The sequence below is a fragment of the Paraglaciecola arctica genome (assembly GCF_018861065.1).
Taxonomy (GTDB): domain Bacteria; phylum Pseudomonadota; class Gammaproteobacteria; order Enterobacterales; family Alteromonadaceae; genus Paraglaciecola; species Paraglaciecola arctica_B.
Map to the genome: position 1 here is coordinate 67285 of NZ_JAHKQO010000034.1, position 46017 is coordinate 113301.

General features: G+C 40.5%; 39 protein-coding genes and 1 pseudogene (1 of these 40 only partly in view). 23 read left to right on the forward strand and 17 right to left on the reverse strand.

Annotation, left to right across the window (positions count from 1 at the left end):
- The 5 genes in view from mobF to KO534_RS13110 are tightly spaced (at most 9 nt apart) and all read right to left on the reverse strand, a layout consistent with a single transcriptional unit that may run on beyond the window.
- Positions 1-1751, reverse strand: the 5' portion of a protein-coding gene (gene mobF, locus KO534_RS13090; RefSeq protein WP_215930115.1) for a MobF family relaxase. 823 nt of this gene lie to the left of the window's left edge; the window shows 1751 of its 2574 coding nt (coding positions 1-1751); it begins with the start codon at positions 1749-1751; its stop codon lies beyond the left edge, outside the window.
- A complete protein-coding gene (locus KO534_RS13095; RefSeq protein ID WP_215930116.1) occupies positions 1745-3475 on the reverse strand; it encodes a type IV secretory system conjugative DNA transfer family protein in 1731 nt (576 codons plus the stop codon). The genes mobF and KO534_RS13095 overlap by 7 nt, the downstream gene beginning before the upstream one ends.
- Positions 3465-3773, reverse strand: a complete 309-nt coding sequence (locus KO534_RS13100; RefSeq protein ID WP_215930117.1) for a hypothetical protein — start codon at positions 3771-3773, stop codon at positions 3465-3467. The genes KO534_RS13095 and KO534_RS13100 overlap by 11 nt, the downstream gene beginning before the upstream one ends.
- On the reverse strand, positions 3763-4242 hold the full coding sequence (locus tag KO534_RS13105) for a hypothetical protein (RefSeq protein ID WP_215930118.1): 480 nt from the start codon (positions 4240-4242) through the stop codon (positions 3763-3765). Before KO534_RS13105 ends, KO534_RS13100 begins: the two co-directional genes overlap by 11 nt.
- A 9-nt stretch (positions 4243-4251) precedes the next feature.
- Positions 4252-4443, reverse strand: a complete 192-nt coding sequence (locus tag KO534_RS13110) for a helix-turn-helix domain-containing protein (protein ID WP_215930119.1) — start codon at positions 4441-4443, stop codon at positions 4252-4254.
- A gap of 91 nt (positions 4444-4534) precedes the next feature.
- On the opposite strand from KO534_RS13110, the gene KO534_RS13115 reads away from it, so the two are divergent.
- Positions 4535-5680 carry a hypothetical protein gene (locus tag KO534_RS13115; protein WP_215930120.1) on the forward strand — a complete coding sequence of 382 codons (1146 nt, stop codon included), beginning with the start codon at positions 4535-4537 and terminating at the stop codon, positions 5678-5680.
- A gap of 750 nt (positions 5681-6430) precedes the next feature.
- On the opposite strand, the gene KO534_RS13120 is transcribed toward KO534_RS13115, so the two are convergent.
- On the reverse strand, positions 6431-9169 hold the full coding sequence (locus tag KO534_RS13120) for a choice-of-anchor B family protein (RefSeq protein WP_252732135.1): 2739 nt from the start codon (positions 9167-9169) through the stop codon (positions 6431-6433).
- Between KO534_RS13120 and KO534_RS13125 the strand changes: the two genes are divergently transcribed.
- The 8 genes from KO534_RS13125 to KO534_RS13160 all read left to right on the forward strand — a co-directional run bounded on the left by KO534_RS13125 (position 9147) and on the right by KO534_RS13160 (position 18741).
- A complete protein-coding gene (locus KO534_RS13125) occupies positions 9147-10070 on the forward strand; it encodes an MbnP family copper-binding protein (protein WP_215930121.1) in 924 nt (307 codons plus the stop codon). The two genes, KO534_RS13120 and KO534_RS13125, sit on opposite strands and share 23 nt — an antisense overlap.
- Complete coding sequence (locus tag KO534_RS13130) at positions 10061-11188, forward strand: methanobactin export MATE transporter MbnM (protein ID WP_252732136.1); 1128 nt, start codon at positions 10061-10063, stop codon at positions 11186-11188. Before KO534_RS13125 ends, KO534_RS13130 begins: the two co-directional genes overlap by 10 nt.
- Positions 11189-11300: 112 nt before the next feature.
- The gene (locus KO534_RS13135) at positions 11301-11630 is read left to right on the forward strand and encodes a hypothetical protein (RefSeq protein WP_215930122.1); all 330 of its coding nucleotides are present in this window, start codon (positions 11301-11303) and stop codon (positions 11628-11630) included.
- 334 nt (positions 11631-11964) lie between these two features.
- The gene (locus KO534_RS13140) at positions 11965-12279 is read left to right on the forward strand and encodes a DUF3718 domain-containing protein (RefSeq protein WP_215930123.1); all 315 of its coding nucleotides are present in this window, start codon (positions 11965-11967) and stop codon (positions 12277-12279) included.
- A gap of 308 nt (positions 12280-12587) precedes the next feature.
- Positions 12588-15515, forward strand: a complete 2928-nt coding sequence (locus KO534_RS13145; protein WP_215930124.1) for a TonB-dependent receptor — start codon at positions 12588-12590, stop codon at positions 15513-15515.
- A 512-nt stretch (positions 15516-16027) separates the two neighbouring features.
- Complete coding sequence (locus tag KO534_RS13150) at positions 16028-16738, forward strand: LytR/AlgR family response regulator transcription factor (RefSeq protein WP_215930125.1); 711 nt, start codon at positions 16028-16030, stop codon at positions 16736-16738.
- A gap of 27 nt (positions 16739-16765) precedes the next feature.
- A complete protein-coding gene (locus KO534_RS23740; RefSeq protein ID WP_215930126.1) occupies positions 16766-17911 on the forward strand; it encodes a sensor histidine kinase in 1146 nt (381 codons plus the stop codon).
- On the forward strand, positions 17908-18741 hold the full coding sequence (locus KO534_RS13160) for a LytR/AlgR family response regulator transcription factor (protein WP_215930127.1): 834 nt from the start codon (positions 17908-17910) through the stop codon (positions 18739-18741). Before KO534_RS23740 ends, KO534_RS13160 begins: the two co-directional genes overlap by 4 nt.
- A gap of 31 nt (positions 18742-18772) precedes the next feature.
- On the opposite strand, the gene KO534_RS13165 is transcribed toward KO534_RS13160, so the two are convergent.
- Positions 18773-19423: a response regulator transcription factor gene (locus tag KO534_RS13165; RefSeq protein WP_215930128.1), complete on the reverse strand. Its 651-nt coding sequence runs from the start codon at positions 19421-19423 to the stop codon at positions 18773-18775.
- A complete protein-coding gene (locus tag KO534_RS13170; protein WP_215930129.1) occupies positions 19420-20574 on the reverse strand; it encodes a sensor histidine kinase in 1155 nt (384 codons plus the stop codon). Before KO534_RS13170 ends, KO534_RS13165 begins: the two co-directional genes overlap by 4 nt.
- Positions 20575-20804: 230 nt before the next feature.
- Here KO534_RS13170 and KO534_RS13175 point away from each other — a divergent pair, with 230 nt between their 5' ends.
- The 4 genes from KO534_RS13175 (at position 20805) to ruvX (ending at position 23938) form a co-directional block, all read left to right on the forward strand.
- The gene (locus tag KO534_RS13175) at positions 20805-21794 is read left to right on the forward strand and encodes a tetratricopeptide repeat protein (RefSeq protein WP_252732137.1); all 990 of its coding nucleotides are present in this window, start codon (positions 20805-20807) and stop codon (positions 21792-21794) included.
- Between the two features lie 173 nt (positions 21795-21967).
- A complete protein-coding gene (gshB, locus tag KO534_RS13180) occupies positions 21968-22930 on the forward strand; it encodes a glutathione synthase (RefSeq protein ID WP_215930130.1) in 963 nt (320 codons plus the stop codon).
- Positions 22931-22938: 8 nt separating this feature from the next.
- Positions 22939-23496, forward strand: coding sequence for a YqgE/AlgH family protein (locus KO534_RS13185; protein WP_215930131.1), 558 nt, complete (start codon positions 22939-22941; stop codon positions 23494-23496).
- A gap of 13 nt (positions 23497-23509) precedes the next feature.
- Positions 23510-23938 (forward strand): Holliday junction resolvase RuvX, encoded by a 429-nt coding sequence (ruvX, locus tag KO534_RS13190; protein WP_215930132.1) that lies wholly within the window; start codon positions 23510-23512, stop codon positions 23936-23938.
- A gap of 50 nt (positions 23939-23988) precedes the next feature.
- Here ruvX and KO534_RS13195 read toward each other — a convergent pair whose 3' ends face one another.
- Both KO534_RS13195 and KO534_RS13200 read right to left on the reverse strand, forming a co-directional pair.
- The gene (locus tag KO534_RS13195) at positions 23989-24165 is read right to left on the reverse strand and encodes a DUF6435 family protein (RefSeq protein ID WP_215930133.1); all 177 of its coding nucleotides are present in this window, start codon (positions 24163-24165) and stop codon (positions 23989-23991) included.
- Positions 24166-24224: 59 nt separating this feature from the next.
- Complete coding sequence (locus KO534_RS13200; protein ID WP_252732138.1) at positions 24225-24869, reverse strand: peptidylprolyl isomerase; 645 nt, start codon at positions 24867-24869, stop codon at positions 24225-24227.
- 205 nt (positions 24870-25074) lie between these two features.
- On the opposite strand from KO534_RS13200, the gene KO534_RS13205 reads away from it, so the two are divergent.
- From KO534_RS13205 to KO534_RS13220, 4 genes are read left to right on the forward strand one after another with little or no spacing between them, the layout of a single operon-like run.
- Positions 25075-28764, forward strand: a complete 3690-nt coding sequence (locus tag KO534_RS13205; RefSeq protein ID WP_215930134.1) for an ATP-binding protein — start codon at positions 25075-25077, stop codon at positions 28762-28764.
- Positions 28761-29384, forward strand: coding sequence for a hypothetical protein (locus KO534_RS13210; protein ID WP_215930135.1), 624 nt, complete (start codon positions 28761-28763; stop codon positions 29382-29384). The genes KO534_RS13205 and KO534_RS13210 overlap by 4 nt, the downstream gene beginning before the upstream one ends.
- Positions 29381-30652, forward strand: a complete 1272-nt coding sequence (locus KO534_RS13215) for a hypothetical protein (RefSeq protein ID WP_215930136.1) — start codon at positions 29381-29383, stop codon at positions 30650-30652. The genes KO534_RS13210 and KO534_RS13215 overlap by 4 nt, the downstream gene beginning before the upstream one ends.
- Before the next feature lie 8 nt (positions 30653-30660).
- Entirely contained in the window at positions 30661-31545 is an 885-nt protein-coding gene (locus KO534_RS13220) for a DUF7281 domain-containing protein (RefSeq protein ID WP_215930137.1), read from the forward strand.
- Between the two features lie 72 nt (positions 31546-31617).
- Here KO534_RS13220 and KO534_RS13225 read toward each other — a convergent pair whose 3' ends face one another.
- From KO534_RS13225 to KO534_RS13245, 5 genes are all read right to left on the reverse strand, one after another.
- A complete protein-coding gene (locus KO534_RS13225) occupies positions 31618-32175 on the reverse strand; it encodes an NAD/FAD-utilizing enzyme (protein ID WP_215930138.1) in 558 nt (185 codons plus the stop codon).
- Between the two features lie 182 nt (positions 32176-32357).
- A complete protein-coding gene (locus KO534_RS13230) occupies positions 32358-34019 on the reverse strand; it encodes a TIGR03016 family PEP-CTERM system-associated outer membrane protein (protein ID WP_354667938.1) in 1662 nt (553 codons plus the stop codon).
- A gap of 77 nt (positions 34020-34096) precedes the next feature.
- Positions 34097-35053: an XrtA-associated tyrosine autokinase gene (locus KO534_RS13235; RefSeq protein ID WP_215930140.1), complete on the reverse strand. Its 957-nt coding sequence runs from the start codon at positions 35051-35053 to the stop codon at positions 34097-34099.
- Positions 35050-36630, reverse strand: coding sequence for an XrtA system polysaccharide chain length determinant (locus tag KO534_RS13240; RefSeq protein WP_215930141.1), 1581 nt, complete (start codon positions 36628-36630; stop codon positions 35050-35052). Before KO534_RS13240 ends, KO534_RS13235 begins: the two co-directional genes overlap by 4 nt.
- Positions 36631-36657: 27 nt before the next feature.
- Positions 36658-37293 (reverse strand): XrtA/PEP-CTERM system exopolysaccharide export protein, encoded by a 636-nt coding sequence (locus KO534_RS13245; protein WP_215930142.1) that lies wholly within the window; start codon positions 37291-37293, stop codon positions 36658-36660.
- A gap of 160 nt (positions 37294-37453) precedes the next feature.
- On the opposite strand from KO534_RS13245, the gene KO534_RS13250 reads away from it, so the two are divergent.
- From KO534_RS13250 to KO534_RS13275, 6 genes are all read left to right on the forward strand, one after another.
- The gene (locus KO534_RS13250) at positions 37454-38866 is read left to right on the forward strand and encodes a TIGR03013 family XrtA/PEP-CTERM system glycosyltransferase (protein ID WP_215930143.1); all 1413 of its coding nucleotides are present in this window, start codon (positions 37454-37456) and stop codon (positions 38864-38866) included.
- A 3-nt stretch (positions 38867-38869) separates the two neighbouring features.
- Complete coding sequence (locus KO534_RS13255; protein ID WP_215930144.1) at positions 38870-39712, forward strand: XrtA system polysaccharide deacetylase; 843 nt, start codon at positions 38870-38872, stop codon at positions 39710-39712.
- Between the two features lie 11 nt (positions 39713-39723).
- Entirely contained in the window at positions 39724-41250 is a 1527-nt protein-coding gene (gene xrtA, locus KO534_RS23745) for an exosortase A (RefSeq protein WP_354667939.1), read from the forward strand.
- A gap of 13 nt (positions 41251-41263) precedes the next feature.
- Positions 41264-42142: an FkbM family methyltransferase gene (locus KO534_RS13265; protein WP_215930145.1), complete on the forward strand. Its 879-nt coding sequence runs from the start codon at positions 41264-41266 to the stop codon at positions 42140-42142.
- Between the two features lie 80 nt (positions 42143-42222).
- Positions 42223-43377, forward strand: a complete 1155-nt coding sequence (locus tag KO534_RS13270) for a glycosyltransferase family 4 protein (protein WP_215930146.1) — start codon at positions 42223-42225, stop codon at positions 43375-43377.
- The gene (locus tag KO534_RS13275; protein WP_215930147.1) at positions 43374-44828 is read left to right on the forward strand and encodes an oligosaccharide flippase family protein; all 1455 of its coding nucleotides are present in this window, start codon (positions 43374-43376) and stop codon (positions 44826-44828) included. The genes KO534_RS13270 and KO534_RS13275 overlap by 4 nt, the downstream gene beginning before the upstream one ends.
- Here KO534_RS13275 and KO534_RS13280 read toward each other — a convergent pair.
- On the reverse strand, positions 44812-45885 hold the full coding sequence (locus KO534_RS13280) for a right-handed parallel beta-helix repeat-containing protein (protein ID WP_215930148.1): 1074 nt from the start codon (positions 45883-45885) through the stop codon (positions 44812-44814). The genes KO534_RS13275 and KO534_RS13280 overlap by 17 nt on opposite strands.
- A 3-nt stretch (positions 45886-45888) precedes the next feature.
- A pseudogene (locus KO534_RS23455) lies at positions 45889-46017 on the reverse strand (acyltransferase); the annotation flags it as partial.

Sequence of the window (46017 nt, forward strand, 5' to 3'; positions counted from 1 at the left end):
GCGACTGCAATACGGTCCCAATCTTTTCTCTGTCTTCTTATTGTCTCAATTCTCGTTGTGCCAACTATATCTGTCCGAGACAGGTAGCGAAGAACTCCGCCGTGTTCGATTGCGTCTAACTGTTTGTCTTCACCCGTAAGTATAATCTTGAAGCCCTTTTGAAGGCTGTGTTCTTGAAGCTTTGACATTGCTCTTAGTCCGACCTGTCCTGCTTCATCAATAACAACAACATCGCCAGAATTGACTTTTGACTTATCTTTATCCAAATCGAGTAATAATTTCGCAATAGTAAAGCTTTTAATGCCGGTTTCTTTTTCAAGGTTTCTCGCAGCATCTTTTGCAATAGCAGCTCCCCATATTCCTGCTTTTTTTGAGGTATAGACACTGTTAACTATTTTCATTGCAGTGGATTTTCCAGATCCAGCGCTACCACTCATGATTTCGAAAGATGAATTTCCTAGAACACCAAGAACTGCTTCTTGCTGTTCATCGGAAAGAGTCAACCCCGTTGTATTTTGGGCAATTAAAATATCATCAATAGATATTCCGGGGATGAAATTAGACTTATTTAGCGTTTGTGCATTACGGATCATTTGGTGCTCTAGCTGTCGAATCTCGTGTGTTGTGAATTGTCTGTCATATTTACTATTTGATTGCAGCTCTATTGCGAACTCTGATTCAATAAATGTTTCAGCTAACATCAAAGCCACCTTAGCTGGAACCGCAAGTTTCATAGCAGTGCTAAGTGCAGCTGTATATACATCGACTTCGGTAAAAATGCTTTTGGATACTGTTAGAATTTCAGATAAATACTGGTGGTTAAAATAGACGGCAGTGAGATCTTTTTCGGCAGGAAGGTGATTTCCCAGTGAATTTTGAAGAATTTCTTGAAAATCATTTTCACTAAAGCCAAGGCTATCCATCTCATTTTGCCATGTTTCAAAAAGCTTCGGTCTATCGATCGCTTGCTTTTGGCCTCTTGTCATTTTTGCAGCAAGTGCAGCCGCTCTTGCTGTGTGGATGCCTTTCGCTTGCAATGCACCAAGAACTTGCTTTCTTCTCTTGGAATAATGTTCGCAAATAGAGTCGGCTATTCCATGAATTCTGAATGATGAGCCAGAAGATATGGTGTCGAATCCAATATCTCTGAATAATTCACCTTGCTTTAAATTATATAAGAGGCTTGCGGGCTTCTGCCATTTGAGGATGTAACGCGGTTCTATAGTGCCATAACTGCCGTCATATCGTTTTGCACAGTTCATTATTGTTAGATGGGAGTGTAGTTGTGGGTCGTTTTCCCTGCTAGTCGAATGTTGAAAGACGGCTGTAATTAACCCTGCAACTTTCTCATGCCGAACACCATCTTTTCCACGTCTAGTAAAAGCTGCATGTAACTCGATGAATTTAAGTGCCTCCAGAGTGGACTCGTCTTGAATATTTTCAATAATAAGCCTTTGTTCTGGGTTTGCTCTAGCCCAAGCCAATGACCTGCTCTTGTCAGGGCTTAAAACTGCATCAAAAGCTCGACGATGATTCTTGCCATTTTGTTGATAAAGGTGGACTCCAGTTGAAGGGTGGATGCCCTTCATCAACTCTAAGAAAGATACTTCGTCTATTTCGCCTTTTAATCCCTCTAAAGTTGCACCTGTTCCAGCCCATTTTCCCGGCAACTCCCCGCCTATAAACTGATAGGTTTCATTCGACATATCAATATAATATGAAGGGTCTTTTACCGTTGCAATAGCTAGCATTCTGGATGTCCTTCAATGGCCTGCTTTTCTAGCGTTTTTCTTTTGTTTAATCGGTTAACAAAATTTGTCTCGATATTTTTTTTAGGAACATCTGTAAGCACTAGCGGCTCAGTCTGTTCTTCTTCACAACCAGAAACTAAAGATTGCTTTAAGTAAGGCCACTTGAGCTTGTATATATTTTTTAATCCCCCAATAAATAGAAAACCCTCAACTCCAGTTTTATCAGCCGAAGGCAAATTAACGATTTCTTCTCGCGATACAACTGGTCGATCATGATACTGGGTTGAAATAGATATTCTCTGGTCTTCACTTAGACTTTGATTGAGTGTCAGCACTCGTTGCTGGCCAAGGAGATCTGAAACTTTTTGTGCAGATGGTCCAGAGGCCCCAAGTCTCATCACAATAACAGTTCGAAAAAGTGATAGAATCGTATCTGTAATGTTTTCGCCGTAACATTCGTATAATTGGCTGATATCTTGCGTTGATGCTACGGTTCTACCGCCCTTCGATCTTGATAGCGTCAACCAACGAATCAATGATGGGTTTTTGGGAAGGTTGCCAAGTTCATCAAGTAACAACCAAAACATCTCATCTTTGGAGTCATTTTGATTAAGCCATCTCTCAATAAGCAAAGTGATCAGAGAATTGCAAACTGCTTTAGTAATGTCTGGGGACATGTAGTTGGGACGGAAGAATACATGAGTTTTAATCGACTTTTTGTTTATTAAGTCTGAAATAGACCAGATATTTTTGGCTGTCTTTTGCATTTCTGCCATTTCATCGAGCCAGAAAAGTTTAGTACTTAACACTGAGCGGATGGACTGAGTTGTTTTCGTTCCGGGTTCGACTAATGTTGCAGCTGATTTTGATACAGTAGCTAAGAGCGACTTTAATTCCTGTTCAGTACTAAATAGTTTTTGTGATAAATCGCACCATGACCAAGGTTTTCGTGACTCAATGAGGAATATAATTACGTTCTTTAAAATTTGTCTAGCGGAGTCTGTGAAAAAACGTTGGTTTTCGTTCTCTTGTTCGATAAATGCTTGAGATACGAGAGCTGCGTCATTCTTTGTGGTTATATCTCTGCCTATATTCCAGAAATATTCAGAATTATGAATTAGTTTCAGACATACGGCTGAACTAGTGTTAAATGTTGCTTGGTATTCCCCTTTTTCATCATAAGTAAAAGATCTTACTGGTAGAGCATATATTTGTTGCACAATTGGTTTAATAATAGTGCTTTTGCCCGCACCAGATTGCCCCTGCAAAAATATTGAACCTGCTGCAATTTGTTCTGTTATGCGTATCTCTGGATGGATTTTGATGGATAGGCTGCTAGGCTCTTTCTTGACCTTCTTTTTTACATCTCGAATTGCAACGCTTTTTTCAAGAAGTTTAGGACCGCTGATGTATGCATAGTCGGTAAGCTTCCCTTGATTAACAAGTTTTTGTATTCTTAGGGTAGCGATAAACAGAACCATTCCCAAAAAAACGCAGATAAACATACCAATCATTTCAACTGGAATTTTCAAGGTTGATAAAAAGGGAAGGTGACGGGCTACTCTTTCAACATGTAATCCAACAGTACTAAAAACTGACCAATTAATCATAATTGAATGCGGGATCTGGGCGAACAAGATAGTCACTGCTGCCGATATGATGACAATTAGTACGAGTACGCCCATATAAAATGAATGTGAGAAAGACTTCAGATTATTTTTCACGTTTCACCCCGTTTTTACTAATATCTACAAAACGAGCTTCTGCTTCCAAGATTTGTTCATCATTCAGGCCAGCAACCGCGCAAGTCATGTTGAAAATGACCCGTTTTAGTCGAGCCTCAGTCAGCCGCATAATCTCTTTTGTAGTGAGAAACTGATCAGCGACATCAAACCGTTCTTTTGCTTCATCAGATATTGAGATACCTTTAGACTCCGCTGCATTTTTAAGCTTGTCATATTTCTCAGGTGCAAGGCGCATACTGAGTTGTTTTGAAGCTGGTGTTTTCATTTTATTTGTCATGACGACCTCCTGTTTTCATTGAAACCACTCGAACAGCCTTTTGTTTGAGATATTTGGCCATTGAATTGAAACCAATGAATAAACCATCTATCGCCTTAACGACTAGTGGGCTACTAATGGTTTCGATTGAATTGGCGGGAGCATCATAGATGCGTAACGTGTCCAAAATATTTTTGGAGGAGAACACAATGTGTTCCTGTTTTGGAATTTCTTGTTGAGCAAAGATATCGACGCATAAGCGCTCATCTTCAGTTAAGCTGCTATAACTCATAAAACCTTTTTGTTGGGTGATATGAGATATAGCGTTTGAAAAACATCTGATACAGTTGCTGTTGTTTACTTCGTTAATTGCAAATGCGAGCAGGCTAGTAAGCTCATCACGAAGATAATCTGGAAAAAAATCTAACTCATCAGAAAACCTTTTCTCTAGAAGTCCGATTTGATTTTCTCTGTTAATAAAATAATTCATATTAAGTCCTTATTGAGTTTGAGTTGAGGTTCTTGTGTCTAAAAACTGGTCAAGCTCTTCTCTTCTGTAGAAGACTTTTCGACCTACTTTAATAAAAGGGAGGCCATAACGACCTGTGGTTGCCCAAACAGAGAGTGTTTGGGGTTTGACTGATATGTAATCAGCAGCTTCATTTCGATTTAATAGTTCTGGTTTTTTCATAAAAATTACCTTTGGTAGTAGAAATTGATTACATGCTATAAATTTTGATGTAACCTATCTAGTGATTAATATGAAAAGGTGTGGACATTTGGTGGCCGTTGAACTATTTACAAATAAAAAACAAAAGGAAAGAGATGGGATTAAAAGTCCTCGGGACAGAGTTGCATCGATAGTTTCGGAGCTAGAACAGGAGGTAGCTGGTGAAGTCGATAGTGACTTTTGTCGAGATCTTCAGATGCTATCAAGTGAAGTTCGGAAAAAGGGGGTACTGCACTGTCATTCAAGCGAGGAGGAGAAATACGCATTTGGTCGTCAGAGCTGCTGGGTTTATGCCTCAACCTACTTGGACCATCACTTTCATCAAGCAATGGAGTTTTGCCAGCTTTTAGTTGGGGATGAGATAACACTTCGTCATCCATCTCAACAGTTGAAGTCTGACTACAGTTTTGATTATTGGCATCAACGAGTAGAAGAAAATGTAAAAAAACTAACATCAGCGGGATTAAGCGTTGTAGCAAAAAAGCTGGATATCATCCGTTTAATCTCGTCTTGCATGAACACTACATCGATCGAGGGGGAAATTTATTATTGCCGTTATTGTTTCAGACGTGTTCCGACAAAGAATAATTGTAGGTATCACATGGCGGTTGGTGATGACTTCTATCTAGAAGTGAAAAAGCCAAGTTCATTTTTAAAAGAGAACGGATGGAAGTGGATTTTAAGACAAAGAGGTATCAGAGGAATAATTGGCGAGTATCCTTTTAATCACAGCTATTTTCGGGAAGCAGGAGAAATTCCTAAGCTAATTCATCAGGGAAATTGGAGTTTTACATCTGAGCTATTACAAAAGCTGTTTGATACTGAGCTAAATTATCTTCGAGGTTTCTTAGTCATAAAAATGTTCAAACAACAGAACCAAGCATTGTTTCCGCTCAATACAAATTTCTCTAGTTATCCCGCATTTGTCAGGTGGCTATACAGTAAAGAGATAATGGATAACCCTTACGAGGACTCTTTGTCAGCCTTTTGGTTAATGAATGCGCTTTTTGCTGCTAATGAAAGGTTAAAAGCTGAGAAAAAGTTGACAGAACATACGGATCAACTGAAACAAGCTACTGAGGAAAGGAACGTAAAGATTTTTCAGCGTCGTGCAGAAGGGGCAAGCTATCGAAAAATTGCAGCTTCACTTGATATTAGCAAAAGCTTAGTATGCAAAGTTTTATCTAGTCGAAACTAAATAGAGTTTGGAAATGGTGGCCCCTCCCTGACTCGAACAGGGGACCTAACGATTCTGCTTCTCCTATACTTTCGTATAGGCATGGACTATATCATCACCCCCGGAGAACGGTAGGGTGTCGGACGCTAGTGATGTTTTACACAGCAAGAACGTGCTGAACCATCTAGTCTCTGAACCTTCCTAAGACGCTTCTTAGGCTTGGCTGCTGATTGGCATGTTTCGTGAAAAACGAAGCTTTCCAGCAATTCATCCGATTTTCCGTATAACATTACTGTTATAGGTCACAATTTTACTTATGAGTCGTGTGCTCTAACCAACTGAGCTAAGGGGCCATTTCCAATGGCGTGTAATGTAGCACATTTGTAGCACGAACATTACACTAGTAATTCAATTTATTTTAAGCGATTGAATAAAAACGCTTTATTTCTACTTTCTATGCAACCCTTATCCGATTATGAGTCGTATGCTCTAACCAACTGAGCTAAAGGGCCATTTTCATTTCTATGTGCTTTCAGTCCTAAGTGGCCTAAAAGCGACGCGCAGTATAAGCAGTTTTTTGGGACTTGTCATCACTTTGACACCTCTGAAAGTGCAAGAAATAGCAATTTATAATTCAACTGCTTAATAATTGTGCGTTAATGTTGTTGCTTAGCTTAAATAATCGGACTTTTTATGCTCACTTTAGCCTTACATTAAAATTGGGGCTGGCGAATTTGCTAGCACCGCGCCCCGAAATTTATTCAAACTAAGTTAACTTTGAGTGAATGAATCGAAAGGTTTTCTATGGAAAAGAGTAGTGCGTTTTAGTAACACTGATATAAGTCCTAAAAGTAACCAATAGCTTAAGCTGCCTCCCCCTGATGAGCTAGATTGTGGTTGCTGCGCCGCAACCACAGTGACCGAAATATTAGCGGTACTGGTTAACCCAAAATCGTCAGTAACCGTTAGTGAAAACTCTAATGTTGTCGCTCCACTAGGCGCGGTAAAGCTGGCTTGTGAGTTGTTGGCATTATTAATAGTGACGTCAGTGCCTGATAATTGTTGCCACTGATAACTAAGAGGTTGGTTTTCTGGGTCGCTACCACTGCCAACTAGGGTGACGCTTTGTCTGGTATTGACTTCAAAGTTATCGTCTAGGGTGGCGACCGGTGCTTGGTTCGATTCGTCATCGCGGATAGCGATAGTTAAGGTTGATTGAGCGCCTAGTATTTCGGAACTGTCGCTACTGAGAGTTAAAAGTAGTGACTCTTGCGTTTCAGTTTCACTGTCGTTAATTAACGTGATGTCTATAAATTTTTCGGTACTATCACCGTCTGTCCATGTCAGTGTGCCATTTACACTATTGGCATCTAGGCCTAAAAGTGCCGTTTCAGCGCTAAGTATATAGTTAACACTTAACTCACCATCGCTGCCGCCTTGACGGGTCACTGCAACTTGTACTGTTCCACTGGTTTCTTGCACGGTTATTTCATTGGTTGCAAATACAATTTGTCCTTGATGGAGTGCATCTATAATTTGTATTGTGGCGATACTTGGGTTGACCAGCGTTGCTCCGTTTTTGGGATCAAATAGTCGTATAAATAGGTTTTCAGTTATTTCGTCTAAAGTATCACTAGTTGTTTGCAGTTCTATGCTTTGGGATTGGGTGTCGTTAGTTGTCCATTGTAATTGGCCACTTGTTATCTCAAAATCCTCTAAGTTGGCAGATCCAGGTAATACTTCATAACCTACAGTGCTAGCGCCGTTTCCTGCTTTGTTGACCACTATGCTGACACTCTGGCCTTCATCAACGCTCATTTGTTTGCTTTCGAAGTTGAGTGTGGCGGTGTTGTTATCTAATGTTTGGTCTTGAAGGATGTATAAGCCGCTATTGATATCGCTGACCAAAATATTGCCGCTGGGTAAAAATGGGTAAATACCCCAAGCGCCATTAAATCCTGCATTGTTAGAAACAGGGTAAGTATCGAAAAAACCCACTTCAACTGGGCTGCTTGGATCTGTGATATCTAAAACAGTCACGCCACGTTCGTAGTTAGACATGTAATAACGGTTGCCGCGTACAAATCCGTTATGGTCTATGGCGCGAGTGGGGCCGCTCCAAGTACCGACTAATGTAAGGGTAGTCAAACTACTAATATCAAATATATTTAAGGTGGTATTAAGGCTGTGACGTTGTTCGTCTAATTCGTCATGTACTATGACAAATTGTTTGTCGTCACTTGTCCACCCTGAATGGGTGTATTCAGCGTTAGGGTAGGAGCCTGCGCCTAACTCTATGGGCTGATTTTTATCAGTGTGATCCCAAACTATGAGTTCGTCTTCGTTGAAGTCTAAAAAAACTAAACAGTCATTATTATTGGCTTGCACACAATCGGTTTGCGCCCGCGCATCATTAATAACCAGTGATGCCGCGTCGTGAGTGTAATCATTACGGCTCCCTGATGAGTTAAAATAAGTGGCTCCTAATGTTTCAGGATCGCTTAAGGAGTATGTTCGAAACGAACCTCCATACAAATTAGAGCCTAAAATATGCACTGCAGGCTCTTGACCGGCTAGAGGGATATTCAGTGAATAGTCGAGATTACTGATGTAAATGTTATGGCCGGTGGCATCGGTAGTTTGTCGTCGAACTAATGAAATCCCATTCTGCAAATCGTTTAAGTCAATAATAGTTAAACCTTCATTAGCTTCGGTTGTAGAATAAGCATAGGCTTTCCAGCGTAACGTGGCAGAGTCGAAGTATTGGTAAACTTTGATGTCTCTCCATGATGACGACAGTCCAAGAATACTGCCTACCATTTCAGGAGCAGTGGGAGAGGTAACGTCAACTACAGCCACACCATTTATTAAGCCAATTATGGCGTATTCGTTTTGAGTGTTTAAATCTACGTGGCCCCAAATATCATTTGCTGCTGATGGATTGTTGGGGAAATCACTTAATGGAACATGGGCTAATAGCGACATATTATTGCATTCAAAACCATCGGCACTATTTTCTATACAGGCTTTACTAACTTGTTTTTGCTGCATCATTTGCAACTTTGAACTATTTAGACCTTTTGCTTGTGTACTTAATTTCGCTAACCCTTTGGTATCACTTATTACGTTGAAACCTTGTTGGCTAAGTTGTTGTGCATATTTAACTGGTACACCCGAAACCGAGGTAAGGTAAGTATCGGGGTTTTGAACTTGATACTGCTCTACTTGGTTATAGCCGCCAAGAACGGGTACAATTTGACCAGTAAAATATAATAAATCTTGTTCTGATTTAATCTGGTATTGGCCTTGGGCTACCAGAATGGTATCGCCCTTATTGGCTTTTTGAGCGGCGTAAGTAACTGTTTTACAAGGGCGGAATCTATTGTCGCAATTACCGATGTCTGCGCCGTTGCTTGCCACAAATCGCGCCTTGTCATGTTCCGCATGGGCCTTAACGCCTTGACTGTACCCTATCGCCAGTATCATTATGACGCCAATTAAACACCGCATGAAATTTACCTATTACTATATGAAGCTTGTTAATACCTTACCTTTTAGACCCGACATATCAAAATTTTTGTTCTCAAATGGACCAATAAAAGTATTTTCGCTTTTTATTATAAGTTGCTTGATTGCGCTTATCAGCAGCTGTTCAAAATTAGATGAAGCACAGAGTATTGCCTTTGAGGTTTGGCATGATGGCAGTCCTTTGGATTGCAAAAAGTTTGAGAGCCATCAGCAAGGTTGGACGATTCAGCAATTGGCTTTTTTTATCAGTAATGTGCAGTTGTCGGCGCAAGGTTCCGTTTTAAAACCAAAACTGAGTACTACGCCTTGGCAAACCGATGGGGTGGTGTTGCTGCAACCCTATTTGGCGGATTGTGAGACAGAATTGGCTGATGAAACGCAGACCGAGCTTGGCAAACAAGTTTCAGCAGAAGCACTTAAAGCTAATAACGCTTTACAATTTGCCGCACCAGTTAACCTCGATTCAGCGCAGCAACTTTCATTTACGCTAGCGGTACCTTTTGAGCTTAATCACCAGAACCCTTTATTACAGCCTTCACCACTGAATCTTCCTAGCATGTTTTGGTCATGGCGCTCTGGTCATAAATTTTTTCGTTTGGACATGCAAGGTGCAAACAATAGTTGGGTATTCCATTTGGGCAGTGTTGGCTGCAGCGCCGCTTCGACCATGCGTTCTCCTCAAGAGCAATGTGTGCAACCCAATAGAGTGCGATTTGATTTAAACAAACAAGATAATGGCGCAAAGCTTGTATTGCATCTAGACAGATTAATTGCCAATACATCATTGCTAGGTAGCGATTCATGTTTGTTTCACTCAGAACAACCAAGCTGCGATCTATTGATGTCTAACTTAAACACTCAAGACGTATTTGAATGGCATTAACTATGCGCTCTAGTTTTTGGATTAAGCTAGGTTGTTGCCTCTTTATCAGTGGCGTTTTGTTAGGCTGTAAGCCGGCAACTGAGAGTCACAGGCAATACGACTGGCAGTTACCCAAGGGATTTCCCAGTCCCTTAGTGCCAAAAGATAACCCTATGTCAGTCGCTAAAGTGCACTTAGGCAAGCAATTGTTTTTTGACCTTGATTTGTCATTTAACCAAACCATGTCATGCGCGAGTTGCCATCAACCAGAGTATGCATTTTCTGAACCTAAAAAAACGGCAGTGGGTGCAACAGGACAACTTCACAGACGCAATACTCAATCCTTAGTAAACGTAGCTTATAATAGTAATTTGACTTGGGCGCATTCAGGATTAAATAGTATCGAACAGCAAATTTTAATACCGATGTTTTCTGAAGATCCAATTGAGTTGGGGATAACCGGCCACGAAAATGAAGTTTTACAAAGGTTTAACAATGCAAAGTATCTAGAGCTATTTGAAAACGCTTTTGATGATGAACAGGTGGATTTTGATAAAATAGTCAAAGCGCTGGCCAGTTATGTCAGAAGTTTAACCAGTTTTGCCTCAGCTTTTGATAAGTATGCCTATCAGAACAACGATGCTGCAATGAGCGAATCCGCTAAAAGAGGCATGGAGTTATTTTTTTCTGAGACCTTTGAATGTTTTCATTGTCATGGTGGATTTAATTTTACCCAATCTAGCCAACACCAAAATCAAAGGTTAGATCTACGACCTTTTCATAATACGGGCTTGTTTAACCTTGATGACAAAGGTGCTTATCCCACCATTGACCAAGGTTTGATTGAAGTGACATTGCAACCCCAAGATATGGGTAAGTTTAGAGCGCCTACTTTGCGTAACGTTGAAGTGAGCGCGCCCTATATGCATGATGGCAGCTTGCAGACATTAGATGAGGTGATAGATTTTTACGCCGCTGGAGGAAGAGGACGAGGTGTTTCTAACCCATTAAAAAGTCCTTTTTTGGCTGGTTTTACGCTGCAACCACAACAAAAACAGGATTTAATTGCTTTTTTACAAAGCTTGACTGACCGCCAGTTTTTAAAATCTAATGTAAATCATGGACCTAAATCTCCTTGATCGCATAAAAACTAAGGGGTGCAAGGGTAAAAGAACTTTGGTATCTTCTTAAAATAAAAGGTCAATACACCTTATAATAAATATACATAGCGCAGTTTCAATGGAGAGCAAAATGACCGAGAAGCCCTTTTTAGTAAGTGGTCGCAATACCCTGATTCACAAAATACGGAAGTTGGATTTACTTGTTGTTAACGGTGAGGACCATCCTCCGGTTGTTGTTACCCACAAAGGCATTAAAGAATATGCTGGGAAAGTGCCAGAGAACAAACGCGAAGCTAAAAACCAAGATATGGAATTGGTGGATTTAACCAGCATCGATGTATTTGGTGAAGAAAAGATATTGTTATTTGTGCAAACCATCAATGGTAAAGAATATAAAGTCGATTACAGTAAACACGGTACACCCTTGTTTATTAAGATCCATCAAGAAAACGCGTTTTAATTTAGTTGTACCATTATTCACTTAAAAAGCCCTGTTCTTCGGGGCTTTTTTGTATTTACTTCTTTTACGTTAACGCACCATCTGAACGGTTGTTTCGCAACGGCCTGCAGACCACTTTGGGATTAAATTGTCACAGCAGAATGTAACAAAATAACTCATAATTCGATTAACTTATGATTAACAACGATAGTTTATCGCTTTAGATAGTAGGTTGGTCGCTTGGTCGCGTTTAGCCGTGATTAGACTTTTTTCATCACCTTTAAATCCCCTTGCCCTCTACATTAAGCATGAACTTGCAATCATGCAAACATAAACAAACACAAGGTGAGACGTCATGAAAAAAATCATTATAGGTAGCATACTAACAGCAGGATTATTTTTAGCCGGAAGTGCACAAGCGAAGTATATCGACAAACACACTGAGGCAAATTTGGTTAAAATATGTGAAGCGATCCAAAGTGATAGTAAAATTAAATTACATATTGCCATTAGAGACAGTGGTATTAACCCTAAAGCAGTGAGCAAAGGTTTAGTGTGCAACGGTTATGACCCTGTCACTTTTGCCATTGTGAGTAAAGCTGAAAATACCGCTAAGTTTATGGCTCGTATGAGTAACGTTAACTACGAAGAATTGTTAGCTAAGTTATAGAGTATTAACTATGACTTTCCAAAAGTGAGTGATTTTTAGCTATTATTGTTTGCCCTGAACTCTGGTTAGAAACACTCACTGATTTTCAGAAAATGATTTGCTCTAGCGGCGTATTATTTTTTAGTCGACCAATTTTTGAGAACTGAAAATTCCGTCCCTAATTAAGTGGGGATTAGACACACTGTGCGTTATGTTCGTCCCTAAGCTAGCTTCCCAATTGAACTTTTTGATAGCGTCGTAAAATCGGCAAGCTGCATCCGTAGCAAATCGATCATTTATAATTAAAAACACATATCAGGGAGTTTTTCATGGGAAAAATTACATTTAGAAAAAATATAACAGCCTTAGCTGTGGTAGCAGCACTGGGTTTTTCAGGTGCCGCATTCGCACTTGATACCGGTGGTTTAAAAATTCGAGTCACTGACGCCAACGGTAGCCCAGTATCTGGCGCCACAGTATTGGTTAAAGCTCCAGATTCTTTAGCAAGTAAAGACGCAGTAACAGATGCAGACGGATATGTAACGCTTAGGGGCTTAGATGCTTCTAGCCAATATACAGTGAGTATAAACGGCGACAACATCCAGTCTTTTGAAGCCACCAATGTTAGGGTTCAAACAGGTAAAAGCCTAAACCTTAGTTATGCAATTGGCAGCTCTTCTGATATGGAAACAATCACTGTTTCTGGTCGCTCAATGGCTGCAATTGATACAACTTCAGCAACAACAGGGTTAGATATTACCCTTGATATGACTGAGTCACTTCCTACTGGTCGTTCTTATCAGTCTTATTTACAGTTGACTCCAGGTGTTAAACCAAGTTCTGGTGGTAACCCTTCTTCTAAATCAGGTGTTAACTATTCTGATGCAGGTGGTGCTGTTGGTGCTTCTACCGATAACGTTTATTACATCGATGGTGTAAACGTAACTGATAATGTTACTGGTACTTGGGGTGGTAACATCAACTCAGAAATCATCCAAGAACAACAAGTTATTACTGGCGCCGTTCCTGCTAAATATGCTGGTGGTGGTGGTTTAGTCTCACGAGTAGTAACTAAGTCAGGCGGTAATGAGTTTCATGGCTCTGTTAACTATTATTTGCAAAACGATAGTTTAGTTGGCGATTACGATAATGAGTCTCAGGCCGCTGCTGGATTCTCAACCTTTGATACTGCTGTCACTCTAGGCGGTCCAATAATCAAAGACAAACTATGGTTTTTTGCTTCTTACCAAGTTAAAAATCGTGAAGATGATGTAACCGATCCAGCAACAGGCGAAATTTCGCGTTCAGTTAAAGACGAAAGTAAACTAGGTTTTGGTAAACTGACTTGGCAAGCGACAGATGACGATCGTTTAGTCTTAACTTTCTTCAACGATCCTACTGATATTTCAGGTCGAAGTGATTTCGACGTATTATCAAACCGTGACCGTGCGCGTACTCAAGGTGGTGACAACTTTAAAGTTGACTATTCACACACTTGGGATGACGTGGTAGTTAACGCTGGTTTCATGAGTCATGAATCAGAACTTTCTGATTTAGCTAAAGACAAATCAACTCGTAACGATGTGGCTTATCTTGCAGACGCTGCAACGACTACTCAATCTGATACTGATCTGGGTGGTTTGGGTTCAGATACCCTTAGATACCGTAACAAAGAAAGTGCCTATGTGAATATTGAGTATTACTTAGACACCGATTTTGGTTTCCATACGATTGAAGCGGGTTACTCTGCCGAAACCAACGAAAACATCACTAACGAAGTGTATACCGGTGACGGTGCACAATATACCTCTATTGCAGCTTCGGACGCAGGTGTAACCTTTGCTGAATACACTGACGTAAACTCTGCTTGGGTAGGGGTGAAAGATCTTTCTGAAGATGATATCAATCGTATCGCAGATGAAACGGGTATCGATGCTGCAGACGTACCTGGGATAGTTTTTGACAGCACAGCTGGCAACCCAACTGGTGATGTTAACGCCTATCGTATAATTCAAACTCAACAAGCTGAGTCTAAACTTGAGACTGAAGGACAAACCTTCTACATCCAAGATAAAATCATTATTGACGACCTAACCTTAAATATTGGTTTGCGAGCAGAAAAATGGGAGCACATCGCTTCTACTGGCGCCACAATCTTTACTTTCGATTGGGATATTGCACATCGTTTAAGTGCAGTTTACGACATCAATGGTGACGGCGATTCAAAAGTATGGGCTTTCGCAGGTCGCTATTACGATCCAATCCGTACCGACATGACGTCATTTGCGGGTAACTTAACCGGTTCTGTTCGTGAAGAGCAAATCTTTGTAAATGGCGACTGGAATACTTTCCGTACTCGTGGTGGTGTGGCGACTCAAGATGCATTCTTTTCGCCTACAACTAAGACTCCGTACACTGATGAGTTCTTGATCGGTTATTCGAAAAACCTATCTGAAAATACCAATTTGTCTGTTACTTATACCAATCGTAAAACCAGAGATATCATGGAAGATTACGATTTAGGTGTGTATACAGAAGGTGGCCAATTAGACGGTACTAGCCTAGCGTTGCCACTGGCGTATTTTGGTTATGATGAAAACCCAGGTTCTAACTACGTTATTGGTACCTTAAAAGGTGGTAAACGTGATTATCAAGGTGTTGAAGTCACCTTTAGTAAACTACGTTCAGATAACTGGACCATGCGCGCGTCATATACTTATAACGATGCTCAAGGTAACACTAACTCTGATGGTAATGCCGACTTACAGGGTGATTTCTATTACTTAGATCCTCGTGCGCCAAATATGTACGACGACCAACCAGGTAATATTGAACATTCAGCTCGAGTATTCGGTACTTATTTCTTCGACAATGGCCTAGAAATTGGTGCGGTATTTAACTGGAACTCAGGTATCTTGTATAACAAAGCAACCAATGTTTATGGTCGTTATTTACCATTGCGTGAAACAGAAACTTATGACTTTGGTGGTTATGATGGATTGTGGATTGCACCTGGTAACGTAGCCAGTGAAAAAACACCAGCATACGGTACATTAGATATGCGTGTTAAATACACCTTGGACATCAGCGAAGACTACTCAGCTGAGTTCTTCTTAGACATCTTTAACGTCTTAGATGATCAAGCGGTTCTTGAAGAAGAGCAGTTTGTTGCAGGTAGTGGTTCATTTGCCTTCGGCGAAGCAAAAGACTGGGTTGAACCTCGTCGCTTCTACCTAGGTGCTAAATTTGTATTCTAATTTTTATTAGGATCTTTTAGTCAGATAAAACCAGTAGTGAATAACTACTGGTTTTTTATTTGTGAAGCAATAACAGTAAATAGCTCAATTAACATCTCATTATCGTTTTCATATAATTCTTATATTTGGCTTGAGGTTGAGCGGTAGCAGTTGTTGCAATTATGTCAAAATGTTACCTAATCGATATATGGTGACGTTCATCCCATCATCTGGATGGTTCATCACATTTTGGTTTTAATTCAAACAGATAAACCTAAACTAACACTGTCGGAGTAGTGACCCGATGAATATATGTTTTTACCAGATTCAATAAAACATGTATTGCTTCCTGAATTAAGCAAAGGCTGTTGCCGTTTGGCGCAGCCTTTTCTTGTCTTAAACTAAGTTCTTAAAAATACGATGTTATAGCTTGGTGTCATTAATCCCAAATAACCGCATTTGGTCTCACAAATGTTCTATGTTTATCCCTCCGAATGTATATTCTGTCCCACATAAATTCAGGAAAGATATATATGTTTCACTGCATAGTAATCGATGATGAAAATCTGGCTAGAGAAAGAATAACGAGCTTTGTGGAGCAGCAGAGTAATTGGCTAATAGATGGCCAAGCAGGTGAATACAAAGAAGCAGAAAGCCTACTCCTAAAACATCGACCTGACGTATGTTTTATGGATATTAATATTATTGGTGGCAGTGGTATTGAGTTAGCCGGCAAACTCGCAAAAAGTCTCGACTGCCATTGGGTGTTTACTACGGCATCGAGTGATTATGCGTTACAAGCGTTTGATATTGAAGCGACAGATTACTTGCTTAAACCTTTTGAAAACAGTCGATTAGCGGCGGTGTTACAAAAAGTTGAAAAGTTAAAAAGTAGCACTGTTAAGACGTGTAAAAATATACTGGCCGTGAAATCAGTGGGTGCAGTTGAATTTGTGAATGTGCAGGACATTATTTGGATAAAAGGTTCGGCTAACTATGTTGAACTTCACTGCGAAAATAGAATGTTGCTGCACAGAGAAACCCTTTCCAAGTTAGAGACGCAGCTTGACTCACAGCAGTTTATTCGTGTACATCGCTCTGCGATGGTAAACGTTGACAAAATTAATTCATTGAGTAGTGAATTAGGGCGGTTCTCGTTATTACATTTAAACAATGGCGATGAAGTCAAAATCGGGCAGGGCCACAAGGCCTCACTTTTCGAAGCTTTAGGGGTTGATTCTTAATTCATGTATTTTAAGTTGAACATATAAGTGAATGGCACAGCAGAAACATTTATAGCCAAGAAAGACAAACCTTCATTTTGGCTTTTACACAGTTTAGGTTGGATGACCTATGTTTTTATTTTCACGGTAGACAACGTGTTTTTCTATCGTGATTTTAATAAGCTAGGATTGGAAGTGTTTTTTCCATTGGTGTTATCAGGGGTCTTTGCTGCACTGCTTACATGGCCCTTAAGGTATATCTATCGGCATTGTTGGGGCTTACCTTCTGGGCAACTAATTGCCGCTATTATGATCGGTAGTCTAATCGTTTCAAGTATTTGGACACCAGTCAAAAATCTAGCTATGTGGTATTACTATGAGGATTTTGATGTTTTCGCGTTAATTTCAGGTAATCCCTCAGAAGACTTTAGGTGGTATATGTTGTTTATGTCGGCGAGTTACGCGTTTTTTATGATATTTGTTTGGAGTACGCTGTACTTCGGCATCAATTATCATTATCGCCTGATCAACGAAAAAAAGCTGCATATTGAGGCGGTTCGCCTATCGCATATCTCGCAAATTAAAATGCTGCGCTATCAAATTAATCCACATTTTTTATTTAACACCTTAAACGCAGTGTCCACCTTAGTACTGCGAGGTAGCAAGGACAAAGCCAACGGCATGTTAATTAGGTTGTCTACTTTTTTGCGCTTTTCCTTAGATAACGATCCTGAAAAAAAGATCCGTTTGTACGAAGAATTAAAAGCGTTGATGCTGTATTTGGAAATTGAAAAAACACGTTTTGACGATAGATTAACAGTAAAATTCGAAATTGAACCAGAATCTGAGGCTTTACTTGTTCCGAGTTTGTTATTGCAGCCTTTAGTTGAAAATTCAATCAAATATGCCATAGCGCAGATGTCTAGTGGTGGGTTAATTGAAGTGAGCGCTAAATGTAAGGATGATTCTTTACACTTAGAAGTGGCAGATAATGGGCCAGCGCAAGATAATGCATTTTTGGATGCCGCTGCGGATGTTAAAGAGCAAACTGCTTCTGGTCACAAAGGAGTAGGGGTACAAAACATTATCGACCGACTCAATGTTTTATATCCAAATAGACATAGTTTCGAGATTATTCGTGGTAAAACTCGGGGGTATCGTGTGCAAATTTCAATACCAATGGAGTATTCATGAGCCGTCAATTGACCGCCATTATTGTTGATGATGAGTCTTTGGCCAGAGAAGGTCTCATGCTTAGGTTAAATGGTGATACTAGGTTTGAAGTGGTCGCACAATGCCCGTCAGCGCAACATGCACTCTTGGCTATTGAAGAATTTCACCCTGATATTGCGTTTGTGGATATTGAAATGCCAGGACTAAGCGGACTTGAATTGGCAGAGCAGTTGTCCAAAAGTACTACGCATGCGCCTAAAATTGTATTTGTCACCGCTTTTAGGGAGTTTGCAATTAGTGCTTTTGAATTTCAGGCTTTTGATTATTTACTTAAGCCCTTTTCGGATGACCGATTGGCCAGTTGTTTGAGCAAACTGGTGAACTCATTTTTTGACAGTGATGTGGTGTTGCAACATCAAAAACTAGACGAATTATTGAGCCGTAAAACTGGCAACTCTATTGATGGCTTTATTCGAAATCTAGAGGTTTCGGGGGGCGGCTCAATGAGTGAGCTGCAGCGAACCGTTTCAATGAAGAGTGGTTCAGAGTGGCTCAGGGTGAAGCTTGACGATATCTCTTGGATTGAAGCGGCAGGTGATTACATGTGTGTACATACTTTGGACGGCACTCATATTATTCGTAAAACCCTTAAACAATTTGAGCAAGAACTCGACCCTAATCTTTTTCCTAGGGTGAATCGTTCTGCAATGATTAATTTGAGCAAATTGCAAAAACTCACCCCCAATTCTAATGGTGAATACTTAGCGCAACTCACATCGGGTGACAGTGTTAAGGTCAGCCGAAAATATAAGTTTAAATTAGAAGAGTTGAGAAAGGACAACCTATCCTAACGAAGCATCGAATCATGTGAATTGATAGTTTTTAAATTACGCCTAGCTCTATGGCTTTAAGCACTGCGCGGGTTCTATCTCTTACCTCAAGTTTGGCAAGTATCGCAGAGACTTGATTTTTAACTGTCCCTTCAGATTTAAACATCGCACTTGAGATTTCTTTATTACTGTAACCTGACGCCATTAGGCGTAACACCTCTTTTTCTTTTTCGCTGAGCTCTGGTGCTTCTTGTATTTCAGCGTTTTGTTTTGGCCGCTTTTGTAAACCTTGAACGATACGTTGGGTAATGGCTGGCTGAATTAAGGTGTTGCCTTGATGCACGGTTTTTATGCCTGCAACTAAGGTTTCCAAGGACACATCTTTAAGTAAGTAGCCTTTTGCTCCGCCTTGAATAGCCTGCAATACTAATTGTTGATCATCAAAGGTGGTTAGCATGATCACAGGAATAAGAATATTAGCTGCTTGCATGTTTTGCATTGCGTCAATGCCAGTTTGAACAGGCATACTGATGTCCATAAGAATGACATCAACACACTGATGAGCAACTTGTTGCAGAACATTTAGCACTTGATCGCCGTCATTGGCTTCCGCAACGACTTCAATTTCTTCTGATAGTGATAGTAAACTTTTGATGCCTTCCCTCACCAAGGTTTGGTCGTCCACTAACATTACTTTGATCATTGGACTTCCTGAGGAACAGTAATAGAAGTACAAAACCCATTAACGTTATGGGCAAAACTGACCTCGCCACCAATTAGCGCCAGGCGCTCTGCCATACCTCGTAATCCATTGCCTACTTTAAGATGTTTTATGGGTTGACCGTTATCACAGATGTTCACAGCAATAGCCTGTTCTAGCTGTTTAATATCCAATTGCAATCTATCCGCCGTACTGTGTTTTACGGTGTTGGTCAACGATTCTTGTACACATTTGATTATCGTATCGGCGGTATTGACTTCATTAATCTTGACGTTATCGTCGAATTCAAATTGTATCTTTAATCCTGGTAAATTGTCGCATAAGGCCAGTAATGCGTCTTTCAGTTCAATATTTGATTTTTCCCTTATCTCGGACACCGCTTCTCGCACATCACTCAGTAGTAACTTGGCCAATCCATGACAGGTTTCGATTTTTTCTTTGGCTTCACCTTGACTAATTCTAGAGGCTACCTGCAAATTGATCGTTAAGGCCGTGAGATGATGACCCAATAAGTCGTGAATGTTTCGCGCAATTCTCACGCGTTCAGCTTGTTTGTTGGCTTGGCTGAGCAATTTCTGGGTCGCTAATAATTGGCGATTAAGTTGGTTAGCGTGTTCTTTGGCCTGTCGTTCTTTATTGGCAGTATTGACCATAATCAGAGCAAATATGTTAAACATAAAAAACAATACGGCTGACATTAAGGCGTATTCTTCATTCCAATAATATTGGTAAATAAGCCATAGTGGTGCTGACCAAAGTGGCGCACTCAAAACCGCTAATCTCATTGATATAACAGTAGGCAATAAGGTGCACCAAATGGTGATTAATATCGCCGAATAATTGTATGGCACCAAAAAGTATAAACCTATCACGCAGGCATATTGGGTGGTCAGTAACGCAATTCTAAATGTCCTAGAAAAATTATTGATAAATGTTTCAGTAGACAGCAGCCATAAACTAATAAAAGTCAGATGTAAGCACGCGGTTATTAAAACACTGCCTAAATCGAACCTATCACTCACTAACATAAAGTAACATGCACTAAAACTGACGACAGCCCAAGTGCCCACAGCACTGAACATATCTAAAGAAAAAATAGGTTTCAGTTTTTGCAACAACATTTTTTGTAACATTAGAATGCCGATAGTTTTTATTATTTGGTGTAGCTTAGCAGCCTATTATCGCGTGTTGCTATAGCCCATTAGTCATATTTAGGATGGTGACGTTTGGCACTAATATTGAGCAACAACACCAGTTAAGATGAGAGGTACTAGTAAACATCTAAATAGTTTTGAACCGAATACTCAACAAGACGTCTGAAAAAAGAAATTATTAGTCAGCATAATTAAAATCAAGGAAAACCATGTCAATGAATTTCACCACTAAGGTCATATTTGCAAGTTATATAAGTTTCTCATCTGTTACCTATGCCAGCTCTACCTCAGCACTTGATAACGCTATTGCAGTATTGGACTCCGGTAAAACGCAACAGGCTGCTACATTGTTTGAGAAACAGTCCGATAACCCAAAAGCGATGCTATATCTCGCCAAAATATATATGAACAGTGATTTAGATGACGCCGAAGAGTGGATTGAAAAAGCGGTAAAAGCCCAGGCTAATGATGCAGAAGCCCATTACATTCGCGGTGCTATTATGGGGCGCCAAGCTTCAAATTCGATTTTTTCAGCATTGAGCTATGCTGAAAAGTCGCAGAATAGTTTTGCTAAAGCGGTTGAGCTAGAGCCAGATTCAATTAAATACCGTAAAGGTTTAATGCAGTTTCATACCAGTGCTCCGAGTATCGCCGGCGGCGACCTTAAAATTGCCAAAGCGCAAGTAGAGCAAATTAAGCTACTAGATCCCAAAATGGGTTTAGAAGCCGAAATTAATTATGAATTATCCCAAGATAACGATGCGCTTGCAGCCAACCTTTTGAAACAAGCAAAATTGACCTACCAAGACATTCCCGACTTTTTCTTTTTATCAGGCATAGTGCATCAACAAAAAGAAAATTTTGAAGCGGCATTTGAAGAGTTAAGTCTTGCTATTGGCAAAACCGCCGAAACACAGGAAAGTGTCACTGCAAAATATAATGCTATGTATCAATTGGGTAAAACCGCGGTATTAAGCGAAAGCAACCTAGAGGAAGGTATAAAGGCATTGCAGCTATATATTCTTGAAGCGCCAGACTTAGACGGCATGTCACCTAAGGATTGGGCAGAATTTCGTTTAGCTAATTTGTTCGCCCTTAACGCTCAAAAGGTACAGGCGAAAGAAATTTATCAACGATTGGCTAAGACAGAAAATCAAGAACTGGCAAAACAAGCTAAAAAAGCAGCGAAGCGAATCTAGCCTCATCAATTCACCTGAGTAATCATAATGCTCAGGTGAATAATCAAATTATCTTGCTTTGAAGTAAATAGATGCTTGAATTATGCAACAATGACCTCAAGATCAGGTTCATCTGTATGTACCAATCATTTAATTGTTCGATTAACTTTGAACAACATCTCTAAGGAACAATTTTGACCATTAAACTTGGCATAGTGATGGATCCTATTCAGGACATCAACATCAAAAAAGATACCAGTTTTGCAATGTTGCTCGATGCGCAGAAACGAGGTTACCAATTGTTTTATATCGAAATGGGCGACTTGTATTTGCAAAACGGTCGTCCTATGGCGCGTATGACGGAGTTGGCAGTTGAATCCAATGCAGATAAATGGTTTAGCTTAGGTGTTGAAGTTCAGCAAAGTTTAGCTGAGTTAGATGTTATTTTGATGCGTAAAGATCCGCCTGTAGACAATGAGTTTATTTATGCCACTCATATGTTTGAACTGGCTGAACAAGCCGGGACTTTGGTGGTTAATCGCGCACAAAGTTTACGAGATTTTAATGAGAAACTGTTTACGTCTTGGTTTCCTGATTTGGTCGCAGATACTTTGGTGACAAGAGATTCAAAGTTAATTAGAGAGTTTCATCAAACGCACCAAGACATCATTTGTAAACCCTTAGATGGAATGGGTGGTACTTCTATTTTTAGAGTCAAAGAAGACGGCAATAACCTAGGGGTTATTATTGAGACACTCACAGAGTTAGGCACTCGTTATGCTATGTTTCAAAAGTTTCTACCTGAGATAAAAGACGGCGATAAACGTATCTTGATTGTGGATGGTCAAGTGGTGCCTTACGCACTAGCTCGACTACCCACTAAAGGTGAAAATCGTGGTAATTTGGCAGCTGGGGGGACGGGCAGACCACAACCTCTATCAGAATCAGATTTAAAAATAGCAGAAACCATTGCTCCCTTGTTGGTAGAAAGAGGCCTGATATTTGTTGGGTTGGATGTAATCGGAGATAGAGTCACTGAAATCAATGTTACTAGCCCAACATGTGTTCGTGAGATTGAAGCGGCTTACGACGTGAATATTACCGGAATGTTATTCGATGCCATTGAAAAACGTCTGGCCGCGGGTAAAGGAGCCTAACTGCTATAATGCAAAGTTTGCAAAACTATTTACTTATCGCATCACCGAGCATGGACGATCCCTATTTCGCTCGTACAGTTACCTATATTTGTGAACACAATGAGCACGGAGCAATGGGCCTGATAATTAATCAACCTGTTGGCATGAAATTAAAAGAGTTGGTTAAACAAGTTGACGATAAAGCTGAAGTCATTGACGAAAAGGCACAAGATATTATCTTAGCTGGTGGCCCTGTTAGCCAAGACCGAGGGTTTATCTTGCACAGTTCACAACCCGGTTGGGCTTCAAGTTTAACTATGACCTCCGAATTGATGGTGACTACTTCTAAAGACATCATTTCTTCTCTGGGCAATAAAGAAGCGCCTGAAAAATCGTTAATTATGCTCGGTTACGCGGGCTGGACTGCGGGGCAATTAGAAGAAGAAATACAAACTAACTCATGGTTAATGGTCGAGGCGGATAACGATATATTATTCGATACGCCTATCCATAAAAAATGGGAAACTGCGGTGCAGCGTTTAGGTATAGATGTGTGGCAGTTAGGGCCAGATGTAGGTCATGCATGATGTTGGTACTAAAATGAGCAAACAAGGGCAAAGAACGGTTTTAGCCTTCGATTTTGGCACTAAAAGCATTGGTGTTGCAGTCGGTCAGGAAATAACAGGTACCGCTGCTCCTTTAAATGCATTAAAGGCAGTCGATGGTATTCCTAACTGGGATGAAGTGGCGCGGCTATTTGCTGAATGGTCGCCGCAATTAGCTGTGGTAGGTTTGCCGCTTAATATGGACGGTACTAGTCAACAAGTGACGTTCTCAGCCAAAAAATTTGCTAATCGACTCAACGCCAAATATAAAGTGGCGATAGAAACTTGTGATGAACGTTTAACTACCGTCGATGCCAAGGCCCGATTGTTTGAACTTGGTGGTTACAAAAAACTCGATAAACAAAAAATCGATAGTGTCTCGGCCTGCCTGATATTTGAAAGCTGGATTGAAAAAAGCTATTAAACAACACCTATTTGACCTCGGTGCTTAAATTACCTTGGCTATTTCGACTGTCATTTCTTATTTACTTCAAGCTTCTGTATTGCCTCCCAAATTTGTTCTGCTTCGGCTGTGAGTAGCGAGTACGTTTTAATGTCGCCTTTACGTTGCGCCAACATTGCATCTGTGGCTTTTTGGTCGTAGGTTTTACGTAGTTTTTTGGCAGGGTCGGCTTTTAAAAAACTGAACATGGCGCTCTCAACAAGTTAGTGTGATATGTAATTAAATACTCACCAAGTGACTAAGGCGATCAGTTTTTTAATTGAATATTTGCAATCGATACAGGTTGCGCCAAAATTTGGCCTTTTACGTAGTTGTCTTGCACCGCTAAGGCTTCACGAATTTGATGGATCTTTCTAACGATTGACATTCCTTTAGTTACTCGACCAAAAGCCGCAAAGCCCTGACCGTCTGGATTGCGCTTACCTCCAAAGTCTAAAGAAGGTTGAGCTCCAATGCATATGAAAAACTCAGAGGTTGCGCTGTCTGGTGCGCCTCGTGCCATAGATAACACGCCATCCAAATGTTGAATGCCGGTGTGTTGAGTGGTTTCAAGTTCAATCGCCGTAAAGTCCTTAAATTCAGTATTGGCGCCACCTTGTATCACTTCAATTTTGGGCGAACCATTATCGTTATCTAAACGCACTACTCGATAAAAACGACCCTCATTAAAGGCTCCAGCGTTGATATAACGTATAAAGTTAGTCGCGGAAATGGGCGCGTCACCAGTATACAGCTCAATCTCTATTTCCCCCATAGTGGTTGCTATGACAGCTTTTTGAACTGACCTATGAATCGGTTTAGTTTCATTGGCTGAAATGAGGGGCGCAATTATGCTGAATCCCAATACAAATAACCAATAGTGAACAACTGCGAACCCGGAAATTTTTTTCAATGTGAAGTTTCCTCTATGTATCAGATTGATATTTTGTCAGACAACGGGACTAAGGTATAGATCTTGATGGAGTTGAGCGAAACCGTTGAAAATGTAGTGGTACTTATGCATTGAAAAAGCGGCGATTAGCTGCGTTTATGGTGTTAAATAGCGCTACTTCTTGGTAAAATTCGGCGGTTATTACACCCTTGATTGAAGGAAATCTATGCCTGGGTTACACCGTATTATTTTAATTAATTGCCACCTTCCTGGTTTTGTCGAACTTGACGTATCTGGGCACAGTAATATCTGTGGTACCAACGCATCGGGTAAAACCACGTTGCAACGTTTGATCCCTGTCTTTTATGGTGAGTTACCCAGTAAAGTGGTACCTAAAACCCGTAAAAAGTTTGATGATTTTTATTTGCCCCATGCAAACAGTTATCTGATTTACGAATATCAACGTGAAGACGGGCAAGATTGCCAAGTAGTATTGACTCGAAAAGGTAGCGATGGGGTGCAATATCGCTTTGTTGAAGCCCCTTACCATCAAGAACAAATACTGGTGGATACAGAGGACGGTAACGTACAAGCTATGTCGCCGGACCAATGGATCAAACAGCTCAGGCAGTTAAGTATCGATTTTTCTCATAAGATTCAATCTACAAGTGAATTTCGTAGCATTGTTCAAAATGACGTCAGCGTAGGCCGTGGTACCGGTCGTGAAAGTACTAAACTTAGGCAGCTAGCGAGTCGGTATAGCTTGGTTGCTAGCCAACATCGAATCAGACACATGGAAAAGTTGGTCAGTGCAGTGCATGCCAAAGAAGGCAAAATGGACACTTTGCGGACTATGCTAGCGGCGATTTTTGAGGAGGATGGGTTAGTTCAACCCAGCACTACGGTTAAAAATACTAAGGCCCGTGAATGGATCACACAAATGCGCCAGACTATGCGCTTGCAGTCGATGCAAAACGAATATCAAAAAATTCAAGGGCAAACTGAAAAACTCAATGGTATTGAAAACCAACTACTGCAGCTCAAACCTATTTTGGAAAAAGATCTGCAATCACTGGCCACACAAAAAGCCGATGCTCAAGAACAACGTAGTAAAATTAAAGTCCAGCAAAGCACAGAAAAAGAAGCCTTCGAACAAGCTGAAGGTGTGTTAAATAGCCGTATTAGTGAAACGGCAGAAAACCTTAAAGCTAAATCGTCACGATTAGACCATATCCAACAGCAATATGAAAAATATCAAGATTCAGATATAGACCAGTTGCAAAAAGACATGGAGTCTTTGCCGCTAAAGCGTGAAGAATACGAACAAAAATTAGAACAATATAATTTGTTAATTGAGCAACACAAAGACTTACAAAGCCAGCTTGAGCAGCAAAAGTTCAAGTTGTCTGAGTCCTTAGAGCGTTTGTCTCGTAAAAATCAGGCACAAGTTAAAACGATTAGCCACCAAAAAGAAACGGTACGTAATATTCACAGTGAAAAAGAAGTGGATTTACGAGGACAGTTTGAACAGCGCAGGGAACAACAAGCTAAAGAGTTCGATCAGCAATTGCTGGAAATAGAACGTAGCATCGTGCGTCAGGAACATCAGGCCAAACAAGCATCGGCGACAGAGCAAGAAATAGAAAACGGCGCGTTGGCGGACAAACGTCTTGAACTCGCGCAGCGAGCATGGCAACAAAGTTCTGCCGCTAAAAAAGAGGGTGAAAATCGTTATCAACATCTTAGAGATAAGCGTGACGAGGCTGATAAGGTTTTACATCAGGCGCGACAAGCCGCACGACAAGCCAAAGAGCGTTTACAACAATTACATAAACAACTTTCACCGGAGCAAGATAGCTTAAGACAGTTTTTACGTGACCATAAACCTGGCTGGGAACAGAGTATTGGCAAACTAATCAATGAGCCTCTACTGAATAAAAAAGACTTAGCTCCACAAATTATTGCGGATCTCAGTGAAGAGCAAGCGCATAGCTTTTTAGGCGTAAAATTAAATTTAGCGGCCATTGACGCACCTGATTATGCCCAAGATGAAACCGCATTATCTGTGTCTTTAGAGCAAGCTAAAAAACATTTAGCAGCGGCCGAAAAGCAACAAAAACAAGCTGAGGCTGAATTAGACGAGTGTCATCGAGAAGCCGAATTGCAGCGAGAAGTGGTGGCTGAAAAGAACCGCGCTTTTGAGCAAGCAGAACAAGAGGTGGCATACGCTCAAAGTGCGAAACAACGTTTCGCTGAGGAACTAAAAGCGGAATTAGAAGAGCGTAAACAACAAGCTAAGCTCGCCTTGCAACAATACCTAGATGAAAAACAACAAATTTTAACCCAGAAACAAAGTGCCATTGATGTATTGAAATCAGACTTTGAAGAGCAACTATTAGAATTCAAGACCGGTTGGCAAGACGAACTGGCTATTTTAGATGAACAAATCGAAGAGTTGGAACGACAAGTTGATTACAAACGTCAGCAAAACCGCGAGCAGATTAAACAACTCGAAGATGCCTTTAATCAAGAGTTAGCTAATAAAGACATTGATCCCAATACCTTACGTGAGCTTAAGCATCAAATTGAGTCATTGAAAAATCATCTTCAAGTCGTTACCGCAAGGCGAGACGAACTAAACGAGTACAAAACCTTTATGCACACAGACTGGTCGAAACAACGACCAGAATTGCTGGAACAAGAGGCTGAGCTAAAGGCATTGACGCAGCAGTTAGAGCAACAGCAGAATACACTGCGGAATCAATACCAGAATCAACGCAGCGAATTATCTAAAGTGCTGCTGGAAGTGGATAAAAGTTTATCTAGCTGTAGTTCTTTAATGACAGAAATTGAGCCTATGGTACGCCAGCTTGGTCATATCGTATTTTCTTTTAAGGCAACAGATCAGCAAGACGTTAACTTGGGGGATCAGGCTGAGAGAATAAATCGTTGCAATGAAGCCTTGGAAAGTAGAAGCCGCGGCGAGAAGAAACTCAAAGAATCCTTAATCGAATTCGAAGCAGCGCTAGGCAAAGACGCAGGTAAAGACTTCTTGGATACTATGTTGCAAGCATTTGCGGTATTAGATGAAGAGGCCAATGTCCGTGAGCGTTTGCCGATTTTGCAGCGTTTATTGAGTATTTTAGAATCACGTCAGCGCCAAATTGTAGAACAAGGTGAAACTATAGGTGGCGATTTAAATAAGTTCTTTACTGTATTTAGTGACATCAACCGCAAAATCGCGCAACAGAGTAAACGTCTAACTGATGAAGTCTCAGATGATTTAAGCTTAGACGGAATTGCCCGTTCAGAAGTAAAAATTATCTCTACGGTCGACGAGTTAAATTTCTGGGCCCCGTTAAAACGTTTTGCGCAGCAATACAATAAATGGAACACCTCAGATGATTTCTTACCGAGTGAGGCCTATTTAGATAATTTAGCTGATGTTGTTGAAGTGTTACCCAACGATGCTAATTACAGTATCGAATCATTGCTGCGTTTAGAGCTTCATCTAAATGAAGGCGGTTCTGACTTAGTAATTAAAAATGACAGACAATTACTTGAATCATCGAGCCACGGTATGGCTTATCTGATTTTATGTAAGTTTTTGTTGGCCTTCACCCGTTTGCTGCGCAATCAAGCCAATATCCATGTACATTGGCCTATTGATGAGATTGGCACCTTGGCCTACCACAACGTCGAAAAACTATTTAAGGCTTGTGATACTAACCATATTCACATTTTGGGGGCTTTCCCAAATCCAGAATCAGACGTATTGATGTTATTTAAACATCGATACTTGATTGATAAACAAAAACAACACCTAGAAAAAATTGAGCCTAAACTCAGTCGCATTGCCGAGCGTTTGCAGCAAAATAAAACTCCAATCTCTGAATCATCACAGGTGACCTCATGATAGAAAATGGTCCATTATTAGAACGTTTATTGGAAGGCGAATATATTTGTTCCATTACCGACGAACATAGTTTTCATAAGCTGCAAAACGAAGAGTTGGTAGACGACTTAAATCACTTTTTACGACCTTTAAATAGAAGAGTCGCTAAAAATGATGATGGTTCGGTGTATTTTTTAGCTTATTGTGATTTAACCCAAAATGCTCGGCAACATCTAAGCCATCAATTTACGAGCACAGTGCAGTCTTTGTTACCCATGCTCGAATGGATGCAACTGGTGCAAGAAGCACTTGGTCGAGATGGAGCACTGAGTTTAGGGGACACAATTAAACTGCAAGACTTTGAATCTAAAGTGGTAGATAACCAATCTCTGATTCAGCGTTTGGCTCATTTGGCTAACGACAAGTTGTTTAAATCGACTAGTGACAAACCTGATATGCAGATCAAACAAGTTTTTAAACGCATCAAAGAGTTGGGATATTTGCACCAACCTCACAAAGACAGGTTATTTTATCAAGTCACTGGCAAAGTTGAACAACTTATTGAGTTAGTGCGGTTTATTAAAGATGAAGAGAACCTGCCCATCGACGAAGAGATCCCAGAGCAAGAGGTGATGTTTTGAGTCAAACGCCTAATCAAAAAAGCGGCGCCCAAAGTAATCCACTGTTTGCCTTAGGTAAAGAGCGCTTAGAGCTGATAGGTAAACATGCTGATGCCTTAATGCAAGGGTATTTAGATGGGCAAATTAACGAATCTGCGTTTTCGGAACAAGCACTTCAAAAACTGCTGGACAGCCGCGTGTTGGATTATCCAGATGAACAAAGGTTGCAATTGCGGCCTATAGTGAACGAGTTGATTGCTAGCTTGACTCAAGATGAGCGAAAGCGCCAAATTAACTCGGATGTGGGTGAACATCTTGACCAAATTCATACTCGGGTCCAGTCGCTACAAGCAGCCAGGCAAAAAGGCGATTACGCCGCCAGCGAACATCATTTACAACTGCTGACAGAGCGAGTAAATGACATGACTGGGCAGTTTGGTGATGCCATCGAAAGCTTGTGGCATAGACTCAATACTGAGTTTGGTTTTGTCAGTAGTTTAGATGACAAAATTTTAGAAATTGAACTTGCCCAGCGTCAACTTAGACGCATTCTTGATGGTTTTGGCATTATCAATTTTGACGACCTGATTCAATTAGCGGGTAGTGATGGTTCGCTGCGTAAGTTATTAGTGAGTCAACTGCAGGCGCGTATCTCTGAACATTCTGGCTCATTGCTGGAAGTGCAAAAACGCTTAGTATTATTGATGTCGCGCTTCCGTCAACAACAAGATAAAGCATTGCTCATTAATCGTATGAGCGCTTTTTTAAGGCAACATCCTAACTTTCAAGTGGGTGACTACCCAAATCGTAGCCAAGTGCCGGCAGTGGTTAATCAGGCACAGGGGATCAGTGCTCAGGCCTTTATTGCTTTAGATAGAGCTCAAGATAGTTATGCACTTGCAGAGTTGGCGAGGGCAGTACCACGAGAGTTAGAACAAGGCTCCAATTCTGAAAGACAAGACCAAGGTTTTTCTATGGCGCTGCAAAGCTTAGTCGCCACCGAGCAAAAACAACTCGCTAAAGATGTAGAAGACTTTTTTATTCATGTAATAGAAAGTCCGGAGGCACTTAGCGGTGTCGACTATTTAGCTGAAAAGGAACTATCTTGGGAGCCAGAAATGTGGTTATTCCAAATTGTGGCGGAGTATCAAGGTTTACCGGAACAAAATAAACAAAGTTTTATGCTGGAAAAAGACAGTGCCCCTAAAAGCCGTTTTAATCAGCTTTATATTATTCAAGATGTAACAGTTGGGATGCGGTTTTTTGGTGACTTTCAGGCCGCAGGCTAACGTCAGTTATGGCGGATGATCTCAGTTTAAAAGCAAAACGTTTGTTAGCGGCGCAGCATCATAAACTTTTGTTTGATGAAAAAGCGGTGGCGAATGCGAGTTGTGTTTTGCATGAAATTTTAGATTGGTGTGATAATTTGGAGTTTCAGCCTGGGAAATGGCTCAAATTAGATAAGCATTATAGGTTTGATATAGATTATATCGCGCAAATCAATCAAACCTTATTAGATGAAAAATACGCCAGTATATTTGATGATTTTAGCCAAGATACTCATAGAAGCGCGGCGCAAAGAAATCCAAACGAAAAACAAGGGCAACTTAAACCCACTCAGCACTTAGTACTCGCTGCAATCACAGACTTTGCCATGCTTGGGTTAGTGCAGCAAAACTTTTATTCGAGTCGACAAATTAATATCGAACTGGACGTGCGTCAATTGAAGTTAGCAGCTTTTGACTGCCTAGTTGTAGTTGAAAACCGTGATAGTTTTAACGATTGGTTCGAATTTAAACGCTACGTGAAATTACCTAAAACATTGGTGGTTTACCGTGGTGACCAGCATCACTCCAAGGCGTGTAAAACTTTAGTCAGGAATTGGTTAACTACTCAGAAGCATAAGCCCGCTATTTATTTTGGCGATTATGATTTGGCTGGTTTAAGGATAGCGACTAGCGCGGCTTACTCTCATTTACTGTTACCCGAATATGTTTGGTTAAGCCGGCAGTTAATTTCCCAACATTACCCTGATAATCAACAAAAGTATTTGGCTAGATTAGAGAAGGATTGTCCTATGGGGTGGCAATCGTTACTGCTCCTGCTACGAGAGAAACGTGCAGGATTAAGACAGCAAAAAATGTATCAAACACCTCTAGTTATCTATCCTGCAACAATTTGATAACGCTGAAAATGAAAAAAGCCAAAGTTAATACCAATGGCTTTTTGATAATTGCCTAAAGTGGACCGAAGGTTAGGGGAGTGCTTTCATCGCCTGATTAAACTTGTCTTGACCTTTAACGACCCAAGCCGGAGTGGCATCACCTGTGCCCGCATGGACTAGTGAATGATGACGCTCTGCTACTTCAGTTAAAATATCATATTGATTAGGATCTACATCTACAAAAAATACGTGTTTACCTTGTTTTAGTAAAGCTTGAAAACGTTTGAATTGATAATTGGGTATTTGGATCCCTACTAAACCTCCTTCCCAAGTACAAAAACCTAAAACTACTATGGCTAAAAATCCAGAGGGTAACCATCCTGCCGCAGTGGTGTGCCATTGCATCAAGTAAGTTATGCCAAGAATAAATACCGCGCCAATCACACCAACCACCGCTCCAAGTTGAGTAGAATGAACTACATCTTGCTTGAGGACGGCTTCGATGGCATGTAAATGGTGCTTTTCTACTTCTGCATCATTCTCGCTCAGTACATGGAGTTGCGGTGAACTGATTCCACTTTGTTCAAGCTCTTTTTCTACTGCTTTGAGGTCGTTTAAATCGTCACTAACATAATAATGTCTTTGCATAGCTATCTTCTCCTGACGCGTTAATCAATAGATTGTCGGTTAAAAATTAACCGCAAAAAGAGTATAGCACTGTTACAAAGATGTTAATTTTTACGTCGGTGGTTAAAGAATATTATGAGTGGCTGCTGAAAAACCGCTGCGAAAGAACTGTGGTGGTGTTTTGGGAGCTGAGTCAGCAGCCATCAGAACGTATAATTGAGTCCTAGAGTTAGGCGTTTATCACTGCCATTGCGGTCCGGGTCAACTGATTCCCTATCTAATAGCCTAAGACCTAGGTCTAATTTTAAATATCTAGACATGTTTCTAGTAAAATTCAAACTGTTAGTCACTATGGTATCAGCGTCCTCGAGTTCACTACGTTGATTTTCGGTTAACGTTGAGGCAAAGCTAAGATCGGATTTTCGGCCTAATGAATAATTCAAGTTAAAGCTAAGACTGCGGTTAGTGTTTATTCGATCAGACTCTAAATATTCAGTTTGACTATAATTAGCGTTGATAGAGAGTTTAACTTTGCGTTTGTCATAACCAATTGTGGCCGCGCCTGATTTACGAAACAATACTTCTTCAGTGATGTCGGTATCTATTTCGGTAGTGGCTCTAAACTCTTCACCGGCTTGTAATTGGTAATCTAGGCTATCCGGCTGAAAACAGTCTGCGAGATCGGTAGACCCAAATTGGCACACAAAAATGCCCGTTATTGATGTGGTAGACGCGCCAAGACGCGAATAACTGGTTACACTCTCGGAATAGGAAACCGAGGTCCTGAGTGATTTAAGGTTGTGGGAAAAGTTAAAGTTGTAGGCGTTACCATAAAAACGTTTACTGTAATCAAAATTAAGTGCTGTTCTAGAAGTAAATGCCCAATCAATATTAAGCCCTACAAAATTAGTACGTTTATCTGTTTCGTCAGATTGATTGTCGTCATTATCTTCTTCATTACCAGTTTCGAGTTGGTTGTCACCTTCCTCAAGTTGGTTATAAGTTAAAGTAATGTTGCGTTCGTTGCTAGGACTCCACTTTAAACCGGCTCCAACGCTCGAGGTGTCTAGGTTGCCGCGACTCGCGAACTCGGTCGCACCCGTATCGTATTCCGATAAATTACCTGTAAGAATAAAATCAAGCTTGTTAATGATAGGAAAACCAATTTCGCCTTGTACTATTGTAGATTTGAAATTTTGAGAATTGGTGCGACCCGTATCATTGTACTGTGCCGAAATATCAAAACTCATACTTCTTATATTTCTACCTTGATACAACCTAGCGGTAACACCCAAGTTGTCGTTGTCTAAACCTGAGGTACTTTCTTGGGATTGATCTGTTTTGGTTTGTGAATAGGTGCTTTGTAAGTTGAACCCTAAAAGTATTGGATTGGGAATAGAAAAGTCGAGTTGTGCACTATTATTTGAGGTTTTGGTTAACCCTTCTGGTGCTAAAATTTGATCGCTAAAATAGTTTTGCTGTTGTTGGACGTTTCGATAACTTTGGGCACCATTTAAGGTTAGCGACAATGCATTTTCAATGAGCTCTAAAGTACTGGTGTATCGTAAGTCTGTGTAATTTTGTGAATCACTTTCAGTTTCAATAACAGGGTCAGAGTCTTCATCTACATTGGTGTCATCAACAACGATATTTTCACTATTATTCCTCACTATAGAATGATTGGCGGTAATCGCAGCGGAAAATCGCCGACTCGAATAACTACCTACAATAGAAGGTTTGATGAGAATTGAATCACTTTGTGTGGACTCATTGTCGCCTATTTGAGTTTCGTAAATATAACCAGTTGTGTTTATTGTTGCCTTGATATCAACCTCTTGGCAAAAAACACTGAAAGGTATACTCACCAATAGCGCGGAGATATACGTGATTAGTGGTTTTTTTGGGGCCGATTGATGATGCTTAACTACAGGCCGCAATAACACTAATTGGCTCCTCCATAGTAATAACCATAACCACCACCTTCCAGGTTCACTTGTTCGGTTTTGTTGACAACGAAACCTATGGCCATTTCTGGATTTAGATGTTTAACCGCGTTTTCAACATCAAACAATTTAGTTTTAAACTCCTCGGTCACCACTAAGGCCTGTCCGGCGAGGTTAGCCAAAATTGCGGTTTCGTTAATACCTAAAAGTGGAGGGGTATCGACAATCACAATTCGGTCGGGGTAACGGTTGGCAAATTCTTCCACCGCGTCAAACATTCTTTCGCTGGCTAAAAGTTCAGCAGAAAGGTGATGAGATTTACCGGCAGAAATAATTCGTAAATTGTCTAAATTGGTTCTGCACATGACTTCGGAAATGTTCTCTTTGTCACCGAGCAGATATTCCATCAGGCCTTGTTCGTTTTTTAGCTCTAAAGTGCGCATGACATTGGGGCGTAATACGTCCGCATCCACAAGCAGCACAGTTTTATCTTGTTCTAAGGCGATACTTAAGGCTAAATTGATGGCTGTAAAGGTTTTACCTTCTCCCTGACGCGAACTGGTGACCATAATAACATTACTGTTATTCAACGACTTAGACAAAGGACCAAAGGCATTATCTAATAACTTACGTTTGATAACTCGGTACTCTTCGTTGATTACTTGTCGGTTTGAATCAGTGGACACAAACCCTTTTTTGGCCAACATATCTAGGTCAATTTCAATTTGTGTATTGGATACAATGCCGTCACTGACTGGAGTTTTAGCTCGCGTTACTTTTTGACTTGTTACTTGCTCTTGCGCTGTTTGCTCGGGAATTGTTTGAGCTTGTGCTTTCTCAATTGAACTCTCTGCTTGCACCGGCTCATTGGCAATGGGTGGTTGAACCCCTTGGTTTTTATTTTGCGCTTCTGCTTCTTTCTGCTGTTTTTGCAGTGCTTTTTCTATCGAGTTCAAGAGAATAACCTCGCATAAATATTAATCTGCATCATTTCCGCAGCCATGAGTACTGCATACATCCCAACGATGATACTGGAGGAAAGTAGAAATACCAGTAACCTTGTACGCTTGACTTTTAAAATGTGTTTTTTGTTTAAATGACTTACCGCGCCTAATACTGGATACGAAGTCAATGCCGTCAGTTGATTCGCTTTAATTAATACAGGGTTTAATTGGCTTATTAAAAACGCTAAACCCAAACCCGCCGCAAAGCCAACGGCTAATACAGCAGTATAATTCAATGGTCTGTTAGGAAAGGCGGCATTTTTCGGTGTTCTAGGGGCATCTAGGATCCTAAACTGAACACTTTCAGTCGAAACATCGGCTTTCCTCGCTAGTTCTGATGATTCTCTCCTATTGAGTAGTCCTTCGTATTTTCTTTTGGTGATATTATAATCCCTGTCTAATGCGGTGCGCTCTGCTTCCGCTTGGGGGACAAAATCAATCTTCTGTTTTAGGTCGTCGACTTTTGTCGCATAATTTGACTCTCTCACCCGCAGAGAGGCTAATTGCCCTTGTAGTCTGCTTATTTCTAAAGTGAGTTCGTTTGCGATTGAACCAACCTTTTCTGGGGTTGCAGTACCGCTATCAGCGGCTAAAAACTCTTCAATTTCTTGTTTTCTCGCTTCGTTTAATGAATCAAGTAAATTACTGGTTTCTATTACATCTGGGTGCAATTCGGTGTATTTAAGCATCAACTGATCTAAGGTCTGCTCTAAATTTTTGATGCGATTATCGTAACGAGTTGTAAAGGAAGAAGGGCCTTCAAAGTTACGAACTGCAGAATCCGCCGTTTTCGTTTGGCTGGCACTGACTTGTTTTGAAAGAGAGGCAATTTGTTGTTCGGTTTCTTTTATGGTGAGTCGTGTTTGTTCGAGTTGCGCGCTCAAGGTATTGTAGTTTGCGTAAAAACTGCCTTGGTTCGGCAATAAGGTATTATATTTTCTTTTGTAATTAACTAATCTTTGTTCCGCGTTTAATAACCTAGTTTCATACTCATCTATTTGTTCATCAATAAATTGATTCGCTGAGTCTGATTCTTTTCTATTATTGCCTTTGGTTCCTTCGACAAATAAATCAAGGGTTTCCTGAACCACGGTTCTTGCCATTTCAGGGTTTCTGTGGGTGTAAGAAATGGTATATAAATTTTCTCGTCCAGCTCTTCGCAAACGTATACTTCTGGATAATGAGGTGATCAGGTTTTCATATTGATCTTCGTTGGTGGTGGTGATGTCGAGGTCAGAGTTGCGAGCAATTATTTCTAAATTGGGTCTCGTCAATAGTGTTCTAACCATCATGGATACTTCTTCCTGAGGGTTAGATTGTAGCGCAAGACCTCTTAACATAGGGGCTAATACAGAACGTGTATCAACATAGACTCTTGCTGAAGATTGGTAAACGTCGGGTTGAGAAGCGACATAAAAAAATCCAATCGGACAAATAAGCCAACTGCATATCATGATATAGCGCTTTTTTACCCATACACCCTTGATATACCCAATAATTAAATCAAGGGTTTTTTGAAGATCTTGCATCTAAATATCCATTTTATTTCTTAACGACTAAAACCATGCTTCTGGAATAATAATGATATCACCTGGTAGCATATCAATATTTTCTTCTATTTCGCCGTTTTTGATTAAATCATCGATGCGTATCTCAAATGTTTTTTGTACGCCTGAAACCATTCTCACTAATTTAGCGTCGTTTCCAGAGGCATACTCAGTTAATCCTCCGACTGCTATCATTAGATCTAACAATGTCATTCTTTCAGTATAATTAACCGCTCTGGGATTAGAGGCTTCTCCAATCACGCGCACTTGCTCACTTAACGGGCCAGAAAAGTTTCTTACACTCACTGTTACTCTTGGGTTGTTGATATATTTTCCCAATTGTTCTTCAAGTTGTCTAGCTAGTGCAGTGGGAGTTTTGCCTGATACTTCGATATCTTCGACTAGTGAAGTCGTGACTTTGCCATCTGGACGTACAATAAAGGATCCAGAAATATCAGGGTTACGCCAAACAAATATACTTAGATTATCTCCAGGACCAATTATGTACTGGTAATCATCTACCGACGTTGTGATAGAATTATAGTTTGTTGCACTGGGTAACTTTCCGCTGTTACTGGAACAACCTACAGTGGTCAACATTAAAAAAAATATCAAATTTGACCATGCTATTTTGCTAGTCTTCATGTAAATTACCATCCATTAATATTTGCACCCATGGGCGCAATGTAGCAAGTTTTGGGCAGGCTAGACAACTATAATATGATGATTAAATTGAAAAAAATGGATTATAGATATGGTAAATCATGTGGATTCTTATTAAATCTGTTGCATAGGGTGTTTATAAATGAGCTTTGGTAATCGCAAAGAGGTTCGTCGCTCAAATATAATGATGTTGCTCGAAGCCATCATTATTGGTTATGTGGGTTACTTATCATCTGTTTTAGTTAAATATTTCTTTGGAACTTCTTTTTTTGATATTTCGATGAGTGACTTTGTCTCTCAAGTTGCACTCTTTACGATTTTAGTGGTGCTTGCGGCACTTTCTGTAGGATTGTATGAAAGTAAACTACGGGAAACTTTTAGAGGTGTTATTAGAAGAATTTTTGTCAGCGTAGCGATCAGTTATTTTGTAATCGAAGTTATCACTAATACTATCCTTACCAATATTGAGATTAGTCAATATTACCTGCCCACGTATGCTGGTCTGACTATTATCGCTTTAGTGGTGTTTCGTTACTTTATTAATCGTTTGGGAATTCTAGGGTTAGGACAATCGAAAATAATAGTGATTGGAGCGGGTGAAAGAGCTTCTATCATCGAAAAACGAATGCGCAGAGAAGTCGACAGGTTTGGTTTTGAGTTGCTCGGTTTTATCCCAATCCCAGGTGATAATAGAGAAGAAGGCATTCAGAATGAGAAACTCATACACGTAAAAATTGATGAAAACTTTAGAAATTTTATTGCCGACAACGATATCGATGAAGTGGTCATTGCCTGTGATCAAAGGCGAGGCACTTTACCCGTAGAAATTCTGTTCGACTGCCGACTTAGAGGGGTAGGGGTAACCGACTTACTTGACTTTATGGAGCGAGAAACCGGTCAGATTGTGGTTAATCTAATGTACCCGAGCTGGGTGATTTATTCGAACGGATTTAACTCACAAAACTATTTGCGAGATGCCCTTGATTACTCGATGAACTGTTTAATGGCAACAATAGTACTGCTGCTAGCGTGGCCATTCATGTTAATAACCGCGATTATTATATATTTTGAAGATGTAAAGAATGCCTCGGTTTTTTATAAACAAGAAAGAGTTGGGTTAAATGGGCGACTGTTTAATATCATTAAATTTCGAAGTATGCGCCTTGATGCTGAAAAAGACGGAGCTAAATGGGCGACCGAAAATGACTCCCGAGTGACCAAGGTCGGGCATTTTATTCGCAAGTTTAGAATTGATGAATTACCGCAATTATTGAATGTTTTTAGAGGAGAAATGTCTTTTATCGGCCCTCGACCTGAGCGGCCACAATTTGTTGAACAATTGATAAGAGAAATCCCTTATTACAACCAAAGGCATAATGTTAAACCTGGTTTGGCAGGTTGGGCGCAGCTTAATTATCCCTATGGCGCCAGTGTCGAAGACTCTATGGAGAAACTCAAATTCGACTTGTATTATGTGAAACATCAAAGTTTGATGCTAGATATTCTTATCTTAATAAGAACCGTCGAAGTCGTACTCTTCGGCAAAGGGAGATAGACGTTGCCTAATCCGGTATTAAACGCCATGACGGTAGACGTGGAAGATTTTTTTCACGTCTCAGCCTTTGATTCAATCATAGACCCATCCCAGTGGCATGAATACCAACCTCGAGTGGATGCCAATACCCGAAGGTTGTTGGATTTATTCGCCAAACATAATGTAAAGTCTACGTTTTTTGTGTTGGGCTGGGTGGCAGAACGTTATCCTGAATTAATTTCTGAGATTCACCGCCAAGGACACGAAGTTGCCAGTCATGGTTATGCTCATCGCAGAGCAACTGAGCAGAGCCGAGAAGTATTTTTTGATGATGTAAAACGGTCTAAAGATCATCTCGAAAACCTATTAGGAGAGCGCATTACAGGTTATCGCGCACCTAGTTTTTCAATAGGTTACGATAACGAATGGGCATTTGAAGTATTAGCTGAACTAGACTTTGGCTATAGCTCCAGTACTTACCCTGTTAAACACGACCTGTATGGTACCCCTGATTGGCCTAGGTTTGCCTACAAACGTAAAGAAGGCATTATCGAAATCCCTATTCCCACTTTAAAGTTGTTGGGTAAACAAACCCCAATTGGTGGTGGTGGCTATTTTAGACTTTACCCTTATTTTTTGAATAAATTTTTGTTATCTCGTTATCTTGAAAAAGAACAGCAACCTTATTCGTTTTATTTCCACCCATGGGAAATTGATCACCAACAGCCGCGACTGAGTCATGCCCCTATGAAGTCAAAATTTAGACATTATGTGAACTTAGAAAAAACTTACGGCAAACTTGAGCGTCTGCTAACAGACTTTTCTTGGGGCACAATGAAAGACGTATATAACATTCCCTCAAAATAAAAGGCGTTATAGTGAAGGACTACACAATAGATAGCTCAAACAAAACTACCATTTTCGATGTAAAGCCAGTGATAGGGTGCTTATTACTGATAGTGGCAACGTGGGTAGTGGTATTTTGGCAAGGAGTGACCACTGCTGTCGATATCTGGATTATTTCAGATATTTTTAATCATTGTTTGTTTGTGCTTCCTGGCGTTTTATATCTGATTTATTTAAAACGAACTGAGTTGGACATTACTGCTTTAAAGCCCAATTATTTTGTGTTGGTCTTATGTACTGGCAGTTTACTACTCTACGCCATTGGACTGGCCGGTGATGTACAACTCTTTATGCATGTGGCCACTTTTACCTTTTTACCCTTAAGCATTTGGGCATTTATTGGTAATAAGCTGGCATACAAAATTCTGTTTCCCTTGGTATTTATTTTATTTTGTATCCCTATTGGTGAAGAGCTTATTCCAGCGTTGCAAGAGGTCACAGCGGACTTAGCTATGGTAATGCTAGGGTGGAGCGGCATTCCTGTTTATAGAAGTGGTCTCTATATTGAAATTCCACAAGGACAGTTTTTAGTGGCTGAGGCCTGTTCTGGTATCAGCTTTTTTATTGCCTCTATAGTGATTGGTTCGCTATACGCTTACCTTAATATGCAATCAGCGAAACGTCGCATTGTGTTTATGCTTATATCTATACTTTTTCCTATTATCGCCAATGCTATAAGGGTGTTTGGTATTATATTAACCGGTTATCTTACTGATATGGAACATGCAGTTGGTGCCGACCATTTGGTATATGGTTGGATATTTTTCTCACTTGTTATTGTGTGTTTATTGGGTATAGGCGAACTCGTAAGAGACAAACAATTGGCCGCTAACATCAGTGAAGGTCAACCTAGGCCAACGACAGTCTTTAATGTAAAAACGTGCTATCAGTCATCCGTCAGTATGATGGCGCTCATGTTAATATTTTTCGTTTGGTTTAATTCAATTAATTCGCAATTAACTTTACCTGCCACCGAGCATAACTTAAGTGCCTCATTAGAAGCGGAACAAGAGGCATCCAATGCCCAAAATAGCAATGCTTGGACACCAGAATTCAACCAACCTTACCAAGAGTTTCAATTCGTCAGACAGTTGCATAATGTGCCCGTAGATATTTACATGGTGTGGTACCCCAAAGGGCAGGGTGAGCTCATCAGCTCGCTGAATAGACTCTATCCTGAAAAAGCTTGGACCCTTGAGTCTAAAAGTGCGTATTCAATAGATGATGGCCAAAGTATGGAGGTGTCAACTATCGTTAATCCTCGAGGTAAACGTTTATTGAGTTATTGGTATGTGGTCGATGGTAAAATGTTTACCAATAATAGGATGGCTAAGTTGTACGAGATATACAGAATTCTTATCGGTAGATACGTGGGCAGTGGTTTGGTGGCAATCTCACAGGTAACAAGAAATACAACCGAATCACAAGACAAAGTGACATTTGCTGCGTTAACTCGAGATAACTTTTCAGAGTTGAATCAATATTTTATGTTTGAATAGTTAGATTGAATTCATGCTGTTAAGTAAATATTTTCCCTCCTGGATCAACGCGATATTGGTGTTTTTACAAAAGGTAGAGTGGCGTGGCAAACACCGGTTTTACCTGTGGATGTCTAAGCGTTATGGCAATAAAGTGATTACTCATACTATTGACTGTAGGCCTTTTAGTGTTCCAGTGGGGGAATGGTGTTTTTGGTTAGAAAAAGGTCCAGAAAACTATTACTTAAAGGAGTTTTTGCCTTTTTGTGAGGTGTTAAACCAACTAGACACACCTTTTACTTTGTTTGATTTAGGTGCGGATATTGGGACAGTGTCCTCGTTAGTGGCAGTGCACTGCAAGCAACTCAAGAATATCGTGGCATTTGAACCTAATCCTAAATCTTTCGAAATACTGAGTGCCAATCTACATAATCTTGCGCAACCAGTAAAATGTGTTAAATCCGCCGTATCTAACTTTGACGGTTTCGCTACTTTTCATGCTGATCCAGAGCGGTTAAATGACCACGAAGGTTATATTGTTAATAGCGGAGAAGGCGATACTATCGTGACTTCTCTAGATAATTGGCGGGCTAAACAAATTCTTGCAGATGATGTTTCGTTAGAAGAGACCTTGGCATTAAAAATAGATGTAGAAGGCCAAGAAATCCAACTATTAAAAGGTGCCAAAGCGCTTATAGAAAGCGCCCATAGAGTGATTGTATTGATTGAAGTACATCCAGAAGTGCTGAACCGAACGCAGCACGCGCCAGAGGATTTATTTGCCACTGCCGAGCAATACCGAGAATTTGATTGGATTGTCCCCCTTCTGCAAAATAAGCAAGTGAACCGTAAATTTAGTTTGTTTGAACAAGTGCCTTTAGGACAATATGACATTATTGGTATTTCTCGTTAGCACGCATTTAAAGCGTCTTATAGCGGGAACGCCATTGTTTGAAATACGCGTAGTGAAAAGGTTAATAATCTAGGTCAACCATGAATAAAAAAGTGTTAGTGCTAACTGAAAACTTCCCGCCTATCTCTGGAGGGAGTGGTCGCTGGTTCTGGGAGCTTTATTCGCGATTACCTAAAGACGAATACTTAATTTTGGCTGATGATGTGCAGGGAGCTGCAGAGTTCGATGACACCCACCAATTAAATATTACTCGTATGCCGCTTAAATCAGCGGAATGGGGATTAAAGAGCTTTAAAGGCATTAAGTTTTACTGGCGACTAATCAAGCGCATTAGAAAAATAATTAAACAACAACACATCACCCATATTCATTGTGGTCGGGTTATCCATGAGGGGGTGACTGCATGGTTACTCAAGTTGCTAACTGGCACGCCTTATTTGTGTTATGTGCACGGTGAAGACGTAGAAACTGCGGCCACAAGTGGCGAACATAACCTTATGGTTAAGCAGGTTTGTAAACATGCTGAACGACTTATTTGTAACAGCCAGAATAGCGCTAATATTGTAAAGCGTTTGAAGTACGCCAAAGATGACAAAATAGACGTTTTACATCCGGGAGTGGATGCGACTTTGTTTGTGCCTATAACAGAAGATAAAGACTTTAAACAACAAATGGGCTGGCAAGGTCGTAAGGTGATTATTACCGTAGGCAGGTTACAAGAACGCAAGGGGCAGGACATGATGATCCGCGCCACTGCTTTGTTAAAACAACAATTCCCTGAAGTACTCTACGCCATTATTGGACGTGGTGACCGGTTAGAAAGTCTAAAGGCCTTAGCTGCAGAGTTAGGCATTAATGACCATGTTCAATTTTTAACTGAAGTGACCGATCCGCAAATGATCCAATGTTATCAACAATGTGATGTGTTTATTTTACCTAACCGCACTATTGGTAATGATATTGAGGGATTTGGCATGGTGTTGGTTGAAGCTCAGGCTTGCGGCAAACCTGTTATAGCTGGTGACTCTGGCGGTACCAGAGAAACCATGGTTATCAATGAAAGTGGTTTTGTGATTGACTGCACCGATGTGGAGTTAATCTCCAGCACGGTCACTAGGCTTTTAGTCGACCCAGAGCACAGCGCGCAAATGGGTAAGATTGGCCGTAAACATGTTGAGTCTGAACTGGATTGGCAAGCACATGTGCAAAAGGCCAGTTTGCTGTTTAGCCAGTGATTGCGGCGAAAGGATTATTAGCCAGCGCTGCTTTCTCTAGTGGTGCTAAGTTTTTAAGTCGCCTTATCGGGCTGGTCAGTACCCTTATTCTTGCGCGAATACTTACCCCAACCGATTTTGCGATGATCGCTATTATCGCCATTGTGCTGCATCTATTTGATATTTTGTCCCATACGGGATCAGAGCAATACATAGTTCAAAAATCAGAAGTGTTAGCGGATGATTTGAATACAGCTTGGACCTTAGACGTAGTTTTAAAGTCGTTGATGTGTTGTGTCTTGATGGCTCTGGCTCCCTTTATCGCTGATTTTTTTGAGCAGCCGCATCTCAGGTTTGCGATTCAAATTGCGTCAATCACACTGATTATTAATGCCCTTAAAAATCCAGGCTTGTTGTTATTAAAAAGAGCTCTTGATTACAAAAGTGTGTTTTACCTGTCATTGGTGCAAAAAATCGCAAGTTTTATCACTGTTATCTGCATCGCACTGGTTTGGCAGAGTTACTGGGCATTTGTGATTGCTGATTTAGTAGCGGCGGTTGTTTTTACCTTAGGGGCCTATAAAATTCAGCCATTTCGGCCCGCTTTTAGTTTACTTAAAGTCAGTGAGCAATGGCTGTTTTCTAAATGGCTGTTAGGCAAAAGTATTATAGGTTATTTACGCTCGCAGATAGACACAGTGCTTGTGGCTAAGTTTTTTAGTCCCACCCAGTTAGGTAACTACCACATGGCAAGAGATGTGGCTATGTTACCTGGTTACAACATTTTAGGACCCGCCATAGAGCCCCTTTTAGCTGATTTTAAAGACCATAAACAAGACCCAATCAAACTCGGTGGCCGCGTTAGTAAAGTGTTATGTATCGTGTCTTTGATTGTGGTGCCCATCACTACTTATATGGCATTTTACCCAGCGCTGATTGTTGATGTATTACTTGGCTCTCAATGGGTAATTGCAGGTGAAATCCTTGGAGTCATGTCGTTATTGTTTTTTTACTACTGCTTTTTGCTGGTCATCGAAAGTGCGTTAACAGCTGTGGGTAAAGTCAAAGCTATCTTTATGTTTGATACAGCCAGTTTGCTGGTGATAGTGGTTACTTTATTGGCTTATTTGCAGATGTATGATGATCTTACTAATTTGTTATGGTTACGGGTCTCTATTGGCGTGATTTCAACCTTAGTGATTGGCATTGGTTTACATATGATTGTGCCACTAAAGTGGATGCAAATCGCTGGCGCTTTGATTTTAGCAGTTGCACTGTCAGCTATAGCTATCACCCTAATAGATTGGTTAACTACACAAGTTGAACTAGGGAAAATTACGCTGTTTTTATTATCAGGAGTATTATTTTGTGGTGCTTACGCCACTATGCTGATTATTTTGGTACCACGGATAATGGGCACAACTGTTAGCAAGTTATTAGCTGACTACCGCCAAGTTAAAGGCGCTCAATAAGATATTCGAGGTTTTGTTTTACCTTACTGAATACGTTTGCTTGTTGATTACCTGACAATTCCGCTTGACCACCGTCTCTGGAAACAATGGATTTATTGGTTACATTATCTTTAATTGCCACATTTTTAGTGGCCGCAAAACGGTACTCTATGGCATTAGGGTAGGTCCCATCGATAATGATTTTGTTGTTAATAATATCAATATTGGGACTGGCTTCTAATATGATGCCTACGTCGCTAAATTGATGTGACGTATTGGTATTGAAAATACTGTTATTAGCGATTAAACCGCCAACGGTCTGATTTTTTATATCATCACCTAAGCCAAACCCTATGCCTCGGTCACAGTTCTCAATAGTGTTGTTGAGTACAGTAATATTGGCGCTCTTTCGCCAAAAATGAATGGCGTGTTCCGCTACATGCTGGGAAGGGCTGGCGATATTTTTAAAAGTATTTCCCACTATTGTCCAATTTCTCGAACTATGAGCATCAATACCGCCAATATAATACTGCGGCCCCACGCCAGCGGTATATTCAAATACACAGTTTTTTATATTGCCATAGTCTGCAAATGTTTTGCTAGAAGGCGAAGAGGACACTTTCAAAAGTTGTTCGTAGGAATCACGCAAAACACAATTACTCAGACTAAAGTTATCGGCGTTTTTTTCGGCCCGCACTTGAATTAAATGATTAGCAGATTGTTGTAAAGTGAAACCAGACAAACTGATGTGTGAGCCACTGACATCAATGAGTATTTCTGCAGAGGGGCTTTTTTTCATACCTTGGCCTGACAATACAACTAGACTCGGATCACCCGATAGGGATGTTAAGTTGATATGTGACCCCGAAAAACTTAACCTTTGCTTGATATTATAATGGCCGTTTGCCAGCACAATACGTGTAGCTCCCTTTGATTGGTTAGCTTGGTGAACTGCCTTGTAAAGCTGCGCTTCATTATTAGCGTTAATAATTTGCAAAGTAGGCGCCGCTGCAACTAAACCTGAAGCCAAACAATAAAAAAGTATTAGGCCAATAATTTTATTTTGGTGATGACTCATAAGTTAGTCCAACCTACTTTTGATCACTTTTGCGGGATTACCGGCAATAATGGAATGGGCCGGCATATCATTGATTACCACTGAACCTGCACCCACAATACAGCCATCACCAATATTAGCCATGATCATGGC

Excerpts from the sequence above, each read along its gene's own strand:
- KO534_RS13240 (WP_215930141.1), bottom strand. The coding sequence starts at position 36,630 with ATGCAAGATCTTCAAAAAACCCTTGATTTAATTATTGGGTATATCAAG.
- KO534_RS13135 (WP_215930122.1), top strand. The coding sequence starts at position 11,301 with ATGACCGAGAAGCCCTTTTTAGTAAGTGGTCGCAATACCCTGATTCAC.
- KO534_RS13245 (WP_215930142.1), bottom strand. The coding sequence starts at position 37,293 with ATGAAGACTAGCAAAATAGCATGGTCAAATTTGATATTTTTTTTAATG.
- KO534_RS13130 (WP_252732136.1), top strand. The coding sequence starts at position 10,061 with ATGGCATTAACTATGCGCTCTAGTTTTTGGATTAAGCTAGGTTGTTGC.
- KO534_RS13220 (WP_215930137.1), top strand. The coding sequence starts at position 30,661 with ATGGCGGATGATCTCAGTTTAAAAGCAAAACGTTTGTTAGCGGCGCAG.
- KO534_RS13140 (WP_215930123.1), top strand. The coding sequence starts at position 11,965 with ATGAAAAAAATCATTATAGGTAGCATACTAACAGCAGGATTATTTTTA.
- KO534_RS13195 (WP_215930133.1), bottom strand. The coding sequence starts at position 24,165 with ATGTTCAGTTTTTTAAAAGCCGACCCTGCCAAAAAACTACGTAAAACC.
- KO534_RS13250 (WP_215930143.1), top strand. The coding sequence starts at position 37,454 with ATGAGCTTTGGTAATCGCAAAGAGGTTCGTCGCTCAAATATAATGATG.
- KO534_RS13160 (WP_215930127.1), top strand. The coding sequence starts at position 17,908 with ATGAGCCGTCAATTGACCGCCATTATTGTTGATGATGAGTCTTTGGCC.
- KO534_RS13165 (WP_215930128.1), bottom strand. The coding sequence starts at position 19,423 with ATGATCAAAGTAATGTTAGTGGACGACCAAACCTTGGTGAGGGAAGGC.
- KO534_RS13100 (WP_215930117.1), bottom strand. The coding sequence starts at position 3,773 with ATGACAAATAAAATGAAAACACCAGCTTCAAAACAACTCAGTATGCGC.
- KO534_RS13280 (WP_215930148.1), bottom strand. The coding sequence starts at position 45,885 with ATGAGTCATCACCAAAATAAAATTATTGGCCTAATACTTTTTTATTGT.
- KO534_RS13110 (WP_215930119.1), bottom strand. The coding sequence starts at position 4,443 with ATGAAAAAACCAGAACTATTAAATCGAAATGAAGCTGCTGATTACATA.
- KO534_RS13175 (WP_252732137.1), top strand. The coding sequence starts at position 20,805 with ATGTCAATGAATTTCACCACTAAGGTCATATTTGCAAGTTATATAAGT.
- KO534_RS13185 (WP_215930131.1), top strand. The coding sequence starts at position 22,939 with ATGCAAAGTTTGCAAAACTATTTACTTATCGCATCACCGAGCATGGAC.
- ruvX (WP_215930132.1), top strand. The coding sequence starts at position 23,510 with ATGAGCAAACAAGGGCAAAGAACGGTTTTAGCCTTCGATTTTGGCACT.
- KO534_RS13265 (WP_215930145.1), top strand. The coding sequence starts at position 41,264 with ATGCTGTTAAGTAAATATTTTCCCTCCTGGATCAACGCGATATTGGTG.
- KO534_RS13150 (WP_215930125.1), top strand. The coding sequence starts at position 16,028 with ATGTTTCACTGCATAGTAATCGATGATGAAAATCTGGCTAGAGAAAGA.
- KO534_RS13120 (WP_252732135.1), bottom strand. The coding sequence starts at position 9,169 with ATGCGGTGTTTAATTGGCGTCATAATGATACTGGCGATAGGGTACAGT.
- KO534_RS13125 (WP_215930121.1), top strand. The coding sequence starts at position 9,147 with ATGACGCCAATTAAACACCGCATGAAATTTACCTATTACTATATGAAG.
- KO534_RS13205 (WP_215930134.1), top strand. The coding sequence starts at position 25,075 with ATGCCTGGGTTACACCGTATTATTTTAATTAATTGCCACCTTCCTGGT.
- KO534_RS13170 (WP_215930129.1), bottom strand. The coding sequence starts at position 20,574 with ATGTTACAAAAAATGTTGTTGCAAAAACTGAAACCTATTTTTTCTTTA.
- KO534_RS13225 (WP_215930138.1), bottom strand. The coding sequence starts at position 32,175 with ATGCAAAGACATTATTATGTTAGTGACGATTTAAACGACCTCAAAGCA.
- KO534_RS13210 (WP_215930135.1), top strand. The coding sequence starts at position 28,761 with ATGATAGAAAATGGTCCATTATTAGAACGTTTATTGGAAGGCGAATAT.
- KO534_RS13270 (WP_215930146.1), top strand. The coding sequence starts at position 42,223 with ATGAATAAAAAAGTGTTAGTGCTAACTGAAAACTTCCCGCCTATCTCT.
- KO534_RS13105 (WP_215930118.1), bottom strand. The coding sequence starts at position 4,242 with ATGAATTATTTTATTAACAGAGAAAATCAAATCGGACTTCTAGAGAAA.
- KO534_RS13145 (WP_215930124.1), top strand. The coding sequence starts at position 12,588 with ATGGGAAAAATTACATTTAGAAAAAATATAACAGCCTTAGCTGTGGTA.